General features: G+C 67.2%; 53 protein-coding genes and 1 tRNA gene (1 of these 54 only partly in view). 32 read left to right on the top strand and 22 right to left on the bottom strand.

Going from position 1 to position 57,307, the window contains the following annotated elements; all coding sequences use genetic code 11:
- On the bottom strand, window positions 1–309 hold the 5' portion of the coding sequence (locus QMG61_RS04630; RefSeq protein ID WP_283493155.1) for a GntR family transcriptional regulator. It extends 123 nt beyond the left edge of the window; 309 of the gene's 432 nt are visible here — the first part of the coding sequence; its start codon is at window positions 307–309; its stop codon lies off the left edge, out of view.
- Window positions 306–920: a hypothetical protein gene (locus QMG61_RS04625; protein ID WP_283493154.1), complete on the bottom strand. Its 615-nt coding sequence runs from the start codon at window positions 918–920 to the stop codon at window positions 306–308. The genes QMG61_RS04630 and QMG61_RS04625 overlap by 4 nt, the downstream gene beginning before the upstream one ends.
- A gap of 600 nt (window positions 921–1,520) precedes the next feature.
- Here QMG61_RS04625 and QMG61_RS04620 point away from each other — a divergent pair.
- The gene (locus QMG61_RS04620; RefSeq protein ID WP_283493153.1) at window positions 1,521–1,988 is read left to right on the top strand and encodes a hypothetical protein; all 468 of its coding nucleotides are present in this window, start codon (window positions 1,521–1,523) and stop codon (window positions 1,986–1,988) included.
- Between the two features lie 257 nt (window positions 1,989–2,245).
- Here QMG61_RS04620 and QMG61_RS04615 read toward each other — a convergent pair whose 3' ends face one another.
- From QMG61_RS04615 to QMG61_RS04575, 10 genes are all read right to left on the bottom strand, one after another.
- Window positions 2,246–3,448 (bottom strand): LCP family protein, encoded by a 1,203-nt coding sequence (locus tag QMG61_RS04615; protein ID WP_283493152.1) that lies wholly within the window; start codon window positions 3,446–3,448, stop codon window positions 2,246–2,248.
- Between the two features lie 301 nt (window positions 3,449–3,749).
- Complete coding sequence (locus tag QMG61_RS04610; RefSeq protein WP_283493151.1) at window positions 3,750–4,295, bottom strand: hypothetical protein; 546 nt, start codon at window positions 4,293–4,295, stop codon at window positions 3,750–3,752.
- Window positions 4,292–5,038 (bottom strand): hypothetical protein, encoded by a 747-nt coding sequence (locus QMG61_RS04605; protein ID WP_283493150.1) that lies wholly within the window; start codon window positions 5,036–5,038, stop codon window positions 4,292–4,294. Before QMG61_RS04605 ends, QMG61_RS04610 begins: the two co-directional genes overlap by 4 nt.
- A complete protein-coding gene (locus QMG61_RS17510) occupies window positions 5,035–5,331 on the bottom strand; it encodes a PadR family transcriptional regulator (RefSeq protein ID WP_502847006.1) in 297 nt (98 codons plus the stop codon). The genes QMG61_RS04605 and QMG61_RS17510 overlap by 4 nt, the downstream gene beginning before the upstream one ends.
- Before the next feature lie 618 nt (window positions 5,332–5,949).
- Window positions 5,950–6,204 (bottom strand): hypothetical protein, encoded by a 255-nt coding sequence (locus QMG61_RS04600; RefSeq protein WP_283493149.1) that lies wholly within the window; start codon window positions 6,202–6,204, stop codon window positions 5,950–5,952.
- A gap of 179 nt (window positions 6,205–6,383) precedes the next feature.
- A complete protein-coding gene (locus QMG61_RS04595) occupies window positions 6,384–6,896 on the bottom strand; it encodes an RNA polymerase sigma factor (RefSeq protein WP_283493148.1) in 513 nt (170 codons plus the stop codon).
- A gap of 44 nt (window positions 6,897–6,940) precedes the next feature.
- Window positions 6,941–7,534, bottom strand: coding sequence for a hypothetical protein (locus QMG61_RS04590; RefSeq protein WP_283493147.1), 594 nt, complete (start codon window positions 7,532–7,534; stop codon window positions 6,941–6,943).
- Window positions 7,535–7,821: 287 nt separating this feature from the next.
- The gene (locus tag QMG61_RS04585) at window positions 7,822–8,364 is read right to left on the bottom strand and encodes a hypothetical protein (RefSeq protein ID WP_283493146.1); all 543 of its coding nucleotides are present in this window, start codon (window positions 8,362–8,364) and stop codon (window positions 7,822–7,824) included.
- Window positions 8,365–9,059: 695 nt separating this feature from the next.
- Window positions 9,060–9,131: transfer RNA gene (locus tag QMG61_RS04580), tRNA-Arg, on the bottom strand.
- Between the two features lie 107 nt (window positions 9,132–9,238).
- Complete coding sequence (locus QMG61_RS04575; RefSeq protein WP_283493145.1) at window positions 9,239–9,868, bottom strand: iron ABC transporter ATP-binding protein; 630 nt, start codon at window positions 9,866–9,868, stop codon at window positions 9,239–9,241.
- Window positions 9,869–9,922: 54 nt separating this feature from the next.
- Here QMG61_RS04575 and argS point away from each other — a divergent pair, with 54 nt between their 5' ends.
- The 8 genes from argS (at window position 9,923) to prfA (ending at window position 21,488) form a co-directional block, all read left to right on the top strand.
- Window positions 9,923–11,596 carry an arginine--tRNA ligase gene (argS, locus tag QMG61_RS04570; RefSeq protein ID WP_283493144.1) on the top strand — a complete coding sequence of 558 codons (1,674 nt, stop codon included), beginning with the start codon at window positions 9,923–9,925 and terminating at the stop codon, window positions 11,594–11,596.
- Complete coding sequence (locus QMG61_RS04565; protein ID WP_283493143.1) at window positions 11,596–12,378, top strand: LmeA family phospholipid-binding protein; 783 nt, start codon at window positions 11,596–11,598, stop codon at window positions 12,376–12,378. Before argS ends, QMG61_RS04565 begins: the two co-directional genes overlap by 1 nt.
- A gap of 226 nt (window positions 12,379–12,604) precedes the next feature.
- Window positions 12,605–14,107, top strand: coding sequence for a diaminopimelate decarboxylase (gene lysA, locus QMG61_RS04560; protein WP_283493142.1), 1,503 nt, complete (start codon window positions 12,605–12,607; stop codon window positions 14,105–14,107).
- Window positions 14,104–15,441: a homoserine dehydrogenase gene (locus QMG61_RS04555; RefSeq protein ID WP_283493141.1), complete on the top strand. Its 1,338-nt coding sequence runs from the start codon at window positions 14,104–14,106 to the stop codon at window positions 15,439–15,441. Before lysA ends, QMG61_RS04555 begins: the two co-directional genes overlap by 4 nt.
- Window positions 15,441–16,562 (top strand): threonine synthase, encoded by a 1,122-nt coding sequence (gene thrC / locus QMG61_RS04550; protein ID WP_283493140.1) that lies wholly within the window; start codon window positions 15,441–15,443, stop codon window positions 16,560–16,562. Before QMG61_RS04555 ends, thrC begins: the two co-directional genes overlap by 1 nt.
- 2 nt (window positions 16,563–16,564) lie before the next feature.
- The gene (thrB, locus tag QMG61_RS04545) at window positions 16,565–17,512 is read left to right on the top strand and encodes a homoserine kinase (RefSeq protein ID WP_502847005.1); all 948 of its coding nucleotides are present in this window, start codon (window positions 16,565–16,567) and stop codon (window positions 17,510–17,512) included.
- Between the two features lie 320 nt (window positions 17,513–17,832).
- Window positions 17,833–20,409 carry a transcription termination factor Rho gene (gene rho / locus QMG61_RS04540; RefSeq protein WP_283493137.1) on the top strand — a complete coding sequence of 859 codons (2,577 nt, stop codon included), beginning with the start codon at window positions 17,833–17,835 and terminating at the stop codon, window positions 20,407–20,409.
- A complete protein-coding gene (gene prfA, locus QMG61_RS04535) occupies window positions 20,409–21,488 on the top strand; it encodes a peptide chain release factor 1 (protein WP_283493136.1) in 1,080 nt (359 codons plus the stop codon). Before rho ends, prfA begins: the two co-directional genes overlap by 1 nt.
- A gap of 39 nt (window positions 21,489–21,527) precedes the next feature.
- On the opposite strand, the gene QMG61_RS04530 is transcribed toward prfA, so the two are convergent.
- Genes QMG61_RS04530 through cysK form a run of 3 tightly spaced genes read right to left on the bottom strand, consistent with a single transcriptional unit; the run spans window position 21,528 to window position 24,105 of the window.
- The gene (locus QMG61_RS04530; RefSeq protein WP_283493135.1) at window positions 21,528–22,532 is read right to left on the bottom strand and encodes an isopenicillin N synthase family dioxygenase; all 1,005 of its coding nucleotides are present in this window, start codon (window positions 22,530–22,532) and stop codon (window positions 21,528–21,530) included.
- A 28-nt stretch (window positions 22,533–22,560) separates the two neighbouring features.
- Window positions 22,561–23,139, bottom strand: a complete 579-nt coding sequence (gene epsC / locus QMG61_RS04525; protein ID WP_283493134.1) for a serine O-acetyltransferase EpsC — start codon at window positions 23,137–23,139, stop codon at window positions 22,561–22,563.
- A gap of 27 nt (window positions 23,140–23,166) precedes the next feature.
- Complete coding sequence (gene cysK, locus QMG61_RS04520; protein ID WP_283493133.1) at window positions 23,167–24,105, bottom strand: cysteine synthase A; 939 nt, start codon at window positions 24,103–24,105, stop codon at window positions 23,167–23,169.
- 84 nt (window positions 24,106–24,189) lie between these two features.
- Between cysK and prmC the strand changes: the two genes are divergently transcribed.
- From prmC to QMG61_RS04450, 14 genes are all read left to right on the top strand, one after another.
- On the top strand, window positions 24,190–25,095 hold the full coding sequence (gene prmC / locus QMG61_RS04515; protein WP_502847001.1) for a peptide chain release factor N(5)-glutamine methyltransferase: 906 nt from the start codon (window positions 24,190–24,192) through the stop codon (window positions 25,093–25,095).
- Window positions 25,096–25,283: 188 nt separating this feature from the next.
- Entirely contained in the window at window positions 25,284–26,114 is an 831-nt protein-coding gene (locus tag QMG61_RS04510) for an L-threonylcarbamoyladenylate synthase (protein ID WP_283493132.1), read from the top strand.
- Between the two features lie 2 nt (window positions 26,115–26,116).
- Window positions 26,117–27,337, top strand: coding sequence for an MraY family glycosyltransferase (locus QMG61_RS04505; protein WP_283493131.1), 1,221 nt, complete (start codon window positions 26,117–26,119; stop codon window positions 27,335–27,337).
- A complete protein-coding gene (locus QMG61_RS04500; RefSeq protein ID WP_283493130.1) occupies window positions 27,334–27,807 on the top strand; it encodes a Cg1360 family ATP-synthase-associated protein in 474 nt (157 codons plus the stop codon). The genes QMG61_RS04505 and QMG61_RS04500 overlap by 4 nt, the downstream gene beginning before the upstream one ends.
- 172 nt (window positions 27,808–27,979) lie before the next feature.
- A complete protein-coding gene (atpB, locus tag QMG61_RS04495) occupies window positions 27,980–28,768 on the top strand; it encodes a F0F1 ATP synthase subunit A (RefSeq protein WP_283493129.1) in 789 nt (262 codons plus the stop codon).
- A 48-nt stretch (window positions 28,769–28,816) separates the two neighbouring features.
- Window positions 28,817–29,050: an ATP synthase F0 subunit C gene (atpE, locus tag QMG61_RS04490; RefSeq protein WP_134510799.1), complete on the top strand. Its 234-nt coding sequence runs from the start codon at window positions 28,817–28,819 to the stop codon at window positions 29,048–29,050.
- Window positions 29,051–29,079: 29 nt separating this feature from the next.
- A complete protein-coding gene (locus tag QMG61_RS04485) occupies window positions 29,080–29,631 on the top strand; it encodes a F0F1 ATP synthase subunit B (protein WP_283493128.1) in 552 nt (183 codons plus the stop codon).
- Entirely contained in the window at window positions 29,631–30,428 is a 798-nt protein-coding gene (locus QMG61_RS04480; RefSeq protein ID WP_283493127.1) for a F0F1 ATP synthase subunit delta, read from the top strand. Before QMG61_RS04485 ends, QMG61_RS04480 begins: the two co-directional genes overlap by 1 nt.
- Window positions 30,429–30,515: 87 nt before the next feature.
- Window positions 30,516–32,153, top strand: coding sequence for a F0F1 ATP synthase subunit alpha (gene atpA / locus QMG61_RS04475; protein ID WP_283493126.1), 1,638 nt, complete (start codon window positions 30,516–30,518; stop codon window positions 32,151–32,153).
- A gap of 80 nt (window positions 32,154–32,233) precedes the next feature.
- On the top strand, window positions 32,234–33,136 hold the full coding sequence (locus QMG61_RS04470; RefSeq protein WP_283493125.1) for a F0F1 ATP synthase subunit gamma: 903 nt from the start codon (window positions 32,234–32,236) through the stop codon (window positions 33,134–33,136).
- Window positions 33,137–33,154: 18 nt separating this feature from the next.
- Window positions 33,155–34,618, top strand: coding sequence for a F0F1 ATP synthase subunit beta (gene atpD / locus QMG61_RS04465; protein ID WP_283493124.1), 1,464 nt, complete (start codon window positions 33,155–33,157; stop codon window positions 34,616–34,618).
- 2 nt (window positions 34,619–34,620) lie between these two features.
- The gene (locus QMG61_RS04460; protein ID WP_283493123.1) at window positions 34,621–34,884 is read left to right on the top strand and encodes a F0F1 ATP synthase subunit epsilon; all 264 of its coding nucleotides are present in this window, start codon (window positions 34,621–34,623) and stop codon (window positions 34,882–34,884) included.
- A gap of 4 nt (window positions 34,885–34,888) precedes the next feature.
- The gene (locus QMG61_RS04455) at window positions 34,889–35,659 is read left to right on the top strand and encodes a YaaA family protein (protein ID WP_283493122.1); all 771 of its coding nucleotides are present in this window, start codon (window positions 34,889–34,891) and stop codon (window positions 35,657–35,659) included.
- Window positions 35,660–35,691: 32 nt separating this feature from the next.
- The gene (locus QMG61_RS04450) at window positions 35,692–36,678 is read left to right on the top strand and encodes a malate dehydrogenase (RefSeq protein ID WP_283493121.1); all 987 of its coding nucleotides are present in this window, start codon (window positions 35,692–35,694) and stop codon (window positions 36,676–36,678) included.
- Between the two features lie 13 nt (window positions 36,679–36,691).
- On the opposite strand, the gene QMG61_RS04445 is transcribed toward QMG61_RS04450, so the two are convergent.
- The 3 genes from QMG61_RS04445 to QMG61_RS04435 all read right to left on the bottom strand — a co-directional run bounded on the left by QMG61_RS04445 (window position 36,692) and on the right by QMG61_RS04435 (window position 39,081).
- On the bottom strand, window positions 36,692–37,306 hold the full coding sequence (locus QMG61_RS04445; protein WP_283493120.1) for a DNA-3-methyladenine glycosylase I: 615 nt from the start codon (window positions 37,304–37,306) through the stop codon (window positions 36,692–36,694).
- Window positions 37,303–37,863: a methylated-DNA--[protein]-cysteine S-methyltransferase gene (locus tag QMG61_RS04440; protein WP_283493119.1), complete on the bottom strand. Its 561-nt coding sequence runs from the start codon at window positions 37,861–37,863 to the stop codon at window positions 37,303–37,305. Before QMG61_RS04440 ends, QMG61_RS04445 begins: the two co-directional genes overlap by 4 nt.
- 99 nt (window positions 37,864–37,962) lie before the next feature.
- Window positions 37,963–39,081: a N(5)-(carboxyethyl)ornithine synthase gene (locus QMG61_RS04435; RefSeq protein ID WP_283493173.1), complete on the bottom strand. Its 1,119-nt coding sequence runs from the start codon at window positions 39,079–39,081 to the stop codon at window positions 37,963–37,965.
- Window positions 39,082–39,162: 81 nt separating this feature from the next.
- Here QMG61_RS04435 and QMG61_RS04430 point away from each other — a divergent pair, with 81 nt between their 5' ends.
- From QMG61_RS04430 to QMG61_RS04415, 4 genes are read left to right on the top strand one after another with little or no spacing between them, the layout of a single operon-like run.
- Window positions 39,163–40,125: an aldo/keto reductase gene (locus QMG61_RS04430; RefSeq protein WP_283493118.1), complete on the top strand. Its 963-nt coding sequence runs from the start codon at window positions 39,163–39,165 to the stop codon at window positions 40,123–40,125.
- Between the two features lie 42 nt (window positions 40,126–40,167).
- Window positions 40,168–40,815, top strand: a complete 648-nt coding sequence (locus QMG61_RS04425; protein ID WP_283493117.1) for a TetR/AcrR family transcriptional regulator — start codon at window positions 40,168–40,170, stop codon at window positions 40,813–40,815.
- A gap of 9 nt (window positions 40,816–40,824) precedes the next feature.
- Window positions 40,825–42,558, top strand: a complete 1,734-nt coding sequence (locus QMG61_RS04420; RefSeq protein ID WP_283493116.1) for an ABC transporter ATP-binding protein — start codon at window positions 40,825–40,827, stop codon at window positions 42,556–42,558.
- Window positions 42,555–44,534 carry an ABC transporter ATP-binding protein gene (locus tag QMG61_RS04415; RefSeq protein WP_283493115.1) on the top strand — a complete coding sequence of 660 codons (1,980 nt, stop codon included), beginning with the start codon at window positions 42,555–42,557 and terminating at the stop codon, window positions 44,532–44,534. Before QMG61_RS04420 ends, QMG61_RS04415 begins: the two co-directional genes overlap by 4 nt.
- Window positions 44,535–44,555: 21 nt before the next feature.
- Here the strand turns inward: QMG61_RS04415 and QMG61_RS04410 are convergent, their stop codons facing one another.
- Together QMG61_RS04410 and QMG61_RS04405 are read right to left on the bottom strand one after the other, a co-directional pair.
- Window positions 44,556–44,948, bottom strand: a complete 393-nt coding sequence (locus QMG61_RS04410) for a TraR/DksA family transcriptional regulator (RefSeq protein ID WP_283493114.1) — start codon at window positions 44,946–44,948, stop codon at window positions 44,556–44,558.
- Between the two features lie 116 nt (window positions 44,949–45,064).
- On the bottom strand, window positions 45,065–46,636 hold the full coding sequence (locus tag QMG61_RS04405) for a molybdopterin-dependent oxidoreductase (protein ID WP_283493113.1): 1,572 nt from the start codon (window positions 46,634–46,636) through the stop codon (window positions 45,065–45,067).
- Between the two features lie 344 nt (window positions 46,637–46,980).
- On the opposite strand from QMG61_RS04405, the gene QMG61_RS04400 reads away from it, so the two are divergent.
- The 5 genes from QMG61_RS04400 to QMG61_RS04380 are packed head-to-tail and all read left to right on the top strand — an operon-like array spanning window position 46,981 to window position 55,140.
- Window positions 46,981–48,696, top strand: coding sequence for a glycosyltransferase family 2 protein (locus QMG61_RS04400; RefSeq protein WP_283493112.1), 1,716 nt, complete (start codon window positions 46,981–46,983; stop codon window positions 48,694–48,696).
- On the top strand, window positions 48,693–49,424 hold the full coding sequence (locus QMG61_RS04395) for an HlyD family secretion protein (RefSeq protein ID WP_283493111.1): 732 nt from the start codon (window positions 48,693–48,695) through the stop codon (window positions 49,422–49,424). The genes QMG61_RS04400 and QMG61_RS04395 overlap by 4 nt, the downstream gene beginning before the upstream one ends.
- On the top strand, window positions 49,425–51,488 hold the full coding sequence (locus QMG61_RS04390) for a glycosyl hydrolase (RefSeq protein ID WP_283493110.1): 2,064 nt from the start codon (window positions 49,425–49,427) through the stop codon (window positions 51,486–51,488). It abuts the gene before it with no gap.
- Window positions 51,489–51,537: 49 nt separating this feature from the next.
- Window positions 51,538–54,069 (top strand): DEAD/DEAH box helicase, encoded by a 2,532-nt coding sequence (locus QMG61_RS04385; RefSeq protein ID WP_283493109.1) that lies wholly within the window; start codon window positions 51,538–51,540, stop codon window positions 54,067–54,069.
- Window positions 54,070–54,090: 21 nt separating this feature from the next.
- The gene (locus QMG61_RS04380) at window positions 54,091–55,140 is read left to right on the top strand and encodes a Gfo/Idh/MocA family protein (protein WP_283493108.1); all 1,050 of its coding nucleotides are present in this window, start codon (window positions 54,091–54,093) and stop codon (window positions 55,138–55,140) included.
- A 12-nt stretch (window positions 55,141–55,152) separates the two neighbouring features.
- On the opposite strand, the gene QMG61_RS04375 is transcribed toward QMG61_RS04380, so the two are convergent.
- Both QMG61_RS04375 and QMG61_RS04370 read right to left on the bottom strand, forming a co-directional pair.
- The gene (locus QMG61_RS04375) at window positions 55,153–55,686 is read right to left on the bottom strand and encodes a LysM peptidoglycan-binding domain-containing protein (protein WP_283493107.1); all 534 of its coding nucleotides are present in this window, start codon (window positions 55,684–55,686) and stop codon (window positions 55,153–55,155) included.
- 92 nt (window positions 55,687–55,778) lie between these two features.
- Window positions 55,779–57,155 (bottom strand): L-serine ammonia-lyase, encoded by a 1,377-nt coding sequence (locus QMG61_RS04370; RefSeq protein ID WP_283493106.1) that lies wholly within the window; start codon window positions 57,153–57,155, stop codon window positions 55,779–55,781.
- Between the last annotated feature and the right edge of the window lie 152 nt (window positions 57,156–57,307).

Genomic DNA, 57,307 nt, shown 5'->3' with positions numbered 1-57,307 from the left:
GGTGTCTTCGAGGGAGACGAGTGCACCTTCGCTTACTTCCGCGAGAGCGCGGGCATGCTCAATGACTGCCTGTGGCGCTCGGTATGCGCCGGGGGCAACGCGGGTGCCCGCGGCGGTGCGGGTGACGATGAGGCCGTCGCGTTCCAGGGACTTGTAGGCCTTTGCGGCGGTGGCTTGGGCGACGCCGAAATCTCGGGCGGTTTGTCGCACGGTCGGCAGGCGTTCGCCGTCTCCGAGTTGTCCGGAGCGGATCGCCCCGCGAAAGAGTGCGTCGATTTCGTCCGCGGAGCTCGGCGTGGTCCCGGTCATCGACGTGGTGCAGCGGTCGATGCTTCACGCTCGGGCGTTGCGGCGCGGAAGCGACGTGCCGCGAGTGCGGCACGGGCGGTGTCGACCGAAACTCGGAGTAGGAACGCGACCCCGCCAGCCTGGAGCGCATAGCCCAGCAGGTTCATCGGTCGGGCGATCGCGTCGTAACCACCGGCAACGAAGATGCGGGAGGGGGACTGATCGCTGGAAACCCACTGCTCGTTCAGCCCGACCAGAGCTTGCCCGGAGGACCCGGTGTGCATCCACACGGCTCCGAGCGTGGTGATGAGGCCACCGAGCAGGATGAAGGTGAGCAGTCGAGCGGTCAGCTCTCGTTCCGAGCGCACACTGGAAGCAGTCGATCGGGCGAACAGAGGCCGGTTGGCGTCCGTGTGCAGCACAGTGAAAAAGACGGCGCAGGCTAGTGCGAGCGCCACGAGTGTGGCGAGATGGTTCGGCCACCCTGCGCCGGACAGGTACCCGTACCCGCTGTTGAAGCCCATGTAGATCGGCAGGTCGGTGTAGTCGGGAACGTTGCCAAAGAAGGGCCCGTCTTCGGGCGCGGTCGTCGCGATTGCAATCTGCCACACTGCAGTCAGTGCGAGCATCATGGCCGTGATCCCGGAGATCCCGAGCAAGGTTCGAGACGCAAACGCATGCCACGGGCGGCGCGGAACAACCGTCCGCTCTCCCGGCGCAGGAAGCGGCATCCGGCCAAGCGCGACGGCTGTGACAGCCACCACCACAGTCGCCGCGAATAGCGGAGCCGGCCGACGCCACCAGCCATCAAACCCGGACGCGTCAAACGTAGATGCGGCGATAGCGCTGACCGTCGTCGCGACAACAACGACGAGCAAAGAACCCGCCACTCCCGCCCACGCGAGAGTTGCCGTGCGCCGCCCGGACTGCGGGAGCGAAACGATTCGTCGCGGCCGAACCCGCGACAGTGCGAACAAGATCAGACCGAAGGTGATGGCCACCTCCAGAGGCAGCAGAGCTTGAATGGCATGTACGAGGGGGAAGAGCATCGAGGCCTCCAGGAGATCGACTCACTCGCGAGAGTCGCGGGTTTGTGCTGCAAAGATGGCACAATATTGTGCTATCGAAACAGTGCAAGCTCACGCGCGGCGATTCGTGCGCAACCGGTGCCGGGCGTCCCAATAAGCTGATGACGGGGCACGTTTGCCTCTTCGACCCTGGGGGAGGCCGCCGTGCGTAATTCGTTCAAGCTGTTTGTCATGATCACCGCAGTTGCGGCACTGTCCTCGTGCGCGGCCGCCCCGACAGCGGCACCGTCTGAGACGACCAGCAGCACGCCCGGTATGGAGTCCGCGGCGCCTCCAGCGGCTCCCCAGGCGAACCTGTCTCTGGAAGAACTGCACCAGAGGTACGTTGCCACCGGACTGCCCTGTGACTGGACACTCACGAAAAACGTTGTGCTCGGCGCTGTGGAGTCCGGGACGTGCCGCGACACGGAGAATGGCCTGAATACCTTCTTTACCCAGGCGGATGTTGACGCTCTACTGAAACTCAACGCGGAGAGCGATGAACCGGGTCTATTCCTGGTCGGAGCCGAGTGGGTCGTTGGCAGCGAACACCCTCAAGACCTCATCACAGCTCAAGAAACGATGGGCGGCGAGTTGTGGCCCGCAGACTCACCGTTCTTCGACGGAAAGTAACGCGACCGAGGTCCTCCTCCACAACGGCCCTCAGCCAGGCAGCACATCGCTTGGGCACCGCCCGCTGATCGAACCGAAATGGGAACCTTGAAGGGTCCTGTAGTTTCGAGGGCTGAGGGACTTGCCTCGCCAGTCGGGTAGGGCGATGCCGTTCCCTGTGACCTTCTCCGTCGCCAAATCCACAGGGTAATGCTGTGGAACGAGTCGTCCGGGCACGTTGGCGGTGTGGCTCATAAGGTCGGTGGAAGCTTCGCGATTCAATTGCCCTTCGTGCAGGTTTGGTCGGCCGCGGTCTGTCCGGTAACGCTTGACGGCAGCACAGCGTTGGTCGCTGCGGGAGAGGGCACAGCCGCTGGTGACGCGGGTGGCGCCGTGGAGGACGGTATTGAGGTTGCAGTGCTCGCGGGGACAGGGACGCCCGGGGTGCTGGTCGCGAGTACCGCCCCTCGTCCCGGGGCCCCGGTGAGCTGCACCGGTTGATCCGCGACCAGTGCAGTGTTCAGGACTTCGGCGGCACTGGACTGGGCGATGACCCGTCCTGAATCGACCGGGTCAGTGACGGTCGGGTACTGCAGGAAAACCATGTTGGCCAAACCTGTGTCCTTGAGTGCGAGGGCAATCTGTACCAGGGTCGTCGGATTCGTCAACGTGTCAGAGAGGACCATGTTGCCTGTCGCCGCCTTGGCCAAGGAGAACAAAGCGATCGGGTTGCCGAGGACGCCATCGCTTTCGACCTTGCGGGCCAGGGCTGCCATGAAGACCTGTTGGTTGCTGATCCGACCCAGGTCGCTGCCATCGCCCACGCCTTTCCTGCTGCGGAGGAACGAGAGGGCATCCGCACCGACGAGAGTCTGTTGCCCCGCCTCCAGGTGAAGCGGGGGGTTCGTGTACAGGTCGTTGACCGCTGTGGCCAGGCAGACGGTGACCCCGCCCACAGCGTTGGACATCGCAGTGACGCCATCGAAGCTGATTTGGGCAGCGTAGGGGATCTGGAGGCCGGTCAAGTTCTCGATCGTCAGCACGACGCACGGCAGGCCACCGCGCGACAACGTCGTGTTGAGCATCACCCGGCTGGATGCCGATGCGGTTCCGCCGTCCGGTTGCGGGCACGCTGGAACGGCCAGCATCAGGTCCCTGGGGAAGCTGACCACGCTCACGCTCTGGTGGTTTTGGGCGATGTGCAGCAGCATGGTGACGTCGTTATTGCCCGCGCCGGAACTGCCCTCCAACCCCGCGCTGGTCTCAAAGGCCCCGCCCTGGCCGGAGCGGGTGTCCGAACCCGTCAAGAGCAGGTTCACCCCGCCGGCGATCGCGCTCACGTCCGCCGCCGGAGCGGCTGTGGTGCCGGCATCCTGAGCGATGTGGTCCAGATAGACTCCCGGCTTCACACTGCTCGCGAGATCCCACGCGGCAATCGCTCCAACAGCAGACCCGCTGACGAGCAGGACCCCCAACGTCAATCCCAACGTCTTCGCTACCGTTTTCCACGGTCCCCGACGTGTCAATCGTCCGTGCCGGATCGGCTGACCCGAACGCCGGTCACGCCGTCGTCGCTGTTCCTGGTTCGTCACGGTCCACACATTTCCGCCCGTCGGAGCGGACCGGGACATTTAAAAAAGATCAACTAAAGCAAAGTGCATGAGAGAAGTGTCCAGCCACGCCTGTGGCGGCCCCTCCTGGGGAGAATCCCCAGAAGATACTGATGTCCGGTAGCGAGGTATCGGCCCTGAGCAGGCGGGAGGATTCCGGAACGACCACCCGTCAATGATTGTTGTCGTTGCCCATGACGTGGACGGCGTAACCCCAGCATCCAGCCTCGTCCCAGTGGTAGTCGGCGCCGCCTCCGGTGTCACCGTCCAGTGCGAGGTGGGCCCCTGCCCGCTCGGAGGTCGGAAGAGTGTTCTCCCACATCACGGGAACCACGGCGCCCTCACGCTCCCAGAACGGTTCGAAGGTGTACGCGTATCCCTTGTCTTTCATGCACGCGGCCGTAATCGTCTGCGTCTTTACCCATCCCCTGCCGTTGGCCTGCTCATCGGGGGTCATCGCTTTGAATGCGTCGGATTCCATTGAATCGGCGGTGTCGGCAGCTTCGATCGCGTTCGCTTCCGGTGCGCTCGGCATGGCGGTTGGCGAGGGGGTCACCGTGTCGGCGCGGACACGGGCGGGTTCGACCAAGCGTGCGTGCGGCGAGTCCGGGGCTGCGGTGTTGAGCGTCGCTGCCGCTCCCATCCCGAAGACCGTCAGCGAGAGGGCCACGAGCACTGCTCCGAGCACACCGATACTGACCGCGAGTTTCTTTTTCATCTCGCCATTTCTCCGATGGTTTTGAGTCGGGTGCCGGTGTCGGCAGAGGAAGTCCGGTGTTCCGGCCACCACCAGATCGCGGCCGCAATGAAGAATGCACCGAGCCCGGCGATGAGGGTGTTGCTGGCAAGGTCCCACCCGGGCATCGTGAATGTCAGAGCTCCCACCGTGGCGCTGAGGGAGTACATCTGGAAAAGGCCAAAGTGAACGAGCCCAAAACTCGCGAGTACCATGAGGAGAGCACCCAGGAAACGTGAACGGCGGCGAGACAGCAAGACCAGCGCGCCGATGGCGACGGCAACGAACGAGACGATTGTCAGTGCGGTTGCGGAGCCCGGCCGGATCTCTCCTGAGATCGAGCTGAGTGCAATCCGGGTGAGCACGAAAAGGCCCCAGCCCAGCACTGCGGAAGCAACGACGAGAACGAGCGCCGATAAGGCGCCCTCGACCCGACGTAGGTGAAAGCCGGTCGGGTCCGCGAGGGCGATTTGCCTTCGCTGTGCGTGACGCCAGCTCAGGTCGGCAGGAGCACCCCTCAGCGCCCGGCTAAGGATTGACCTAGCCACCCTGCGCGGCGAGGCCCCCGATTTCTCGGCCCAGATCGCGTGCTCGTAAAGGTCCGAAGCAAGTTCATCGCGCCGACCCTCAGCGGCGTGGACATCAACCTCACGTGTGTACCACGAGCACCAGCGAGAAACACGGTCAACGGCACGATGGTAAGGCACCGAGGTGATGACACTCATGCGAACGTCGCCCCCGCCCGGGCGACCCTCGGCACGGTCGTCTCTTGGCGGTTCGATTCTGCCTGCGCAGCGACGAGGGCGCGCGCACCTGCCGCAGTCACGGTGTACAGGCGGCGGCGAGGCCGTCTCTCGGACTCGGCACTGGCTGGGTCTTCCCAGCTCGCTTCAAGGACGCCAGATTCCGCCATCCGAGACAACGCCTTATAGAGGGTCCCGTGCGCCGTGAGCGCGGAACCATCACGAGAGGAAAGCTGCCTGGCCAAGGCGAAGCCATAGAAGCTGCCCTCACGCATTTGAAGCGCCAGCCCGGTTTCTAGAATGTCAACCTCAATCGGAAAGAGAGAACCCGGTCGTCTACGTGCCATACCGACAACTATAGGAAGATAAGTGCCTATAAGCAAAACCCCTGTTCGGGGCCCGACTGAAGCCATCCGCGCAAGAATGCGTCATCGTTACGCGGGGCACTGTCCGGAATCCAAACCTCCTCTCGAATCTGAGACGCCCAATGGTGGCGGCCTCCTCAGCGCCGCCGATATAGCGCCCACGTGCCCCCGCTTTCATCTTCAGAAGTCGCCAAGCGCCAGAAGCCGCACGCAAGGTTCCCCGCAGGCTTCTCAACAAAGGTTCCGCTACCGGGCACCCGGGCGGCCTCGCGTCGACACCGCGAACGGCGCCGCACCGCCATCTAAAGACGAAAGAACACCGCCATCTTTCGGTGAAAGCCACAGGCACACTGCTGGCGCGTGAATCTAAGAGGCAGGTGGTGACGTGTCGGTTGCTGGTCCCGTCAAAGGAACGGCTATCGGACGGCTTCGATCGCTATTGGGCTGCCCGGAGCGAAGCCAATACTGTCGCTCTTGAACCGGCCCCCTCGCTGGGAATGAACCAGCCGCGCACCTCCGCGAGATCCGTCATTTTCCGGTGATGAATGTACCGGAGAAGGAGAAGGTAGTGTCCGGTGCGACGTCGATTTTGAAGTTGTATTCCTTCGATTCGGTGGGGAGGGTCATCTGATAGCCCCCGCTACCGCCCTCACTGCCGCTCATGAAAATGGTCGGGTCTTCCACCAGTTCCACGCTTCCCTCTCCGCTGGACCATTGAAACTGCGCCATCAGGTATGCCGCATCCGGCGACGGATTCTGTACCGTGATCGTCGTGGGTCCCACCCCCGACTCCTCGACCCTGGGCCAGTCGGCCGGGTTCTGTCCAGATTCAGTGGACGGTGCTTCAGACTGTTGCGGGCTCGGTGTGGTTGCGGATCCGGTGGACATGCCTGCGCATCCCGTTAGCGAGGAACAGAACGCGACGGTGAGGACCGCTGCGAGAATGGTCAGTCGTGGTTTACTCATGGCGTCGTCGCTTTCGCTGTCGTGAATCGTAATTGAGCGGGAGGGTCGGCCAGTGCCGCCTGCAAACTTGTCTTCGCGCGTTGATATCGGCCGCGCGCGGTAGATTCCCTGACCTGGAGAAGACGTGCGGCGTCCGGAATGGTGAAACCATCCCAGTGCACGAGCACGATGAGTTCGCGTTGATTGCGCGGAAGCGACCGGACGGCCTGCCGGACGTCGAGAGCCTGATCGCTGACCACGACTCCCGTGACCGTTGCCATCTGCTCGCGCAATTCGTAGCTCAGGGCCGTTCGGCGGCGTTGGCCTCGGGTCCAGTTCGCGAGTACTCGCCGGGCAGTGGCGAACATCCACATCCGTGCGCCCTCTTCGTCTGAGGGGACCCGGTTCATCCTGCGCCAGGCAACCATCAGAGTTTCAGAAAGCAAGTCCGCCGCGTCCGCCTGCGGCTCCACCCTCCGGGCGAAGTATCCAAGCAGCACCGCTGCCATCTGTTCGTGTAGCTGTTGCATTCGCTCTGCTGCGGCTCGGGAGCTTGTAGAGTCGTCGGCGTGACTCACTGAGCTGTGCCATCGTCGCAGCGGCCGAAGCCCGAGAGGGTGACGCCGACACCAAGATGGCCGTGTCGGCGAAACTCGGCCACAACTTCGTCGTGAACCATCATCGCCAGCATGGTCCCCTCGGACAGCCCCTGCCTTTCCTGATTCTTGCGGTCGAATGCCGACAGATCGTCGAGGTCCACTGAAATGTTGGACCAATCGTTGTTCTGCAGAAACGCCCGCGCCTGAGCAAGGTTCCGGTCGGCGTTCGCATCAGCGGTCTTGGCATCCGAGTCCACGCGCATGACCTCGACACATTTCGCGCTCCCATGCCCACCAGTAACCGCAAACTCGCGCTCGATCATGACGTCCGGCTCCCAAGGAGCCCATTCAAGGATCGTCGGTATGGCAGAAGCACCGGTCCCCGCGATGAGGACAACACCCAAGCCGAAACCGACGGCAAAGTTGCGGCGTCGTCGACGACGCCGTGCCGGGCGGTCCAAGGCCGCGATCGATGCGACAAGATGCTGCGTGGACTGCACCAATGCCGGAACGGAATCGCGCTGAAACGGATTCGCCCGATTCAGCTCTCGATCTAAGTCGTCTTCCATTCGTCCCCCCACCGCTCAGAACGAAAACCTCGCCCTACCTCTACATGTCCGCCTAGCCCCAGTCCTTAACTAAACCGGAAAGAGAGCAGGGTCACATCCCGGTCTGCTCGCCCAAGCCAAGCGAAATCCTCGACCACTCCCAACCAACACACCCATCGAGAATACTTCGAAGAAGCCGCGGCCATACCTCCGATGTGCCAAAGGTGACCGGTGGGTGTTTCGAGGAATCCATGGTCGAACACTGCTCACGAATTGTCCTTGACCTGTGGCGCCACACCCCGCACCAGTTAGTGGGTCACGAGCGCGGATCCAACCTGGCCGGACACCTTGGTTCCGTTTCCATCCGGCCACCACAGCAATACTTTCTGGTTCGAGCTGTCGGCCGCCGTCCGTTGCAACTCAGCCAAAAGCGCGCGGGCCTCGGCCTTCGTCGGCACGACGCCGGCCACCAAGGACGACGTCACAGTCAGTTCAAGGCGCGGATGAGCCTGGACGAACGTCGCTATCGCTGCGACGGTCTGATCGGACACTCCCTGACCATCGCTGACGTCGATGGCCACCGACCACGCCGCGCTGTCGCCGACGTAGACCCACTTGAAGCCGAGAGCAGGCTCCCCTCGAAGCCAGGTGACCGCGCCAACAACTGACTCGGCTCTCTCGACACGAATGGTCATCGACGAGTCCAACAGTTGTGCCGTGGTGACATCCGGAAGCCGCGCCGCCTCCTTCACCAAAGCGATTCGTTCGCTGTCGGACGACAAAGAATTTGTCGGAGCAGGGGACAACCTGGTGGACGGCGGCGCGCCGAGGTAGATCCACCACTCGGCCACGCCAAGATCCGGAGCCGACTTCATCGTCGCAGTCGATGTCCCGAGCGCGGCCCGGACCCGGGCCACCTGCGCGTCCGTGATCCCGGCCGCTACCCGGACCTCGTACGTCGCCACCCACGGGGCCGTCTCGAGGTAATCACGGGAGACGCAGTGCCTATCCTCCGGCTGGTAATACCGCGGGGATACCGTACGAACACCGGGCACCGAAACAATGGAGTCAGCCGTCGACTGGAACGTCGCCGTGACCGACGGGGCCGGCTCAAGCGGTGAACACCACCCCCCGGCCCCACACCCACTCAGTGACCCGGCGACCGCCGCAGCAATGACCACGACCGCAGCGACCCGAATTGCCCTCATGCCCATCAGCTTGCCACGGGCCGCCCGCCAGCTGATCCGCCCTCGAGTTCCAGGTCCTCCCTGAGCAAGATAGGACTGAGACGTGGATATGCCCGTAAGACGGACCGCATGCGGGAACGGCCCGCTGAATGCTGGTCTGCGCCGACCGCCGGGAAGACCCCGTCGCGTTTGACCTGTCCGGAGAGAAGTCGCGCACAGGTGCGTCAACTGCGACAGGCTGAGGTCGGCATTTGCGTGGCGGCTGCTCAAGACCGCGGCATGGCTCTCAACGAGCCTGGCAGTCGGTTGGTCCGAACTAGGTGGCAAAAGTCCGAACTCGCGTGTCACGCGACAAAATGTGCCCCCAGGCAGATTCGAACTGCCGCCCCTGCCTCCGGAGGGCAGTGCTCTATCCCCTGAGCTATGGGGGCCAGGGAAAACACTAGGTTATCAGCATCCTGACGCCCGATGGTTCGCTTCGACCCGGATCGGGCGGTCGAGCGTAGCCGCGCTCGGGCGGCAACGCTCGACCGTGCGGCTACTGGAGGTGCGAGAGTGCGGCCGACATGAGCCGCTCTGCGTCGCCCGGCTCGCCGAAAACGGGGGAGCTGAGGGTGACCCAGTACTTGTCGGTGAAGACCTGTGCCTCCCCGGCGCCACCCTTGTTCTTGAAGAAACCAGAGACCGGCGCGGAACCATAGGTGGGCACGGGATTACTGTCGGCGATGGCCTGGTCGGTCAGCGAGATCATCAGCACCGGATTGGGCAGGGCCACCGAGATCTCGACCATTTCACCACTGGACTGGTTGAGCAGCCCACAGGCAATGCCCTGGTAGGAAACCGCAGTCTTGGCGTTCTCCGAGGTCGCAGTGAAGCCGGGCGCGGTGCCGTAGTTCGGGTTGAACGCGTAGACGTCGTCCAGGGTGAGCAATTCGCCACAGGATAACGCGACAGCGGCGCCAGCCGGCGTCGGCGTGGGCGTCGGGGTTGGAGTCTCGCTGGGCGTTGCACTCGCCGACGCGCTGGGCGTGCTGCTGCCGGAAGCCGCGGGGGTTGCCGCGGGGGAGCATCCGGTCAGTGCCGCAATGGCAAGGGTGCCGGTCACGAGGACCAGGCCGGCACGCAGGCGCCGGCTGCGAAGGAGAGAGGGCGAGTTGGAGTCAGTCACGGGTTGACCCTACCAAGCGAGGTGTCGATATCCGGGCCGGTAAGCTTGGTTTCTGTGACCCCCGCCGAGCTTTCCGAATCCCTGTTCGCCCTGATCCAGCAGTTGGGCGACCGCCGACGCCAGTCAGGGAGCGAAACCGTGCTCGATCTGACCCCTTCAGACGTCACGCTCGAGCGCCCCCGCAACCGCGACCACGGCGACTGGTCCTCCAGCATCGCGATGAAGATCGCCAAGCCGCTGGGCTCCACACCGCGCGACATCGCCGCGCAGCTCGCCGAGGGACTCGAGGCTCTTCCCGACGTCGCCTCCGTCGAGGTCGCCGGTCCCGGCTTCATCAACATTCGTCTGGAGGCCGCAGCCGCTGGCGCGCTGGCCAGGACGATCGTCGAGGCCGGCCCCCTCTACGGCACCGGCCACATTTACGACGGCATCAGGATCAACCTCGAGTTCGTCTCCGCAAACCCCACCGGCCCCATTCACATGGGTGGGGTGCGCTGGGCCGCCGTCGGCGACAGCCTGGCCCGCGTGCTCAAGGCCGAGGGTGCGGATGTCACGCGCGAGTATTACTTCAACGACCACGGCTCGCAGATCGACCGGTTCGCCCGCAGCGTGCTGGCCGCCTATCTCGGGGAGTCCACCCCGGAAGACGGCTACGGCGGCGCCTACATCGGCGACATCGCCGACCAGGTTGTCGCGAAGTTCGACGGCGAGATCGGTTCGCTGGCCAGGGATGAGCAGCAGGAGGTCTTCCGCAGCATCGGCGTCGACCTCATGTTCACCGAGATCAAGGAGAAGCTGCACGGCTTCGGCGTTGACTTCGACGTCTACTTCCACGAGGACTCCCTGCACGAGTCCGGCGCTGTCAACCGGGCCATTGAGCGCCTCCGCGAGCAGGGCCACATCTTCGAGTCGGACGGGGCCATCTGGCTGCGCACGACCACATTCGGCGACGACCGCGACCGCGTCATCATCCGCTCCAACGGGGAACCGGCCTACATCTCCGGCGACCTCGGCTACTACCTGGACAAGCGCGAACGCGGATTCGACCAGAACCTGATCATGCTCGGTGCCGACCACCACGGCTACGTCGGTCGGATGATGGCCATGGTCGAGGCATTCGGCGACGTGCCGGGCGTCAACCTGCAGATCCTGATCGGGCAGATGGTCAACCTGCTCAAGGGCGGCGAACCGGTTCGGATGAGCAAGCGCGCCGGCACCATCGTGACCCTCGACGACCTCGTCGACGCCGTCGGCGTGGATGCCGGCCGTTACTCACTCGTGCGCTCCAGCAGCGACTCACAGCTGGACATCGACCTCGACCTCCTCGGTAAGCGCACCAACGAGAACCCCGTCTTCTACGTGCAGTACGCCCACGCCCGCACCCAGTCGGTCGCGCGCAACGCGGTGGCCGCCGGGGTCGACCGCTCGGCGTTCGCGCCGGAGCTGCTCACCCACGACAGCGAATCGGCTCTGCTCGGCGTGCTCCAGGAATACCCGCGCGTGGTCGCCCAGGCGGCCGAGCTGCGCGAACCTCACCGGATCGCCCGCTACATCGAAGAGGTCGCCGGCTACTACCACCGCTGGTACGACAACTGCCGGGTCATCCCGCTCGGCGATGAGCCCGTGTCAGATCTGCACCGCACCCGGTTGTGGCTGAACGACGCCACCGGCCAGGTGCTCCGCAACGGCCTCGGCCTGCTCGGAGTCTCCGCTCCGGAACGCATGTGATGGCCGACCGCGCAGCAAGGACTCGCCGGCGCCGGGGGATGGGCCTGATCGTCGGAGCCAGTCTCACCGTGGTTGGGCTCGTGGCCGTGTTCTTCATTGTCGACTCCGGAGCCCGCAGTTATGCGGAGGGGCTCATCAAGCAGGAAATCTCCGACAACCTCCCCGACACCGTGACCGGTGACGTCAGCGTCTCGATCAGCGGCATCTCGGTGATCGCGCAGTACCTGTCCGGCAGTTTTGACCGGGTCGCGCTGACCGCTCCGGCGCTCGTCGTTGACGGCGTCCCGGCATCCGTGCGGGTCGTGGCCACGCAGGTTCCGGTCGACCAGGACAAGCCCGTCGGCGACGTGCGCGGCATTGTCGATCTGGACCAGGCGGCGCTGAACGCCCTGCTGAGCCGCTCACAGGCCGCGGATGCCCCCGATGCCAAGCTCGTACTCGGCGACGGCGACGTGCGCTACACCGGCAGCCTCTCCGTGCTCGGATTCCCGATCGGTTACGAGGCCACCGCCACCCCGACCGCGGTCGCCGACTCGTTGCTGTTCACTCCGTCGAGCGCCAAGCTCACCGGGGGCGGCGGCAGCCTCGATGCCGGACAGCTCCTCTCGTTGATCGTCGGTCAGCAGCCGATCCGGGTGTGCGTGGCCCAGTACCTGCCGGATGGCGTGACCCTGGCCGGGGTGAACGTCACCCCGGAACGGGCGCGGATCACCCTCGAGTCGAGCAGCCTGCTCCTCAACCGCAAGTCGCTCACCACGGTCGGCACCTGCGCCGACGGGTGAGCCCGCGGCGCGCGCAGCCCCGCACGCCGGGACCGCGTCGCGGCGGCCGACAGGCGCCGCAGTGCGACGTAACACCGATTCGGCGCATCCTGCACCCGGTCGCTAGAATTGCCGCAGGTCCCCGCGTTCGAAGCGGCGGCATCCCTTCACTGGCTTCAGGGACCAACCCGGGTTCGCTCGCCACTCAGTGAGACACCCACTCGACTTTCCCGTGAGGTTTTCACCCGTGGCCACCAACCCGCTCGCCCCCGACTGGCTCGTGCTGCCCGACGACGCCAATGCGCTCGCCGACGGTCTGTGGCCCGCTTCGGCCGCCCGCGCCGACACCGGCGAACTCTTCCTCGGCGGGTGCAGCGCCAGTGCGCTGGCCGCCCGGTTCGGCACCCCGCTCTACGTTGTCGACGAGACGGATGCCCGCACCCGCGCCGCCGAGCTCCGCGCCGCCTTCGAGACCGAGTTCGCCCGCATCGGCACCAGCGTGCGCATCTACTACGCGGGCAAGGCGTTCCTCAGCACCGAGTTCGCCCGGTGGATGGTCGCCGAGGGACTGAACATCGACATCTGCACCGGCGGTGAACTCGCCGTGGCGCTCGCGGCCGGAACCCCGGCGCACCGGCTCGGTTTCCACGGCAACAACAAGTCGCTTGCGGAGATCGACGACGCCTGCCGGCTCGGCGTCGGCACGATCGTGATCGATTCGCCGCTCGAGATCGCCCGAGTTGCCGAGGCCGCCGGTCGGCACGGCGTCGTGCAGGGTGTGCGCCTCCGCGTCAACAGCGGCGTGCACGCGCACACCCACGAGTTCCTCGCCACCTCCCACGAAGACCAGAAGTTCGGCGTTGTGCTCGAGGATGCTCCCGGACTCGTCGCCCGCATTCGCGCGGAGGCCAACCTGCGCTTCATGGGCCTGCACTGCCACATCGGCTCGCAGATCTTCGGGGCTGACGGCTTCGCCGAGTCCGCGTCCCGCCTGCTGGCCGTGCACGCCGCCCTGCTCGCCGACGGCCCGGTGCCCGAACTCAACCTCGGCGGCGGTTTCGGAATCGCCTATACCTCCGCCGACCGGCCCACTCCGGTGGCCGAGCTCGCGGCCCGCCTGGCCGAGATCGTGGCCGCCGAGTGCACCGAGCGCGGCATCCCCGTGCCCGTGATCGCCTTCGAGCCGGGGCGGTACATTGCCGGCCCCGCCGGGATCACGCTCTACGAGGTGGGCACCACCAAGGCGGTCGACGTGTCGGGCAACCCCCGTCTCTACGTGAGCGTCGACGGCGGGATGAGCGACAACGCGCGCTTCGCCCTCTACGGCGCCGACTATACGGTGCGGCTGGCCGCACGGTCCTCCGCGGCCGAGCCCGTGCTCGTGCGCCTCGCCGGAAAGCACTGCGAGAGCGGCGACATCGTCGTCGACGCCGACTATTTGCCCGGCGACGTCGCTCCCGGAGACCTCGTCGCCGTGGCCGCGACGGGCGCCTACTGCTGGTCGCTGGCCAGTAACTACAACTTCGTCGGCCGCCCCGCCGTGGTCGCCGTGCGCGATGGACGAGCACGGATGCTCGTGCGCGGCGAGAGCATCGACGACCTGCTGGCGCGGGACACGGGGGTCTCGACAAGCTCGACCACCGGGGCTGGGTCGACCAGCGTGGGGGTCGCGACAGGCTCGACCACCGGGGCTGGGTCGACCAGCGCGACAGGCTTGACCACCGATCAACCGAAGGAACCCATCCGATGATCGAATACCGCAATCTCCGCGTCGCCCTGCTGGGCGGCGGCTCCGTCGGCGCCCAGGTGGCCCGCCTCCTGCTCGAACAGAAGGAGGAACTCGCCAACCGGGTGGGTGCGAGCCTCGAACTGGTCGGCATCCTCGTGCGCGACCTCGACGCCGAGCGCACCGTCGACCTGCCGCGTGAGCTGTTCACCACCGACGCCGAGTCGCTGATCCTCGGCGCGGACGTCGTGATCGAGCTGATGGGCGGCCTTGAGCCGGCCCGCAGCTACATCCTGATGGCGATCAATTCCGGCGCGGATGTCGTCACCGCCAACAAGGCACTGCTCGCCACCCACGGCCCCGAACTGTTCGCGGCCGCCGACCAGGTCGGCGCCCAACTGAACTACGAGGCCGCCGTCGCCGGCGCCATCCCGATCGTGCGCCCGCTGCGCGACAGCCTCGGCGGCGACCGGGTCAACCGCATCCTCGGCATCGTGAACGGCACCACCAACTTCATCCTCGACCGGATGGACACCGACGGGGACACCCTGGAGGAAGCCCTCCGGCTCGCCACCGACCTCGGTTACGCCGAGGCCGACCCGACGGCCGACATCGGTGGCTACGACGCCGCGCAGAAGGCAGCCATCCTGGCGAGCCTCGCTTTCCACACGAACGTTCCGCTCGAATCCGTGCACCGCGAGGGAATCACCTCCGTGACCCCGGCGCAGATCGAATCGGCCCGGAAGGCCGGCTACGTCGTGAAACTGCTCGCGATCTGCGAGCGGCTGGTCGATGCCGAGACCGGCACGGAAGGCGTCTCCGCCCGGGTCTACCCGGCCATGGTGCATCGCAGCCACCCGCTCGCCTCGGTGCACGGTGCCAACAACGCGGTCTTCGTCGAGGCCGAGGCGGCTGGGAGCCTCATGTTCTACGGCGCCGGTGCCGGGGGAGTGGAGACGGCGTCTGCCGTGCTCGGCGACCTCGTGTCGCTGGCTCGGCGCCACATCGCCGGCGGCCCCGGTGTCGCGGCGTCCAGCCACGCCGAACTGCCGGTGTTCTCGATCAACAGCATCACCACCCGGTATGCCGTCACGCTCGAGGTCACCGACGAGCCGGGCGTGCTCGCCACGCTCGCCGGAGTGTTCAGTGACCACGGCGTCTCGCTCGCCCTGGTCGAGCAGTCGATGACGCCGGCGCAGCCGGGCACGGCAAGTCACGCGGCCGTGTCGTCCACGGCTACCCTTGTCATCGGAACGCACGAGGCAACGGAAGCGGCGCTCGCCGCCACCGTGAGAGACCTCGCCGAGAACAAATTTGTCACCAATGTCGCATCCGTTTTGAGAGTTGAAGGAGTCTGATGTCCAGCGAACGAGAGTCCCTGCCGCAGTCGGCCGTGAAGACAGCGTCCCGGCAATGGCGTGGAGTACTGCGTGAATACGCGGACCGCCTGAACATCACCGATGCCACCCCCATCATCACGCTCGGCGAAGGCGGCACCCCGCTCATTCCCGCCCCCGCCCTGTCCGCCCGCACGGGTGCGCAGGTCTGGGTCAAGTACGAGGGCATGAACCCCACCGGCTCCTTCAAGGACCGCGGTATGACCATGGCCATCTCGAAGGCCGTGGAAGACGGCGCCAAGGCCGTCATCTGCGCCTCCACCGGCAACACCTCCGCATCGGCCGCAGCGTACGCGACCCACGCCGGGATTCAGGCCGTCGTGCTCGTGCCGGAGGGCAAGATCGCCATGGGCAAGCTCAGCCAGGCCATCGCGCACAACGCCCAGCTGCTGCAGGTGCAGGGCAACTTCGACGACTGCCTCGACATCGCCCGCGACCTGTCCGCCAACTACCCGGTCCATCTGGTGAACTCGGTCAACCCCGACCGCATCGAGGGCCAGAAGACGGCCGCATTCGAGGTTGTCGAGGTTCTCGAAGACGCCCCGGACATCCACATCGTCCCCGTCGGGAACGCCGGCAACTACACCGCGTACACCCGCGGCTACTCGGAAGAACTCGAACGCGGCGCGACCTCGAAGATGCCCAGGATGTTCGGTTTCCAGGCCGCCGGCAGCGCCCCGATCGTGCTCGGCCACCGCGTCGACCACCCCGAGACCATCGCCAGCGCGATCCGCATCGGCAACCCGGCCTCCTGGGACCTCGCCCTCGCGGCGCAGAAGCTCACGAACGGCTACTTCGGCGCCATCACCGACGAGAAGATCCTCGAGGCGTACCGCATCCTCTCCGCCGAGGTCGGCATCTTCGTCGAGCCGGCCTCCGCGATCAGCGTCGCGGGCCTGCTCGAGCGCGCCGAGGCCGGGCTCATCCCCGCCGGCTCCACCGTCGTTCTCACGGTGACCGGTCACGGCCTGAAGGACCCGCAGTGGGCCCTCCGCACCGCGGACGGCTCCGACGTGAAGCCGACCATCGTGCCGGTCGACACCGCGCAGATCGCCAGCGTGCTCGGACTGGTCCACAAGTGACCATCGCCGAGGCCGTCTCCGGCCGCTCCGTGCTCTCCGGGCGTTCCGTCACGGTGCAGGTTCCCGCCACCACGGCCAACCTCGGCCCTGGCTTCGACACGCTCGGACTGGCGCTCGCCCACTACGACCACCTGGACGTGGCCGTACGGGACGAACCCGGCGTCACGGTCGAGGTGCACGGCGTCGGCGAAGGGGAGGTGCCGACCGACGAGACCAACCTCGTCGCGCGCGCCATCATCCACACCTTCGCCGCCTATGACCAGCCGCTGCCCGGCCTCAACCTCGTGGCGCACAACGTCATTCCGCACGGCCGGGGCATGGGCTCGTCCGGCGCCGCGATCGTCTCCGGAATCATGGCCGCGAAGGGCCTGCTCGAGGGCCTCGTCGACATCGACGCCGAGGCGCTCCTCGCCCTCGCCACCGAGATGGAGGGGCACCCCGACAACGTGGCACCCGCTCTGTTCGGCGGCCTGACGATCGCCTGGATGACACCCGAGGGACCCCGGCACAAGAAGTTGATGGTGCACCGCGGCGTCAAGCCGCTCGTCTTCGTGCCGGAACACGCCATGTCGACCGCACTCGCCCGCAGCCTGCAGCCGGAGTCCGTGCCGCATGAGGACGCCGTCTTCAACGTCTCCCGTTCGGCACTGCTGATCGCCGCGTTGATCCAGAGCCCCGAACTGCTGCTGGCCGCCACCGAGGACAAGCTGCACCAGAGCTACCGTGCCGCCGCGATGCCGGAGACCAACCAGTTGATCACCCTGCTCAGGGAGCACGGATTCGCCGCCGTCGTCTCCGGCGCGGGCCCGTCGATCCTCGTGCTCGCCAGCGACCCCGGCCAGCGTCTGGTCGCAGCGGAGCTCGTCGCCGCCGAATCGGACACGCCGTGGCAGGCGCTCATGCTCGCCGTCGACTTCATGGGAGCCACGGTCAGTCGCACCGACGTCTGAACCGCGCGCCAGGGGCCGCCGCACGTCGGTGGCCCCGGGCGGGCCTCGTTGCTCCGTGAGCGGACCGCCCCGGGTGGGGGCGTCCGCCATACCTGAACGTTCTGCTAGGGTTGAGGCGTACCCGATGGAACCGCCTAACGAGCGGGACCCTTCTCCGGTGCATTCCCTGTAACTCACTGCTATCGCCTCATCTGTGCGTAGCTGTGTGTGTTCACTCCAATCCACATCACTGTCGGATTGGACCACCCGCAGCGCGTGAGACGCTGCACACAGCTTCCCTGGCCAACCGTTTTTCACGCCAGGGGAAAGGACAATTTTTCGTGACTGACGTCAACCTCCGCACCACTGCTGCGGATTCATCGCACCTCGCCACCCTCCGAGTCGCCGAGCTTCAGGCTCTTGCACTCGAGCTGGGCATCGCCGGTGCGTCCAAACTACGCAAGGGGGAACTCGTGGAGGCAATCACCACGGAACAGGCCAAGACCAACTCCGCGGGTGACACCGTCGACAGCGCTCCCGCCGTTGAGACCGCGGTGACGCTCGAGGTTCCGGCCGCCGAGGCTTCCGCCGCCGACACCGCTGTCGTCCCGGCCACCGCCCCCCGCAAGCGCGCCCCCCGCCGGGCCACCACCGCGACCGCGGCTCCCGCCGTGGCGCACGTCAACGCTGACGGAGACCTCGGACTGGGCATCATCCTCCCGGATGCCGCACCGACCACCCGCAGGACCACTGCCCCGGCCACCTACGCCGGCGCATCCGCGGACGGTGCGACGAGCGAAACGGCCGCACCGGTCGACAAGCCGGTTCGCCAGGCCCGCAAGCGCGCCACCTCAGGCACCGTGAAGGCCGCAGCCGCCCTCGCGGCCGCCGCAGCCGAAGCGACCACCGAAGCAACCACTGAAGCCAACACCGGCATGCCCGCGGTCGAGGCAGCCCCGGTCTCCAACGAGACCGTTGCAGCCCCGGAGGCCGACGCGGTCGTCGAGCCCAGCACCGGCCGCTCCCGCCGTGGCAGTGCCCGCGGCAACTCCCGCAACGGCACGGCCCGAAACAGCATTGACGCGCGCAGCAGCATCGATGCGCGCAACAACGCCGACGCCCAGGTCGAGGCGGATGCCGCGACCACCTCGGAGCCCGAGGTCGAGGCCGCGCCCGTCGAGCAGATGCCCGTCGAGCAGACGGACGCCGAGCAGACCGACGCCGAGCAGACCGACACCGAGCAGACCGACACCGAGCAGACCGAGCAGCCGCGTCAGGGCCGCAACCGCAACCGCAGTCGCGGCGGCGACCGCAACCAGACCGGCGACGACAACTCGCGCCAGCAGAACCAGCGCCAGGCCGGTCGCAACCAGAACCAGAACCAGAACCAGAACCAGAACCAGAACCAGAACCAGAACCAGAACCAGGACGCCCAGAGCGACCGCGGCCAGGACCGTCAGGCCCAGGCCCAGGACCGTAACCAGGGTCAGGACCGCAATCAGGACCGTAACCAGGGTCAGGACCGTAATCAGGGTCAGGACCGCAATCAGGACCGTAACCAGGGTCAGGACCGTAATCAGGGTCAGGACCGCAACCAGGACCGTCAGGCCCAGGAACGCCAGAACCAGGACCGTAACCAGGGCCAGGACCGCAATGGCCCCGACGACGACATGGGCAGCCGCAGCAACCGCAACCGTTTCCGGGACCGCAAGCGTCGCGGCGTCACTGCCGGCGACGACTTCGAGCCCGAGCTCAACGATGACGACGTTCTGATCCCGGTTGCCGGCATCCTCGACGTTCTCGACAACTACGCCTTCGTTCGCACCTCGGGCTACCTGCCGGGCCCGAGCGACGTGTATGTCTCGCTCGGCCAGGTCAAGAAGTACAACCTGCGCAAGGGCGACGCCGTCGTCGGCTCGATTCGCCAGCCGCACGAGGGCGACCAGAACGGCCGCCAGAAGTACAACGCGATCGTCAAGGTCGACTCGATCAACGGACTGACCGTCGAGGAAGCCTCGACCCGGGTCGAGTTCCAGAAGCTCACCCCGCTCTACCCGCAGGAACGCCTGCGCCTCGAGACCGAGCCGGGCAAACTGACCCAGCGCATCATCGACCTCGTCGCCCCGATCGGTAAGGGCCAGCGCGGCCTGATCGTCGCGCCGCCCAAGGCCGGCAAGACCATCGTCATGCAGCAGATCGCCAACGCCATCGCCACGAACAACCCCGAGGTCCACCTCATGGTCGTTCTCGTCGACGAGCGTCCCGAAGAGGTCACCGACATGCAGCGCACGGTGAAGGGTGAGGTCATCGCCTCCACCTTCGACCGCCCCGCCGAGGACCACACCACGGTCGCCGAACTCGCCATCGAGCGCGCCAAGCGCCTCGTCGAGCTGGGCCACGACGTCGTCGTGCTGCTTGACTCGATCACCCGTCTCGGACGCGCTTACAACCTCACCGCGCCGCCGTCGGGCCGCATCCTCTCCGGTGGTGTCGACGCCTCGGCGCTCTACCCGCCGAAGCGCTTCTTCGGTGCCGCTCGCAACATCGAGAACGGTGGCTCGCTCACCATCCTCGCGTCGGCGCTCGTCGAGACCGGGTCCAAGATGGACGAGGTCATCTTCGAAGAATTCAAGGGCACCGGCAACATGGAACTGCGCCTGTCGCGCCAGCTGGCCGACAAGCGTATCTTCCCCGCGGTCGACGTGAACGCTTCCGGCACCCGCCGTGAAGAGATGCTGATGAGTGCCGACGAGGTCAAGATCACCTGGAAGCTGCGCCGTGCCCTCGCCGGGCTCGAGCAGCAGCAGGCGCTCGAGGTCATCCTCGGCCGTCTCAAGGAGACGTCCTCCAACGTCGAATTCCTGATGCAGGTCCAGAAGTCGATGCCGACCCTGAATGGGTCAGACAAGGACCACTGATGTTCGAGTCCGTTCTGACTCTGCTGGCTGAGCACGACGAGCTGCAGTCCCAGCTGGCGGATCCGGAGCTCCACGCGAATCCGGCCCGCTCGAAAAAGGTGAACCGGCGCTACGCCGAGCTCAGCCGCATCATCGCGGCCTGGAACGAGTGGAAAGAGATCGGCGACAACCTCGAGGCAGCACAGGAGCTCGCGGAAGAGGACGCCGATTTCGCCGCCGAGATTCCGGGACTGACGGAGCAGTTGGAAGGCGCAGCCGAAAAGCTGCGGCGCCTGCTGATTCCCCGCGACCCGCTCGACGCCCGCGATGTGATCATGGAGATCAAGATGGGCGAGGGCGGCGCGGAATCCGCGCTGTTCGCCGCCGACCTGCTCCGGATGTACCTGCACTACGCGGAATCGAAGCGCTGGAAAACCGAGATCATCGAACAGACCACCAGCGACCTCGGCGGGATCAAGGACATCCAGCTCGCCATCAAGGGTTCCTCCAGCGACCCTGCGGAGGGCGTCTGGGCGCACCTCAAGTACGAGGGTGGTGTGCACCGCGTTCAGCGGGTGCCGGCCACCGAGTCGCAGGGACGCATCCACACCTCCGCCGCCGGCGTGCTCGTCTTCCCCGAGGTTGACGAGCCCGAAGAGGTCGAGATCAACGCGAACGACCTCAAGATCGACGTCTACCGCTCCAGCGGGCCCGGCGGTCAGTCGGTCAACACGACCGACTCCGCCGTGCGGATCACCCACCTTCCGACCGGAATCGTGGTCGCGATGCAGAACGAGAAGAGCCAGCTGCAGAACAAGGAAGCGGGCATGCGCGTTCTGCGTGCCCGGGTTCTCGCCCGTCAGCAGGAAGAGATCGACGCGGCAGCAAGCCTCGTGCGCAAGGGACAGATCCGCACCATGGACCGCTCCGAGCGCATCCGCACGTACAACTTCCCCGAGAACCGCATCGCGGACCACCGCACGGGCTATAAGGCGTACAACCTGGACACCGTCATGAACGGTGCCCTCGATGCCGTGATCGACTCCTGCATCACGGCCGACGAGGCAACCCGTCTGGCCGAGATCGGCGACCACGACTAACAGCCCACCGACGAGAGCTGTCGCGGGGCGAGGCCCGGCTCAGCCGAGCAGATCCGCGTGGTGGATCGCCGCGACATCCGGATGCGCGCGCAGGCGGCTCTTCAACGCATTCTCCCCGTAGGTCGTGAAGATGGGGTTCTCCGGGTCGACGGTGATGCCCGGCGCACGGAGCGAGTCGGGCAGCGCCAGGAGCGGAATCGTCGCATCCAGGGCCGGCCCGAAGAAGAACGGGATCGAGATGCGGTCAGTCCCGATCAGGGGCGAGATCACCCGGTGCACGGTGGCCTTGAGATATCCGTCGGTGGCCACCTCGAGCAGCTCGCCGATGTTCACCACGAAGGCGCCGTCGAGCGGGGGAGCGTCGATCCAGTCTGAGTCATGCTCAACCTGCAGGCCGCCCTTGCCCGGCTCGACGAAAAGCAGGGTCAGCACGCCCGAATCCTTGTGCGCGCCCACGCCCTGCCTCGGGGTCGGGTTGGACTTGCCCGGGTAGCGCACAATCTTGATCAGCGTGAACGGCTTCTCGGCGAACGCCGCGTCGAAGACGTGCTCGTCGGCCCCGAGCGAGAGCGCCCAAGCCCGCATCAGCCGAAGCGCGACGGTGTTGAGTTCGTCGCGCCACTGCGTCATCACCTCGCGCAGCTCGGGCAGGGTCGCCGGCCACTGGTTGGGTCCTTCGAGGCGGAGGTAGTCGGCCCCGCCGTCGATCGGGGGGCGCTCCGGGCCGATGTCGATCTGTTCGCGCCAGTCAACGTTGCCCTGGGTGAGCTCGCCGCCCACCCGGGTGTAGCCGCGGAACTGCGGGCTCCGCAGGTTCTCGATCGCCATCTTGTCGCCCTCGGGGAGTTCGAAGAAGGCGCGAGCGGTGCGCATGACCCGGGTGATGAGGTCCGCCGGCACGCCGTGGCCGGTGAGGTAGAAGAAGCCGTACTCGTGGGTCGCCTCGCGGAGGTCGATCCGAAAGCGCTCGGCCTCCTCCTCGCCCTGGTCGAGGCGGGACAGATCGAGGACGGGCAGTTCACGTGCGGGTGAGGCCGAAGTCATGGTGTCGGGCCCTTCGTGGTCGGCGGGGTCAGTCTTCGGTGAGGGGAAGCCCGCGGGCGGCCTCGATCGTCTCCGACCTGACCGGCTGGATGACGGCGGGGATGCCGAGAAGCAGCGACTTGGCCGGGGCGTCCTTCGTGACGACGGCGTTTGCGCCGATCGTACTCCAGGCCCCGATCATGACCGGTCCGAGGATCTTTGCCCCCGCGCCGACAGTGACCCCGTCCCCGAGGGTGGGGTGACGCTTCTCGCCACGCACGACCCCGTGGCGGGTCTTCCCACCCAGGGTGACCGCGTGGTAGAGCATGACATCGTCGCCGATCTCGGCAGTCTCGCCGATCACGACGCCCATACCGTGGTCGATGAACAGCCGTCGGCCGATCCGGGCGCCCGGGTGAATCTCGATCCCGGTCAGGAACCGGGTGAACTGGGAGAGCAGGCGGGCGGGCAGCCGGAGTTCCGCCGTCCAGAGCCGGTGCGCGAGACGGTAGGACCAGACGGCGTGCAGCCCGCTGTAGGCGAGGAAGACCTCGGCGTTACTGCGCGCCGCCGGGTCATGGGCACGCGCCATCGCCATGTCCTCCCGGATGCTGGAAAAAACGCCCATTGTCGGCTACGGCTCGGCTAATCCGGCCTAGTCCAGCAGGTCTTCGTAGAGCACGGTGGAGAGGTACCGTTCGCCGAAGCTCGGCATGATCGCCACGATCACCTTGCCGGCGTTTTCCGGCCGTTTTGCCTGCTCGATCGCGGCCCACACCGCGGAGCCGCCCGAGATGCCGGAGAGGATTCCCTCGTCGGTGGCGAGGCTGCGGGCGGTGGCGAGGGAATCGGCGAGGGTCACATCCGTCACCTCGTCGTACACGTGCGTGTCAAGGATGGCCGGCACGAAGTTGGGGCCGATGCCCTGGATCTTGTGCGGTCCCGGCTTGCCGCCGTTGAGGATGGGGGAGTCGATCGGTTCGACGGCGACCACCCGCACGGAGCTTTTGCGCTCCTTGAGCAGTTGCCCGGTGCCCGTGATGGTGCCGCCGGTGCCGATGCCCGCGACAAGGATGTCCACGGCTCCGTCGGTGTCGTCCCAGATCTCCACGCCGGTGGTCGCGCGGTGGATCGCGGGGTTGGCCGGGTTGTCGAACTGGCGGGCGAGGACCGCACCCGGCGTGTTCGCGGCGATTTCCTCCGCCTTCGTCACAGCGCCGCGCATGCCCTCGGAGCCGGGGGTCAGCACGATCTCGGCACCGTAGGCGCGGAGCAGCAGGCGACGTTCCTTGCTCATGGTGTCCGGCATAGCAAGGATGACCTTGTAACCGCGGGCCGCGCCGACCATGGCGAGGGCGATCCCGGTGTTGCCGCTGGTGCCCTCGACGATGGTGCCGCCGGGGGCGAGCTCTCCCGAGGCCTCGGCCGCGTCGACGATCGCGATGCCGATCCGGTCCTTGACGCTGCCGGAGGGGTTGTAGAACTCCAGCTTGACCAGCACGGTCGCGTCGAGGCCCGCGGTGAGGCGATTGAGTTTCACCAGCGGAGTCCCGCCAACAGCAGCGGTGATGTCGGAGTAGATCTTTGCGGGCATCAGGGAGCCTTTCAATCGGGGTCTGGGACCTCGCCCAGCCTACGGCCACGGCACTGGGCGTGCGAGTGCATTACATTCCAAAGAGTGACAACTCCGTCGAGCGACCATTCCATTCCCACAACCGTCGATGAAATCCGAGATCGGGCGATCGAAACGCTCGGCCGGGCCGGTATCGGCGACCCAGACGTCGACGCCGACCTGCTGATCGGCCATGTGCTCGGCCGGAGCCGCGGCCAGGTGCAGGCGGCCGCCATCCTGCGCACCGAGCTGACCGGCACGGATGCCGCGGCGATCCTCGAGATCGTGCGCCGCCGCGCGCTCCGCGAACCGCTCCAGCACATCACCGGTCGGGCGCCGTTCCGCGGGATCGAGTTGCTGGTGGGCCCCGGGGTGTTCGTGCCCCGCCCGGAGACCGAGCAGGTGGCCCAATTCGCGATCGACGCATTGCGGGCGCTGCCCGACCCGGAGCCGATCGCGGTGGACCTCGGCACGGGCAGCGGCGCCATCGCGCTGGCGATGGCCGTCGAGGTGCCGAACGCCCGGGTCTTCGCGGTGGAGAACTCGCCGGAGGCCTTCCCCTGGACCACCCGCAACTTCGCTCAGGTCGGTGCGGCCAACGCCTCTCTCGTCTTCGGCGACCTCGCCGATGCCTTCACCGAACTGGACGGAACGGTGGCCGTGGTCATCTCCAACCCGCCGTACATCCCGGCCGACGCCATCCCGCGCGACCCGGAGGTGCGCCTGTTCGACCCGGCCCACGCACTGTTCGGCGGACGGGACGGCCTGGACGTCGTGCGGCACGTCTCTCAAACGGCGCTGCGCCTGCTCCGGCCCGGCGGGGTCCTCGTGATCGAGCACGGCGAGCTGCAGGGTGCGGAGATCCGGGAGCTTCTCGGCCTGGACGGGTGGCGCGCCGCCGCCACCCACCGCGATTACACCCTGCGCGACCGCGCGACGACCGCCCTCGCACCCGCACCTGCCGCCGCCTGAGCGGCCCGCCCGCACCTGCCCCCGCCTGAGCGGCCCGCCCGCACCTGCCCCCGCCTGAGCGGCCCGCCCGCACGTGGCCGCGGGAGGTGCGCCGCGACGCGGGTGGTGTGCCACCCGCGCGGCGGCGCAGCACCCGCGGAATGGCGTCCCGGCCTCTCGCAGGTCGCCTGCACTAGAATCGAACCCCAATGACACGCATCTACGACTGCTCGGTCGACACTGAATACACGACCGGCATGAGACTCGCACGCTCGGCCATCGGTCGCGGCGCGCTCGTCGTCATCCCCACCGACACGGTCTACGGCGTCGCGGCCGACGCATTCAGCCCCGAGGCCGTGCAACGGCTGCTGGATGCCAAGGGTCGAGGCCGCACCTCGCCGCCGCCCGTGCTCATTCCCGGAATCAGCACCATGGACGCCCTCGCCCAGGATGTGCCCACGCCGGTCAGGGACCTCGTTGCCGAGTTCTGGCCGGGCGGGCTCACGGTCGTGCTCAACGCCCAGCCGTCGCTGGTCTGGGACCTTGGCGAGACCAGGGGCACCGTGGCCCTGCGGATGCCGCGCAATCAGGTAGCGCTGGACCTGCTCGCCGAGACCGGCCCCCTGGCCGTGTCCTCCGCCAACTCCAGCGGCCTCCCCTCGGCGATCGACGCGATCGGGGCCGAAGACATGCTCGGCGCCAGAGTCGCCGTCTACCTCGACGGGGGAGTGGCCGGCAGCGACTACGAGGCGATCGGCGACCGCCAGGGCGACACCTCGTCGACGATCATCGATGCCACCGGATTCGCCATAAACGGCGGGAAGCTCGTCATCGTGCGCAACGGCGTGATCTCCCGCGCGGCCATCGCCGGGGTGATCGGCGACGCCCTCGCGCCGGTCGGATTCGTCCCCCCGGTTCCCGAGCCCGTGGTGATGTCGGAGACCGACGCTGAGCAGGCGCCGGAGGACGAGCCAGAGTCAGAGCCGACGGCGACGCCGGGCAGCGCGGAGCCGAGCGGCGTCGTGACGGACGCCGGCTGACCATGACCATATTCGTCCTGCTGGCGCTCGTCTCGGCCATCGTCACCTTCGGCTGCTCGTTCGTCGTGCTGAGGCTCAGCCATCGGTACCGCCTCTACCCGAAGATCCGCGAGCGTGATGTGCACACCCTCCCGACGCCCCGGCTCGGCGGAATCGCCATCTTCTTCGGAGTGTTCGTTGCCTTCGGCGTCTCGTACCTGATCTCCGGGCAATTCGCGCCCCTCCGGCTCATCTTCTCCGACCCCCAGCAGATCCTGGCCATCCTCGGAGCTGCCCTGATGATCGTGCTGCTTGGCGTGGCCGATGACATCTGGGACCTCGACTGGATGACCAAGCTGGCAGGGCAGTTCATCGCCGCGGGCGTGGTCGCCTGGCAGGGTGTGCAGGTGCTGTCGCTGCCGATCGGCGGACTCACCGTCGGCTCGTCCTGGATGTCGTTCCTGATCACGGTGATCGCGATTGTGATCGTGATGAACATGATCAACTTCATCGATGGTCTCGACGGCCTTGTCGCGGGCGTTGCCCTTATCTCCAACGGCGTGTTCTTCCTCTACAGCTATCTGCTCGTGCGGGACACCTCGCCGAGCAACTACTTCAACCTGGCTTCGCTGATCGCGGCGATCCTCGTCGGCGCCTGCATCGGTTTCCTGCCCCTGAACTGGCGTCCAGCCAAGCTGTTCATGGGCGACGCCGGAGCGCTCCTGGTCGGCCTGTTGATGGCGACCTCGGCGATTGCCATCACCGGCCAGATCGACCCGACCGCAGTGAACCGGTCCCAGCTGTTCCCCGCCTTCATCCCGATCATCCTGCCCGTCGCGATCCTGATCATCCCGCTGCTCGACTTCGGACTGGCCGTTTTCCGCCGCGTGCGGGCGGGTAAATCGCCGTTCAGTGCCGACCGTAAGCACCTGCACCACCGCCTGCTGGACATGGGGCACTCCCACCTCCACGCCGTGCTGATCTTCTACGGCTGGACCGCTGCGGCGTCGATCGGCTGCCTGCTCTACTACGTGTTGCCGGTCTTCTTCGGACTACCGACCTGGTACGCCACGATCTTCCTGGTGACGGCCCTCATCGTCTGCGCGCTGGTCACCCTCGCCCCGCTGAGCCGCCGAAAGGCGGTCGAGGCCGCCAGCCAGCTCGCCCACCCGAACGACCAACCCGACATCGCCAGGCTGGACCCTCTCGACGAGGCGTCCACGACGGCAGAGGAGAACGCATGAGCAACACCCCCGGATCCGCCCGGCAGCCCACCTCCGTCCCGGTGTTCCGGCGGATTCTTGTACTCGGTGGGTTCCTGGCCGGCGGCATCGGCATCGTCGGGGCCGTGGTCGGTGGCCTGGTCGCCGGCGGAACCGGGGTGGTCAGCGCGCTGATCGGTACCGCGCTGTCCGTGGTCTTCATGGGAATCACGGCCGGCAGCATCCTGCTCGCCAACCGCTTCGCCGGCAGCCAGGGCGCCATCGGTGCGTTCTTCGCCATCGTTCTGGGCGGCTGGCTGCTCAAGTTCGTCGTCTTCCTCGTGATCGTCGTGCTGCTCAAGGATCAGCCCTGGATCCAGCCCGTCGTGCTGTTTCTCAGCATCATCGCGGGTGTGATCGGGTCGCTCATCGTTGACGCGATCGTCGTGCTGAAGAGCCGGATGACCTACGCCAGCGACGTGACCCTGCCCGGTCCGTCCTCGGAGGACTGAATTGCCACAAGGATTCGGCACCGGGCCTATTTCTTGGTAAGGTAATGACCGGTTCGCCCCGCGTTGCTCGTGCCTTCGTGCTGGGTAGCCCAGCCCATTATTCGTCATCGCGAGAGCAGAGCTCCCCGCCCCGAACCAGGAGAAAGCGCTGCTAGAAACCGCCGTAAGCCTGATGCTCCCGTCTGCCACCGGTGACGGTGAGTTCCACGGTCCGTCGATCAACGAATTCTTCCCTGAAGCGGTTCTGTTCGCGGGTTCGCCGTTCGAAATCAACCGCATCATGCTCATCCGCTTTCTTGCGGTGGCCGTGCTGCTCCTCGTCTTCTGGCTCGGCACCCGCCGGATGAAGGTCATTCCGACCCGCTTCCAGAGCATCGTCGAACTGGGCCTCAACTTCGCCAGGGTCAACATTTCCGAGGACATCCTCGGAAAGAAGGACGGCAAGCGTTTCCTGCCCCTGATCACGACGATCTTCTTCATGGTGTTGTTCATGAACATCACCGGGCCGATTCCGTTCCTGAACATCGCCGGCACCAGCGTGATCGGCGTGCCGCTCGTGCTGGCCGTCATCGCCTATGTGGCGTTCATCTACGCCGGGATCAAGAAGAGCCCGGGCAACTTCTTCCGCAACGCCCTGTTCCCCCCAGGCGTGCCCCCCTTCCTCTACATCATCGTGACCCCGATCGAGTTCATCTCGACCTTCCTGGTCCGCCCGGTCACGCTGACCCTGCGACTGCTGATGAACATGATCGTCGGCCACCTTCTCCTGGTGCTCTTCTTCAGCGCCACCCAGTTCTTCTTCTTCACCGCAGACGGTGGCTTCAAGCTCTTCGGAGCCGGCACCCTTGTCTTCGGGTTCGCGTTCACGCTCTTCGAAGTGCTGATCGCCCTCCTCCAGGCTTACATTTTTGCCCTGCTCACCGCTGTCTACATCCAGCTCGCGCTGGCTGAGGAACACTAAACCCGAATTCGGCACTCGCTGTTTTTGGCACTACGGAAGGAAACATACGTGGACGCAACATCCGTTCTCGCGGCTATCAACGGAAACATCGCGACCGTCGGTTATGGCCTCGCGGCCATCGGCCCGGCAATCGGCGTCGGTATCGTCGTCGGCAAGACCATCGAGGGTGTTGCTCGTCAGCCCGAACTGGCCGGCCAGCTTCAGGTCCTGATGTACATCGGTATCGCTTTCACCGAGGCACTCGCCTTCATCGGTATCGCGACCTACTTCATCTTCGTTTAGTCCTCTTTTCTCTCTAGTCAGGAGGCACGATGTTTAACGCAGTGATAGCAGCTGCAGCGGAGACCGAGACGCGCAACCCGCTTCTCCCGGAGCTCTACGACATAATCTGGTCCGGTCTGATCTTCGTCGTGATTCTGTTCTTCTTCTGGAAGCTTGTGCTTCCGAGGATGCAGAAGCTCCTCGACGAGCGCGCTGAAGCCATCGAAGGAAACATCGCCAAGGCGGACGACGCCCAGCGCCAGGCCGAAGCCGCTCTCGAGCAGTACACGGCCCAGCTTGCTGACGCGCGTGCCGAAGCCGGCAAGATCCGCGAGGTCGCCCGTGCGGACGGTCAGAAGATCGTCGCCGAGCACCGCGAACTGGCCGTCAGTGAGGCCGCCCGCGTCACCGCGAGCGCCAAGGTCCAGATCGAAGCAGAACGTCAGGCGGCCGTCGTGTCCCTGCGTTCCGAAGTCGGCACCCTGGCCATCGACCTCGCATCGGGAGTCATCGGCGAAAGCCTGACCGACGACGCGAAGGCCAGCGCCATTGTCGACCGATTCCTGGCCGACCTTGAGGCCTCGGAGAAAGCAGCTAAGTAATGGGAAGCGCCACCAGAGAAGCTTTGGCCTCGTCGCGAGCGGCACTGACCGCCCTCGGCGGCACGGCCGATCTGGCGACCGGGGAAAGCCTGCTGAACGCGGGCCGCGTTATCGGCGAGTCCTCGCAGCTCCTGTCGGCTCTCGTCGACCCGGCTGTTGACGCCGCACCCAAGGCGACCCTGGTCGCCAAGGTGTTCGGCCCCGTCGTCACGTCGACCGCGCTCGACCTGCTGCAGGCCGTGACCGCGGCGCGCTGGTCGAGTCATACCGACCTGCTCGCGGGGATCGAAGACGTCGGATTGCGCTGCGTCGCATCCTCGGCCACCGCCGAAGGCGTCGTCGAAGCCGAACTCTTCTCGTTCGGTGCGACCGTATCCGGCAACGCGGAACTGGAGCTGGCTCTCGCGAGCAAGCTCGGTGCCGCACAGGCCAAGGTCGGACTCGTCGACTCCATCCTCACCGGCAAGGTCACCGCGCAGACCCTGGTCATCGTGCGGCACCTCATGCAGCAGCCCCGCGGGCGCCGGATCGGCGAACTGCTGGGCCACGCCGCGGCCGTCGTGGCGGACCAGTCGGGCACGTCCATTGCGACCGTCACCTCGGCTTCGCCGTTGACGACAACGCAGCTCGACCGGTTGCGCGCCAACCTGTCGGAGCGGTACGGGCGCAAGCTCACCATCAACCTGGTCGTGGACCCGTCGCTCGTCGGCGGAGTGCGCGTACAGATCGGCGACGATGTCATTGATGGCAGCATCGCCACCCGACTCAAGGATTTGAGACTCCAGCTTGCCGGCTGACCTACGGTCAATCGGAACGAAAACCTCGAAGCGGCAACGTTTCGTTTCAGACAGAACCTGTACACCCCGTACGGGAAAGGGAAGATGATGGCAGAACTAACGATCAGCCCCGATGAGATCCGCGATGCTCTCCAGGACTTCGTCAAGTCCTACGAGCCGAGCAAGACCGCCACGAACGAGGTTGGCTACGTCACCACGGCCGGCGACGGAATCGCCCACGTCGAGGGTCTTCCCAGCGTGATGGCCAACGAGCTCATCAAATTCGCCGACGGCACACTGGGCCTCGCCCTGAACCTCGACGAAGACGAGATCGGTGTCGTCGTCCTCGGCGAGTTCGCCGGAATCGTTGAGGGCATGGAGGTGCATCGCACCGGCGAGGTGCTCTCCGTTCCCATCGGCGACGGCTACCTCGGTCGCGTCGTCGACCCGCTCGGCGCCCCGATCGACGGCCTCGGCCCGATCGAGTCCGAAGGCCGTCGTGCCCTCGAGCTTCAGGCGCCCGGCGTCATGGACCGCAAGTCCGTGCACGAGCCGATGCAGACCGGCATCAAGGCCATCGACGCGATGATCCCGATCGGCCGTGGCCAGCGCCAGCTGATCATCGGCGACCGCCAGACCGGCAAGACCGCGATCGCGATCGACACCATCATCAACCAGAAGGCCAACTGGGCTTCCGGAGATGTGAACAAGCAGGTTCGCTGCATCTACGTTGCCATCGGTCAGAAGGGCTCCACGATCGCCGCCGTCAAGGGCGCGCTCGAGGATGCCGGCGTCATGGAGTTCACGACCATCGTCGCGTCCCCCGCCTCCGACCCGGCCGGCTTCAAGTACCTCGCCCCGTACACCGGCTCGGCCATCGGCCAGCACTGGATGTACCAGGGCAAGCACGTTCTCGTGGTCTTCGACGACCTGTCCAAGCAGGCCGAGGCCTACCGTGCCGTGTCGCTGCTGCTGCGCCGCCCGCCGGGACGCGAAGCCTACCCCGGCGACGTGTTCTACCTGCACTCCCGTCTGCTCGAGCGTTGTGCGAAACTCTCCGACGCCCTCGGCGCCGGATCGATGACCGGCCTGCCGATCATCGAGACCAAGGCCAACGACGTCTCGGCCTACATCCCGACCAACGTGATCTCGATCACCGATGGTCAGATCTTCCTCCAGTCCGACCTGTTCAACGCCAACCAGCGCCCCGCAGTCGACGTGGGCATCTCGGTGTCGCGCGTCGGTGGCGACGCGCAGGTGAAGTCGATCAAGAAGGTCTCCGGAACGCTGAAGCTCGAACTGGCCCAGTACCGTTCGCTCGAGGCCTTCGCGATGTTCGCGTCGGACCTCGACGCGACCAGCCGCCGCCAGCTCGCCCGTGGCGCCCGCCTGACCGAGCTGCTCAAGCAGCCGCAGTACTCGCCGTACCCGGTCGAGGACCAGGTCGTCTCGATCTGGGCCGGAACGAACGGCAAGTTCGACGAGGTTCCGGTCGAGGACGTGCTCCGGTTCGAACGCGGACTGCTTGACCACCTCGGCCGCACCACCGACGTCCTCACGAAGCTGCGGGAGACGAACGTGCTCGACGACGCCATCGTCGCGACCCTCGAGGCCGAGGTCGACAACTACAAGCGCGAGTTCCAGACCGGCGAGGGCAAGCCGCTCGCCTCGGTCGGCAAGGAAGAGTTCGAAGCGATTGCCGCCGAAGACGTCAACCAGGAAAAGATTGTGAAGCACCGGCGCTAAGCCGCCTGGGGCCCCTCCGGGGGCCCCATGAACGGCCGCACCGGCACATTCACCCACAGACAAGGAAGCACAGGAGACACATGGGAGCGCAACTTCGGGTCTACCGGCAGAAGATCAAGGCTGCCCAGACGACCAAGAAGATCACTCGGGCCATGGAGTTGATCTCGGCCTCGCGCATCCAGAAGGCCAAGGCGCGAGTCGCCGCGTCGACCCCGTTCGCACGATCGATCACCCAGGCGGTATCGGCCGTCGCAACCTACACCAATGTTGCGCACGTGCTCACCACCGAACCGGAAAAGATCGAACGGGCCGCAGTGGTCATCTTCGCGTCCGACCGTGGTCTTGCCGGCGCGTTCAGCTCGCAGGCGCTGCGCGAGGCCGAGTCACTGACCCAGCTTCTGCTGGCGCAGGGCAAGGATGTCGTCTACTTCCTGGTCGGGCGCAAGGCAGCGGCGTACTTCAACTTCCGTCGGCGCCCGTCCGAACGGGTCTGGACCGGTTCCACCGACCAGCCCCAGTTCGAAACCGCCAAGGAGATCAGCGACGCGCTGCTCGAAGCGTTCCTCCGGGATGCCGACGACGGCGGAGTCGACGAGATCCACGTGGTCTACAACCGGTTCGTCAGCATGGTCACCCAGGTGCCCGAGGTCGTTCGTCTGTTGCCCCTCGAGGTCGTCGAAGGCGTTGAGGAACCCGGCGAGAACCAGGTCCTGCCGTTGTACGAGTTCGAGCCTGACGTGGAAACCGTGCTCGACGCACTCCTGCCCGTCTACATCGAGAGCCGCATCTTCAACGCCATGCTGCAGTCCGCTGCCGCGGAGCACGCCTCGCGCCAGAAGGCCATGCAGTCGGCCTCCGACAACGCGGACAAGCTCATCAAGGACTTCACCCGGTTGTCGAACAACGCCAGGCAGACCGAGATCACCTCGCAGATTTCCGAGATCGTGGGTGGAGCCGAAGCGCTCTCATCCGCCAAGAACTAACCCAGAGAAGAGAGAGCAATGACTGACACCGCAACCGCGCCAGTCCACGCACCGGTTGAGACCGTCGCCATAGGCCGGATCGCCCGCGTCACGGGCCCGGTCGTCGACATCGAGTTCCCGCACGATTCGATCCCGGGCATGTACAACGCGCTGAAGACCACCATCGTCATCGGCGATGTCTCCACCGTGATCACCCTCGAGGTTGCCCTGCACCTCGGTGACGACCTCGTCCGCGCGATCGCGCTGAACCCCACCGACGGTCTGGTCCGCGGCCAGGAGGTCAGGGACACCGGCTCACCCATCACCGTGCCCGTCGGAGACGTCACCAAGGGTCGCGTCTTCAACGCCATCGGCGAGGTGCTCAACGCTGAGCCCGGCGAGAAGATCGAAATCACGGAGCGCTGGCCCATCCACCGCAAGCCGCCGCCCTTCGACCAGCTCGAGTCCAAGACCCAGCTGTTCGAAACCGGCATCAAGGTCATCGACCTTCTCACCCCGTACGTCCTCGGTGGAAAGATCGGCCTCTTCGGTGGAGCCGGCGTCGGCAAGACCGTGCTGATCCAGGAAATGATCCAGCGCGTCGCGCAGGACCACGGTGGAGTGTCCGTGTTCGCCGGTGTCGGCGAGCGCACCCGTGAGGGCAACGACCTCATCCACGAGATGGAAGAGGCCGGCGTCTTCGACAAGACCGCCCTCGTGTTCGGCCAGATGGACGAGCCGCCGGGAACGCGTCTTCGCGTCGCGCTCTCCGCGCTGACGATGGCGGAGTACTTCCGCGACGTCGCCAAGCAGGACGTGTTGCTCTTCATCGACAACATCTTCCGCTTCACCCAGGCCGGCTCCGAAGTGTCGACGCTGCTCGGCCGCATGCCGAGCGCCGTGGGTTACCAGCCGACCCTCGCCGACGAGATGGGTATCCTCCAGGAACGCATCACCTCGACCCGTGGCCACTCGATCACCTCGCTCCAGGCCATCTACGTGCCTGCGGACGACTACACCGACCCGGCTCCGGCGACCACCTTCGCCCACCTCGACGCGACGACCGAACTGTCCCGCGAGATCGCGTCGAAGGGCCTCTACCCGGCCGTCGACCCGCTCACCTCGACCAGCCGTATCCTCGACCCCCGCTACCTGGGCGCCGACCACTACACGACGGCCGTTCGCGTCAAGGCGATCCTCCAGAAGAACAAGGAACTCCAGGAGATCATCGCGATCCTCGGTGTTGACGAACTCTCCGAAGAGGACAAGGTCACGGTTTCCCGTGCGCGCCGCATCCAGCAGTTCCTCTCTCAGAACACCTACATGGCGAAGAAGTTCACCGGTGTGGAAGGCTCGACGGTATCCCTCAAGGACACCATCGAATCCTTCACAGCCATCGCCAACGGTGACTTCGACCACGTGGCCGAGCAGGCCTTCTTCAACGTCGGTGGCATCGCCGACGTCGAAGAGAAGTGGGCGAAGATCCAGAAGGAGAACGACTAACCATGGCTGCGGCTCTCAACGTCAGCGTCGTCGCGGCGGACCAGGAAGTCTGGGCCGGCGAGGCAACGATGGTCGTTGCCCGCACCGTGGAAGGCGAGATCGGTATCCTCGCCGGCCACGAGCCGATGCTCGCGATCCTCGCCAGCGGCGAGGTTCGGGTCACCCTGGCGGACGGCAAGAAGATCGTCGCCGAGGCGGCGGACGGATTCCTTTCGGTCGCCAACAACGTGGTCACCATCGTTGCCCGCAAGGCCGGGCTCGTCTAGCCGATTGATAATCCTGCTGCCGCCGTCCGAGACCAAACGTCTCGGCGGCACCGGCGAACCGCTTGACCTGCACAACCTCACGTACCCGTCGCTGCACTCCAGCCGGCGGGTACTTGTGCGTGCGCTGGTCGGTCTGGCGAAACATCCGCTTGACATGATCGCTGCGCTCAAGCTCGGCCGCACCCAGCTGGCCGAGGTCGTTCGCAACCGGGAACTGGCTGGATCACCGACCATGCCGGTTCTCGACCGCTACACGGGCGTGCTCTACGACGCCCTCGACGCCGCGACGCTGACGCCGGCGGCTCGGCTCTGGGCCGGCGAGCACGTGCGGGTTCAGTCGGCCCTCTTCGGCCCGATCGGCGCCCTCGACCTGATCCCGGCCTACCGGCTCTCCTACGACTCCCGGCTGCCGAACCTCAGCCTCAAGAAGCACTGGCGCGGGCCGGTCGAAAAGGTCCTGCGGGATTCCGACGGACTCCTGCTCGACCTCAGATCCGCGGGCTATGCCGCACTCGGGCCAGTGCCCGTGCGCCCGAACTCACTCTATCTGCGCGTCGTCACCCAGGCATCAGACGGCCGCACCCGGGCACTCAACCACTTCAACAAGACCGCGAAAGGTGTCTTCAGCCGGGTCCTGATCGAACACGGTGAGTCGTTCGACGGCGTGGACGGGCTGCTCGACTGGGCCGAGTCGGCCGGCTTCACGCTGCGCCGCGGGGCGGCGGGCGAGCTCGATCTGGTCGTCGAGCAACTGGTCGGCGTGCCCCGGACGTGACTCGGAGGCCCTCGGGCAAATAGGCTGGCCCTGTGCCCACTCCAGCCTTGAACGTCACCGTCACCGGCGCCGCCGGCCAGATCGGCTATGCCCTGCTCTTCCGCATCGCGTCCGGCCAGCTCCTGGGGCCGACAACCCCGGTGAACCTGACCATGCTGGAGATCCCGGAAGGGCTCGCCGCGGCCGAGGGTACCGCCCTCGAGCTGCAGGACTGCGCCTTCCCGCTGCTGCGCATGGTGACCGTCAGCGTTGACCCGGTGCGGGCGTTCGACGGGGTCAACATCGCGCTGCTGGTCGGTTCCCGGCCACGAGCGGTCGGCATGGAGCGGGTGGGTCTGCTCGAAAGCAACGGACGCATCTTCGGACCGCAGGGGGCCGCCCTGAACGCGGGCGCCGCCGCTGATGTGCGGGTGCTCATTGTCGGCAACCCCGCCAACACGAACGCTCTCGTCGCGAGCGCATTCGCCCCCGACATCCCCGCGGAACGGTTCACCGCAATGACCCGCCTCGACCACAACCGCGGGGTCGCGCAGCTCGCCGCGAAGCTGGGCGTGCACGTCGACCAGGTGCACGGGCTCAGTGTGTGGGGCAACCACTCGGCGTTGCAGTACCCCGATGTCAACCACGCCAAAGTCAGCGGGCGGCCGGTCACCGAACTCGTCGACGAGGCCTGGCTGGTGGACGAGTTCATTCCGCGGGTGGCGGGGCGTGGCTACGAGATCATTCAGGCCAGAGGCGCGTCCTCCGCGGCGAGCGCGGCGAGCGCGGCCATCGACCACGTCTACGACTGGGTCAACGGCACCGGGGACCGCTGGACCTCGGCCGCGATCGTCTCCGACGGCTCCTACGGCGTGCCGGAGGGGCTCTTCTCCTCGTTCCCCGTGCGGGCCATCGACGGCCGTTGGGAGATCGTGCAGGGGCTGTCGATCAATGACTTCGCCCGGGCTCGGATCGACGCCTCGGTCGCCGAGCTGATCGAGGAACGAGAACACGTGCGGGCACTCGGCCTGCTGCCGTGACACCCGCCCTGCGCTAGCTGTACCCGGAGCCGGAGCCGGACCGCGCCGCGACGGCGCCGGCACGGTGACAGCCGACGACGTGGTCGTCGACCAGGCCGGCCGACTGCATCAGCGCGTAGACGGTGGTCGGCCCGACGAATCGGTATCCGCGGGCGCGCAGTTCACGGCTGAGCGCCGTCGATTCCGGCGTGACCGCGGGAATGTCGCCGAGCCCGGTCAGCCGTGCGGCCCGGGGCTCAGGGGCGAAGCTCCAGATCAGCGTGGCGAGGCTTTCCCCGAGGTCGCGGGTGACTCTGGCGTTGCCGATGGTGGCCTCGATCTTGCCCCGGTGACGGATGATGCTCGCATCGGTGACGAGCCGGGCGACATCCTCCTCGCCCATGGCCGCGACCCGGTCCACGTCGAAGTCGAAGAAGGCAGCCCGGAAGGCCGGTCGGCGGCGCAGGATCGTGATCCAGGACAGTCCGGCCTGGAATCCCTCCAGGCACAGCTTCTCGAAGAGGAGCCGGTCGCTGCGGAGCGGACGACCCCACTCCTCGTCGTGGTAGCGGCGATACTCGGCGTCGGTGCCGACCCAGCCGCAGCGGGGGAGTCCATCGTCGGCAATCGCGAGCTGAGCGCCCGTCACGCGTCGTGTTCGATTCCCGCAGGCTCGAATCCCGCAAACGCTGTGCCCACGGGCCCGCCGGCGACGTGCGCGATGCCCTCGTGGTCGAGCAGCCAGACCTTGGTTGGGATACCGTTGCCGCCGCTGTAGCCCGTGATCCGGCCGTTGGCCGCGAGCACCCGGTGGCAGCCGACCAGGATCGGAATCGGATTGGCGCCGACCGCGCCACCGATTGCCCGGCCGGAACCCGGGCGCCCGATCGAGGCGCCCAGCTCGCCGTAGGAGATGACCTCCCCGAATCGGAGACCGGCGAGCCGCTGCCAGACGCTCTGTTGAAAGACCGTGCCGCCGGTGAGGCGCACCGGAAGGTCGAAGCCGGTACGGGTGCCGGCGAAATACTCGCCGAGCTCGACCGCCGCGCGCTCGAGCAACGAAGACGGGGATTCGGGTGACTCCTCGAGCGGGAGGCGGCCGTCACGCTCGATCGAGAGCGACAGGATGCAGTCGGAATCGGCGGTGATTTCGAGTCGGCCGATCGGGCTGGGGAGACGAATCAACGAGGGTGCGATGCTGGTCATTCTTCGACTGTAGTCGGCGCCGCCGTCCCGCTCTGGCGGGTTTCGGACACGGCGTGAACTCGCGGCTGCCCGCCGTGTGGAGGAGGGGCGGCCCTCCGTTCAGCCGAGGATCGGATGCGGGTAGTCGCCCGAGCGGTGTTGGAACTCCAGGATGCTCGGGTTCTGGATGACCCCTTCCCGGACCTCGATCGCCCGGCGGAGCGTTTCGTTGGCGTCCCAGGCCGCGCTTCCGTCGAGGAGCTCGGGCAGGTAGGGGAGCAACGCCTCGCTGATCTCCCAGGTGGCGGAGTTCCATAGGTAGGAGGGGCTGTGGTCGACCGCGTAGTAGGTCACGTTGTCGCCGACCTGGAAGGTCGGGTGGTCGAACGACGTCGGTATCGCCCATTCGAAGCCCATTCCAGCGTCGCAGGAGACATCGATGATGAGCGAGCCCGGCATGATCAGGGCCAGGTCAGCGGTGTCCAGGAAGACGAGTGGCGCGTTCGGATCCTGCAGCACGCAATTGACGATGATGTCGTAGCCGGCCAGATATTCGGGCAAGGGAACCCGGCCGCCCTCGGGGAGCGCGAAGTTCTCGTGCGCCGGGCCCCCGTGTTCGAGTTGCACGATCAGGGCCGAGTGGATCGGCGAGCTGACCGCGGTCACGTCCCGGCTGGTCAGCACCGTCACGTCATAGACGCCGAGGGCATTCAACGCGGTCACCGCACCCCTGGCCGTTGCTCCGAAGCCGATCACGGCGGCACGGAGTTTGCGACCGTAGTCGCCGGTTGAGCCGGTCAGTGCCAGGGCGTGCAGCACGGAGGAGTAGCCGGCGAGCTCGTTGTTCTTGTGCAGAACGTGCAGGTGGAATTCGCCACCGCCGGTCCAGTGGTTCATGGCCTCGAACGCGATCAGGGTCAGTCGTTTGTCGATGGCCAGCTGGGTGAGGGCGGCATCCTGCACGCAATGCGGCCAGCCCCAGAGCACCTGTCCGTCGCGCAACTCGGCGACATCCCGCAGCAACGGCTTGGCGAGAAGGATGACGTCGCAGTCACGGATGAGCTCCTCCCGCGTGCCGATCCCGCCCACCAGGGGTGCGAGCTGGGCGTCGGACAGGCCGAACTGGTCGCCGTAACCGGTCTCGAGGAAGATGCGCCGGCGCACGTCGGGATCGATCCGATCGAGGTGCTGCGGATGGATGGGCAGCCGACGCTCGTTCGGTTTGCCGGAGCGAGACATGACGCCGAGCGTGAGTGCACTCACAGTTACCCCTTTGATTGATTCCTGTTTAGCACAGCCGCGCGGCCCTAGTCTGGGGTGATGGCAGAGATCGAGTATCGCGCCCTCGGCAAGTCCGGACTCATGGTGTCCACGATCGGGCTCGGCTGCAACAATTTCGGCCGGGCCGGAACCGCCACGGCCGAACAGGCGGGCACGTCGGCAGTGATCGACGCCGCCGTCGAGGCGGGTGTCACCTTGTTCGACACGGCGGACATCTACGGGGCGGAACGTGGCCTGAGCGAGACGCTGATGGGCCACGCGTTGCGCGGCAACCGGGACAAAATCGTTCTCGCCACCAAGTTCGGCATGGACATGAACGGCCTGAACGGGCCGGACTGGAACGCCAGGGGCTCCCGCCGCTACATCCGCCGCGCCGTGGAGGGATCGCTCCGGCGCCTGCAGACGGACTGGATCGACCTCTACCAGCTGCACCAGCCCGACCCACATACGCCGATCGAGGAGACGCTCGACACACTCGACGACCTCATCGGAGAGGGCAAGATCCGCTACATCGGCCATTCCAATCTCGCCGGCTGGCAGATCGCCGAGGCCGAATTCACGGCCAGGCTCGGCGCGCACCCCCGATTCATCTCCGCCCAGAATGAGTACAGCCTGCTCGTGCGCGACGCGGAAGACGAAGTGCTCCCCGCCGTGAACGCCTACGGCCTGGGCTTCCTCCCATTCTTCCCGCTCCACAACGGCCTGCTCACCGGCAAGTTCTCCCGCGCCGGCGGCCCGGAGGACAGCCGGATCATGATGATCAGGCGGCACCTCGTCGACGACGCCCCCTGGGACGTGCTCGAGGCCTACCGGGACTGGTGCGACGAGCGGGGCGTGACCATGCTCGCGGCCACGCTCGCCTGGCTGCTCGCCCAACCGGGGTTGACCAGCGTGATCGCCGGGGCAACCAGTCCGGAGCAGATTCGGCAGAACGCGACCGAAGCAACCCACTGGCGACCCAGCGCGGCCGAGGTCGCCTGGATCTCCGACCTTTTCGCCTGAACCACCTTGTGAGTGAGCGCTCACTCACATAAGATTGGCGGCATGGCCGTCAAACCAGCACGCGCGAAAGCCCTGTCCGTCGAGGACCGTCAGGCCATGCTGATCGACGCCGTCACCCCGCTGATCCTGGAGCACGGGCAGGCCGTGACCACCAGACAGATCGCGGACTGTGCCGGGATCGCCGAGGGCACGATCTTCCGGGCGTTCGGCAGCAAGGACGAGCTGATCCAGGCGGCCGTGGAACGACACTTCGATCCCGAGCCGTTCAGGCGGCAGCTCCGGCAGATCGACCCGCGCCTCCCGCTCGAGGAACGGATCCGCGCGATCGTCAGCCTGATGCGCGCCCGGTTCACGACGGTGTTCACGCTGATGACGGCGCTCGGCCGGCACGGACCCCCACCGGGGCACGAGAAGGGCCATCACGACGGCAGCGAATTCGTCGGGATCATGGCCGACATCCTCGCCGAGGACCTCGAGCGTTTCACCGTGCCCGCCGATCGCGTCGGGCAGATCATCCGGATGGTGACACTGGCGGCATCCGTGCCCCAGATCCGCAACGGGCCGGAGTTCGACGACGAGGAGATCACCGCCCTCGTCCTGCACGGCATCATGGGCGCACCTGCCCCCTCGCACCCAGCAGACCCGCACCCAGCAGACCCGCACCACGCCGACTCGCACCACGCCGTTTAGGAGAACCCGATGTTGTGGAAACTGCTTGTGAAATACCTGCGGCCCTACCGGCGCCTGCTGGCGGCGGTCGTCGTCTTCCAGCTCGCGCAGTCGATCGCGTCGCTGTACCTGCCCACCCTCAACGCCGACATCATCGACGAGGGGGTCGCCAAGGGCGACACCGGTTACATCCTCCGCGTCGGCGGGGTGATGCTGTTGATCACCTTCGTTCAGATCGTCTGCTCGATCATCGCGGTCTACTTCGGCGCGAAGGCGGCGATGGCACTCGGACGTGATCTGCGCGGCGCGGTCTTCTCCCGGGTCGGCGAGTTCTCTGAGCAGGAGGTCACCCGCTTCGGCGCCCCATCGCTGATCACCCGCTCCACCAACGACGTGCAGCAGGTGCAGATGCTCGTGCTGATGACCTCGACCCTGATGGTCTCGGCGCCGATCCTCTCCATCGGCGGCGTGATCATGGCCATCCGCCAGGACGTTCAACTGTCCTGGCTGATCGCGGTGAGCGTGCCGGTGCTCCTGGTCGCCGTCGGCCTGATCATCGTGCGGATGGTGCCGCTGTTCCGGGTGATGCAGACGAAGATCGACACGATCAACCGGGTGCTGCGCGAGCAGCTCACCGGCATCCGGGTCATTCGCGCTTTCGTGCGTGAGGACCGCGAACAGGCCCGCTTCGCCGTGGCCAACGAGGACGTCACCAACTACGCGCTGCGAGCCGGCCGGCTGATGGCGCTGATGTTCCCGATCGTGATGCTCGTGCTCAACGTCTCCAGCGTGGCCGTGATCTGGTTCGGGGCATTCCGGATCCAGGACGGCTCGATGCAGGTCGGCACGCTGATCGCCTTCCTCTCCTACCTGATGCAGATTCTGATCGCGGTGATGATGGCCACCTTCATGGCCGTGATGATCCCGCGCGCAACGGTGTCCGCGGACCGGATCGGCGAGGTGCTCGGCACCATGTCGAGTGTGGTTCCCCCGGCCAAGCCGGTGAACGCCACCGTCGGCCACGGCGAGCTCGAACTGCTCGACGTGGGCTTCGCCTACCCGGGCGCGGAGCAGCCGGTGCTCAGCAACGTGAGCTTCCTGGCCCGCTCCGGGCAGACCACCGCGATCATCGGCAGCACCGGCTCGGGCAAGACCACCCTGGTCAACCTGCTGCCGCGGCTCTTCGACGTCACGAGCGGCGCGGTGCTCGTCGACGGGGTCGACGTGCGCGAGCTGAACCCCGACCTGCTCTGGGGGCACATCGGCCTGGTGCCGCAGAAACCGTACCTGTTCTCCGGCACCGTGCGCAGCAACCTGCAATACGGCAAACCGGACGCCACCGAGGACGAACTCTGGCGGGCGCTCACCATCGCCCAGGCGAAGGACTTCGTCGCCGAGATGCCGGGGGGACTGGACTCGCCGATCGCGCAGGGCGGCACCAACGTGTCCGGCGGCCAGCGGCAGCGACTCGCGATCGCCAGGGCCCTGGTGAAACGCCCGGAGATCTACATCTTCGACGACTCGTTCTCCTCCCTCGACCTGACCACGGACGCCCGCCTGCGCGCCGCCCTCAAGACCGGGACCGACGGGGCAACGCTGATCATCGTGGCCCAGCGGGTGTCCACCATCGTCGACGCCGACCAGATCCTGGTACTCGAAGACGGCCGCGTCGTCGGCGCGGGCACCCACGGCGAGCTGCTCGACAGCTGCGAAACGTACCAGGAAATCGTGTCTTCACAGCTCACGGCGGAGGAAGCAGCATGAGCGAGGCAACCAAGGTCCAGTCGACGGCAGACCGACCGCCGGCCCGCGGGCCCGGCGGCGGGCACGGCCCGTTCGGCGGCATGAGCGCCCCGGCCGAGAAGGCGATGAACTTCGGCCCGTCCGCGAAGCGGCTGGTCGGCAAGCTCCGGCCCGAACGGCTCTGGCTCCTGCTCGTTCTGGTGCTCGCCGTGGTCAGCGTGACCTTCTCGGTGATCGGCCCCAGGCTGCTCGGCGAGGGCACGAACCTGATCTTCTCCGGCGTCGTGTCGAAGGCCCTCCCGTCCGGTGCCAGCCAGGCGGAGGTCATCGCCGGGCTGCGGGCGTCGGGAGACACCGCCAGGGCGGACATGCTCTCGGCGATGACCCTCACCCCCGGCCTCGGCATCGACTTCGCCGCGCTCTCCACCGTGCTGCTCTGGGCGATGATCCTCTACGTGCTCTCCTCCACCTTCAGCTGGATGCAGGCCTACCTGCTCAACGGGGTCGTGCAGCGCACGGTGTTCCGGTTGCGCGCCGAGATCGAGGCGAAGATCAACCGCCTGCCGCTGCGCTACTTCGACAAGGTGCAGCGGGGCGAGCTGCTGAGCCGGGTCACCAACGACGTGGACAACGTCTCGCAGAGCCTGCAGCAGTCGCTCAGCCAGATCGTCACCTCGCTGCTCACCGTGATCGGGGTCATCGTGATGATGTTCCTGCTCTCGCCGCTGCTGGCCCTGATCGCGCTCGTCACGGTGCCGCTCACCCTGGTCACCACGATGCTGATCGCGAAGCGCTCCCAGAAGCTCTTCGTTGGCCAGTGGAAGAACACCGGCGAGCTGAACGGCCAGATCGAGGAGACGTTCACCGGCCACGCACTGGTCAAGGTCTTCGGACGGCAGAAGGAGGTCGAAGAGCGCTTCACGGCCAAGAATGAGGAGCTCTACCGGGCCAGTTTCGGCGCCCAGTTCATCAGCGGCATGATCATGCCGGCGATGACGTTCATCGGCAACCTCGTCTACGTCGGCATCGCCGTCGTCGGCGGGTTGCAGGTGGCCTCCGGCGCGATGCAGCTCGGCGATGTGCAGGCCTTCATCCAGTACTCCCGGCAGTTCACCCAGCCGCTGGCGCAGCTCGGATCGATGGCCAACCTGCTCCAGTCCGGCGTCGCATCCGCGGAGCGGGTCTTCGACCTGCTCGACGCGGAGGAGCAGAGCCCGGACCCCGTTTCGGCCGGGACGCCGCCCGTCACCCACGGGCGTCTGGCCTTCGAGGACGTGTCGTTCCGCTACACCGCGGACCAGCCGCTGATCGAACAGATCAGCCTCGTCGCCGAGCCCGGCCAAACGGTCGCGATCGTCGGACCGACCGGTGCGGGCAAGACCACCCTGGTCAACCTGATGATGCGCTTCTACGAGCTGGATTCCGGCCGGATCACCCTGGACGGCGTCGACGTGGCGACGATGACCCGCGACGACCTCCGCAGCCGGATGGGCATGGTTCTGCAGGACACCTGGCTGTTCGGCGGCACGATCAGGGAGAACATCGCCTACGGCCGCCCGGATGCCTCGGAAGCGGAAATCCAGGCGGCGGCGCAGGCCACCTACGTGGACCGGTTCGTTCATTCCCTGCCCCAGGGCTATGACACGGTGCTCGACGACGAGGGCGGCAACGTCAGCGCCGGCGAGAAGCAACTACTCACGATCGCCCGGGCGTTCCTGGCCAAGCCCAGCGTGCTCATCCTCGACGAGGCAACCAGCTCGGTCGACACCCGCACCGAGGTGCTGGTGCAGCAGGCGATGAGTGCCCTGCGCGCCGACCGCACCAGCTTCGTGATCGCGCACCGTCTGTCCACGATTCGCGACGCCGACCTCATCCTCGTGATGGAGTCCGGCCGGATCGTCGAGCTGGGCACGCACGAGGAGCTGCTGGAGGCCGCCGGTGCCTACTTCGCGCTCTACAACGCCCAGTTCGCGGCCCCGGTCGCCGACGAGGTGTAGGCGCCGGCAGGCAGCACCGGATCAGGCGCGGAGGCGAGTCTCCTCGTCGCGGGCGCAGTCGATGCACAATTCGGCGGCGGGCCGGGCCTCGAGCCTTGCCCGCCCGATCGGCTCGCCGCCGCGCACGCACAGCCCGTAACTGCCGTCGCGGATGCGGTCGAGCGCGCGGTCGATCGTGGCTGCCTTGGCCTCGAACTCGCCGTGCACGCCGGAGATCCGGGACCATTCCATCGTGAGCGTCGGCCCCTCCGGGTCGTGCTCGTCGTCGGCGGTGCCGCTGTTCCGGGCGTCGATCACATCGTGGAGGGTGTGCGTGATCCGGCCGAGCGCGACGTCGAGATCGCGGCGCTCCTCCAGCAGCAGCCCCTCGAACTTCCGCAGGTCGGCCGGGGAGAGCTTCGTCTGGGTGCGCATGGCTGTCCTTTCACAGGGGTCGCCGCCGGGCGGGAACGTCCCGCGGGGAGGATTGTGCTGTTGAGGATACGCCCGGCCGGCCCGCCTGTCGCCGGGTAACCGGATCGGTGGAGAACTCAGCCGACCGTAACCGCGATGTCGGCCAGTCCGGTGGCCCCATCTGGGATCACATCCCGCACGACCGAGGTCTGCACGAGTCCCTCGGCGTCGGTGGCCCGCACCCGCAGGATGTGCCGGCCGTTCGTGGCCGTCCACTGCCAGCTCCACTGCCGCCAGGTGTCGGCCGAGATCGCCTCGGCGAGGGTCGCCACGTTCCAGGGGCCCTCATCGACCTGCACCTGCACCGAACGGATGCCGACGTGCTGCGACCAGGCGACGCCGGCGACGGTGATCGGGCCGACGGCCGCCCGGGTGTTCGAGCGGGGCACATCGATCCGGGAGGACAGCTTCACCGGGCCGCGTTCGGACCAGCCGCGGTCGGTCCAGTAGGCCGTCTCCCGGTCGAACCGGGTCACATTCAGTTCGACCACCCACTTCGTGGCGGAGACGTACCCGTAGAGGCCCGGCACGACCATCCGCACCGGGTAGCCGTGCTCGAGCGGGAGTGGGACGCCGTTCATGCCGACGGCGAGGATCGCATTGCGGTCGTCGGTCAGGATCTCGAGCGGGGTGCTCGCGGTCCAGCCGTCCTGGCTGCGGGAGAGCACCATGTCGGCGCCGGGGAGCGGCTTCGCCCGGGCCAGCAGCAGCCGGATCGGGTATCCCAGCCAGGTGGCGTTGCCGATCAGGTCGCCGCCGACGGGATTGGAGACGCAGGTGAGCGTCGTCGTGCTCTCCTCCAACGGAAGGGCGAGCAGATCGGCGAAGGTCAGTTCGACCTCCTTCTCCACCATCCCGGTGACCCTGAGGGTCCAGGACTCGGGGTCGATTCGGGGAACCTGCAGTGCCGTGTCGATTCGATAGAAGTCGAGGTTCGGTGTGATCACGGGGGACAGGCCCTCGACGTTCAGGTCGGCCCCGGCGGGGATGGGCAGGGCGGGCGTGGCCGGGGCGGGCAGGTCGAACAGTGCGCGGGCGGCGTCCGTCGCCCGGGTTCCGGCCGACACCAGCTGGCCGCCGATCACGGCCAGGAGCCCGAGGCCGGCACTCGCGCCGGTCCAGGCCAGGAATCGTCTGCGGTCCGGCCCGCTCGCCGCCGCCGAGGCGGTCGCCGAGGTGCGAGGCAGACGGGTGACCAGGACGGTGAGCATGACCGCCCCGACCACCATCGCGATCACCGACGGTAGAGCGTCAAAGGTGGCCGAGTTCGCCCGGGTGAGCACGGCGACCACCGCGAGGCCGCCCGCCGCCACGACGAGCACCCGGCCGAACGGCGGCCGACGCAACTCCAGGATGCCGGCGGCGGCGGCCAGCACCACGGCGCCCAGGGCCACGCAGATGATCAGCACCGCCTTGTCGCCGGTTCCGAACAGGCCGATGACGAGTTCCTTGACCCAGGCGGGGACGAGATCGATCACCAGGGCGCCGACGGCCAGGATCGGGCTGCCCGCCGGGGCGAGGAGAGCGGCCGCGAGCTCTGCGGAGCCCAGGCCGGCCAGCGCCGCGGAGACCCCGGCCGCGGCGGGACGCCACAGCCGGACGGCGCGCACGACGGAGCGGGAACGGGGAGGACGCTCTGGGCTGGCCATCAAATCAGCATAGATTCGGCGGCACCCGGGCGCGCCGGGGAAGTCCTTACGATTCACTGCTGATTTCGGCCAGGGTCAGGTGGGCGGGCCGAGCGCGTTTGACAGCATTTCACAGGACCGAAACCTGCCCGACACCTGCGCCAGACCGGACGCTCCTAGGGTGAGATGACCGGCACCATCCGAACCCTGCCGGCATCCGATCGCCAACGACGTCGCCGTGTAGATCCGTGCGAAGAGCAGACCACCCGCTGCCGCGTCCCCGGATCCCTCGGCCGTTGACCGGGCTGCCCTGCCCGCCTTCGACCAGATACCCCGCATCCTCTTCACCCCGAAAGAGAACCCGGATGACGACCCTTCATGCGCGACCCCAAATTCTTGTGCCCCCGCTCGAGATCGAGCCGCCACCGCCACCGCTACCGCGGCCGGCCGAGGCCACGAAGGCGCAGTCGCCGTCGCTGGTGATGCTCGTGCTGGTCGCAACCCTCGGCATCCTCGCCTACGCGAATTTCCTCCTGAACCCGGCCAGCCGCGGCGACTGGTTGCCGTATTCGATGGTCATCCTCGCGGAATCGATCCTGATCGGTCAGGCGTTGTTGTCGATGTGGACGATCCTCTCCGGTTCCCTCGACCCGCGGGACTTCGCGTTCCACCAGGCGAGGACGGCCCTCTTCCACTCCCGGGAGATCGCCAGGGACGGCTGGGGCGACACCCCTGAGCTCTGGCCGCTGCACCTGGCCGATGCCCGGGTGTCCGTCGACGTGTTCATCACCACCTATGGCGAAGACCCGGAGGTCATCCGCCGCACCGTGGCGGCGGCGGGGAAGATCAAGGGCGAGCACACGACCTGGGTGCTCGACGATGGAGACTCGGATGCCGTGCGGAGCGTGGCCGTCGAACTCGGCGCGCGCTACGTGCGGCGGCTCGGCAACGGCGGGGCCAAGGCCGGCAACGTCAACCATGCCCTGAACCTCAGCCGCAGCGACTTCTTCGTCATCTTCGACGCGGACTTCGTGCCGGACCCCGAATTTCTGGTCGAGACGGTGCCGTTCTTCGTGGAGGACACCGTCGCGTTCGTGCAGACCCCGCAGACCTACGGCAACCTGCACACCGTGATCGCCCGGGGAGCCGGCTACATGCAGGCGGTCTTCTACCGGTTCATCCAGCCCGGACGCAACCGCTTCAACGCGGCCTTCTGCGTCGGCACCAACGTGATCTTCCGCCGCACCGCCGTCGACGCGATCGGCGGCATCTACACCGACTCGAAGTCCGAGGACGTCTGGACCTCGCTCATGCTGCACGAGCGAGGTTGGCGCACGATCTACATCCCTCTGACCCTCGCGGTCGGGCAGGCCCCGGAAACCGTCGAGGCGTACACGAAGCAACAGCTCCGCTGGGCAACCGGCGGCTTCGAGATTCTGCTCAGGCACAGCCCGGTCAGTCCCCGGCGGCGGCTGACCCTCGACCAGCGGCTGCAGTACCTCGTCACGGCCTCGTTCTACCTGACCGGGATCTGCCCGCTGCTTCTGTTGCTCGTGCCGCCGCTGGAAATCTACTTCGACCTGCGCCCGATGAACCTCTCCACCACGGTGTTCACCTGGCTGCTCTATTACGCGGGGTTCTACCTGCTGCAGATCGTGCTCGCCTTCTACACGATGGGATCGTTCCGCTGGGAGACGCTGATGCTCGCGACGATCTCCTTCCCGATCTACCTGGCGGCCCTGACCAATGTGATCCTCGGCAAGGAACAGCACTGGCACGCCACGGGCAACCGCTCCGTGGCCAGTTCGCCGTTCAACTTCATGATTCCGCAGGTGTTGTTCTTCGTCTTCCTGTCGCTCACCTCGATGGTGGCGATCTGGCGAGACCTGGACAACGGCGCCCTCACCCTCGCCACAGCCTGGAATGTCACCAACACGCTCATCCTCGGGGTCTTCGTCGCCGTCGCCCTCCGCGAGGCGCGCGGGCACCGCCGCGCCCGGAGGGCGGCCCGTGCCCAGGTGCGGCGTGGGCGGGTTCCGAGGCGTGACCGGCAGGACCGGGGAATCGCGGTGGTGTCATGAGCTGGCGCAATCGACTGAGGCTCCTCGTCGGCCTGTTGAGCGTGTTCGTGCTCGTGGCCGGGCTCACGATCGTGTTCAACCAGCGTCAGGCGCAGGTGGCGAGCACGTCCGCGTCGATCGAGGCCGAGCGCTACCCGGTGGGCATCGACTATGGCGGAACGGTCATCGACCGGTTCGTTCAGGCCGGCAGCCGGGTGCGGGCCGGCGACGATCTGTTCGCGCTGCAAAGCTCGTCCCTCCAGGCCGACCTGGCCGACGGCCTGGTCAAACCGGACACGGTCGCCTACAGCGTGGCCGACGGCGGCATCATCACCCTGAAGGCGTCCGTGGACGGCACGGTCTCCGATCTCACCACCGAGCGTGGCTCGTTCGTGCAGGCCGGCCAGGTGCTGGCCATGATCGACCGCTCCGGGTCGCTCTTCGTTTCCGCCGAGTACGCACTCACCCCCCGGGACTACGCCAGGGTCGAGGAGGGTGCCCGGGTGGACATCCTGCTGCCCAATCAACGGCAGCTGAACGGTCGGATCGAGTCGATCGAGGTGCAGACCGCCGACGGCAGGGCCGAAACCACCGTGCGGGTGGCCAGCGACCAGCTGGTCGAGGGGGAGAACAACGGCCTGGTCGCCCGCGGCACGCCGGTCACCGCGACGATTCTGCTCCGCGACGACGGTGTCCTCGCCGGCCTGGGCGACGGCGTGAGCGACTTCCTGCGAAAGATCGGCCTGTAGATGACCACCGGGAGAACGGGGGTCGTCGGACTGCTCACCGCCGGCCTGGTGCTCGTGCTGTTCGCTCTCGCCGGGTGTTCGGCGACCGGGGCGAAGCAGGGGGCCACTGACGCCGGGTCCGAGAAACCGGAGACAAGCATCTTCCCCGACGACGAAATCGGTCCGCTGGTCGCCGGAGTCCCGTCGCGCACCGTTGCGGCACTGCCGGGGGCACGGTTGGCGGACGGGCTGATTCCGCCGACCAACCGGTGGTTCTCCGGCCTGGTGTTCGGCGACGTCTCGATGCCCGTGTTCCCCCTGCCGTTATCGTTCCAGCTGACCGGGGGCGGCTTCGCCCTCGGGGTACCCATGGTGTCGACCGGCCCGAAGGTGATCACGGGCGGCTTCACCGGCGCGATCACCGCGGATGTCGGCGCCCGCAGCCAGGTCGTCACCGCCTACGACGAGGCCTCGGTCACCATCTCGCAGCGTGGCGACGACGGCGAGATCGGCCGCACCGTGATCGCCGAGGGTTCGCCGTTCGTGAGTTTCACCGCGAGCCGGGACGTTGATCTGCGCCTGGGCACCGCGATGACCGCAGCGACCGGAGCCGAGGAGGGAGGCGGGGGCGTGTGGACGGCGCAGGTCGCCGGCACCCGCTACGGCCTGGTCTTCGACGGCGTCATGAACGGGGACGGCACCCGGTTCTCGCTCCGGGCCGGACAGGCCGCCACCTGGTACGCGGTGCCCGCCGGCGGAGCGGCGGACCGGTTCGCCGAGGCGGCCGGGCATCCGCTGGTCGGAACGAGCCTGACCTACACGGTCACGGCCGATACGGCCACGACCAGCCTGAGCTACCGCACCGCGGACGGCGGCGAGACCCTGATCGCGGCCATGCCGCACCAGTCGAACCGGGTGGGTGGAACCGACTGCTCGCTCGGCCACTACCCGAGCGTCTACGGCGAGCTGACGGTGTGCGCCGGGCCGACTCTGGCCTGGTCGGTGCCGCGGCGGGATGCGGCCGGGGCGCTCGACCTGTCCGGGCTCGACGGCGCAGCCACGGAACGACTGGCCGCGCAGGTCAGCGCGGATGTCGCCGACACCGGCACGTTCCCGGAGGACACCTACTTCGGCGGCAAGGCGCTCTACCGGGCGGCGAACCTGCTCAGCATCGCCGAGCAGGTCGGCGCCGCCGGCGCGGCCGCCCAGATCAGGAAACGACTGGTCGACGCACTCGACCAGTGGCTGGAGCCGGCCGGGTGTTCGTCCCGCACGACCCGCTGCTTCGTCTACGACCCCGCGGCGAAGGGACTCGTCGGCCTCGCGGCCTCGTTCGGGTCGGACACGTTCAACGACCACCACTTCCACTACGGCTACTTCCTCTACGCGGCCGGGGTGGCAGCCGCGAACGACCCCGAACTCGCTGCCAGGTGGGCGCCCGTGCTCAACCTTCTCGCCGCCGACCTCGCGACGAGCGGGCCGAGCGACTGGTTCCCCGAGCGGCGGGTCTTCGACGCCTACGCCGGCCACTCCTGGGCCAGCGGCACCGCCCCGTTCGGCGACGGGAACAACCAGGAGTCCAGCTCGGAGGCGGTGTCGGCGTGGAACGGCCTCGCGCTCTGGGCCGCGGCGAGCGGGCAGGCCGGGCTGCGCACGGAGGCGAGCTGGCTGCTCTCGGCCGAGGCGGCGTCCGCCCGGGCGTACTGGACCGACTTCCCCCTCGACGATCCCGTGTACACCGGGTTCGAGCACCCGATCACCTCCCTGGTCTGGGGCGGCAAACGCGACTACGCCACCTGGTTCAGCGCCGAGCCGAGCGCCATGCTCGGCATCCTCGTGCTGCCGATGAGTCCGGTCTCCGGCTACCTCGGCGCCGACCCGGCCCGGGTGCGCGCCAACCTCGCCGACGCGGCACCGAACGGGTACGACGTGCTCTTCGGCGACTACCTGCTGATGTACTCCGCGCTCGCCGGGCCGGACGATGCCGAGGCCGCGCTGGCCGCGGCGAAGGCGCTGCCGGCGGATCGTATCGACGACGGCAACAGCCGCAGCTACCTGCTCGCCTGGCTCTACAGCCGCCGATGAGCTCCGGCCGGAGCGCGCGCCCAGTGGAATAGGGCAGGATCGAAGGATCATGGCTACTCTCACCGCGCTTCCGCACGTCACCGCCCCGGACATCCTGTTCGAGGCATTCGAACTCTGGGCCGGCGGGCAGGGACTCTCGCTCTACCCTGCGCAGGAAGAAGCGGTGATCGAGATCGTGTCGGGGGCGAACCTGATCCTCAGCACCCCGACCGGCACCGGCAAATCCCTGGTGGCCGTCGGAGCGCACTTCGCCGCGCTCTCCGCGGGTAAGCGCACCTTCTACACCGCCCCGATCAAGGCGCTCGTCAGCGAGAAGTTCTTCGCCCTCGTCGAGATCTTCGGTGCCGAGAACGTGGGCATGATGACCGGCGACTCGTCGGTGAACTCGGATGCCCCGATCATCTGCTGCACGGCGGAGATTCTCGCAAACCTCGCGCTGCGCAGCGGCGAGGACACCCAGGTCGACCAGGTCGTGATGGACGAGTTCCACTTCTACGGGGACCCCGACCGCGGCTGGGCCTGGCAGGTGCCGCTGCTGCTGCTGCCGCGGGTGCAGTTCATCCTGATGTCCGCGACCCTGGGTGACGTCAGCTTCATCGCCGACGACCTCTCCAGGCGCACCGGCCGACCCACCGCGGTCGTCACCGGCGTGGAACGGCCCGTGCCGTTGCACTACTTCTACGAGACCACCCCGGTGCACGAGACGGTGGAGGACCTGCTCAAGACCGGTCAGGCTCCCGTCTACATCGTGCATTTCGCGCAGGCGGCCGCCCTGGAACGCGCGCAGGCGCTGAGCAGCGTGAAGGTGGCCACCAAGGAACAGAAGGAGGCGATCGCCGATCTGATCGGCGAGTTCCGCTTCACGACAAGCTTTGGCAAGACCCTGTCCCGGCTGATCCGGATGGGCATCGGCGTGCACCACGCCGGCATGCTCCCCAAGTACCGCCGGCTGGTCGAGCAGCTCGCCCAGCGGGGTCTGCTGCGGGTGATCTGCGGCACCGACACGCTCGGCGTCGGCATCAACGTGCCGATCCGCACGGTGCTGTTCACCGCGCTCACCAAGTACGACGGGGTGAAGATGCGCCAGCTCAACGCGCGCGAATTCCACCAGATCGCCGGTCGGGCCGGCCGAGCCGGTTTCGACACCGCCGGAACGGTTGCCGTGCAGGCACCGGACCACGAGACCGATAACCTCAAGGCCATCGAGAAGGCCGGCGACGACCCGAAGAAGAAACGCAAGATCATCCGCAAGAAGGCACCGGAGGGATTCGTCTCCTGGGGTGAGCCGTCGTTCCACCGGCTGGTCGCGGCCGAGCCGGAGACCATGGCGTCGAGCATGCAGATGACCGCGGCGATGTTGATCAATGTGATCGGGCGCGGCGGCGACGCGTACGCTCACGTCTATTCGCTGGTCTTCGACAACCACGAACCGTGGAAGCGTCAGCTCGCGCACGCCCGCCGGGCCCTCGGAATCTACAAGACGCTGCGGGCGGCGGGCATCGTGGAACAGACCGTCGATGCGCGCACCGGCCGCACCGACATCCGCCTGACCGTCGACCTGCAGCCGAACTTCGCGCTCAACCAGCCCCTGTCGCCGTTCGCGCTCGCCGCGTTCGACCTGCTCGACGTGGACCCTGCGGTGGGCTCGGGCACCGGAAACTACGCGCTCGACATGATCTCGATCGTCGAGGCGACCCTCGACGATCCTCGTCCGGTGCTGATGGGGCAACAGTTCGCCGCCCGCGGCGAGGCCGTGAACGCGATGAAGCGGGAGGGGATCGAGTACGACGAACGGATGGCGCTGCTCGAGGAGATCACCTGGCCCAAGCCGCTCGAGGAACTGCTGACCTACACCTTCGACACCTACAAGGAGTCGCAGCCGTGGATCGCCGACTTCGCGTTGCGCCCGAAGACGGTCGTGCGCGACATGTACGAGCGGGCCATGTCGTTCGGCGAGTTCATCGCCTTCTACAAGCTGGCCAGGAGCGAGGGCGTCGTGCTGCGCTACCTCTCCGACGCCTACCGGGCCGCCCGGCAGACGATCCCCGACGAGGCGAAGACGGAGGACCTGCTCGACCTGATCGAGTGGCTCGGCGAACTCGTCCGCCAGGTGGACTCGAGCCTGCTCGACGAGTGGGAGGAGCTCATCCACCCCGACCTGGCCGTGCACGAGGCGGGGGCGCACTCGGTGCTGCCGCCTGCGCCGCGCCGGCTCACCACCAACACGCGCGCGTTCCGGATCCTCGTGCGCAACGAGCTGTTCCGCCGGGTGCAGCTGGCCGCGCTCGAGCACTACGACCAGCTGGGGGAGCTCGACCGGGAGCACGGGTTCACCGCGGATGCCTGGGCCGACGCCATGGACGGCTACTTCGCCGAGCACGACGAGCTGCTCGCGGGGGCGAATGCGCGCGGCGCGAGCCTGTTGATCCTGGACGAGGGAGCGACGGTCTGGACCGCGCGGCAGATCTTCGACGACCCGGCCGGTGATCACGACTGGGGAATCAGCGCCACGGTCGACCTGGCCGCCTCCGACGAGCTCGGTGCGGCCGTGCTGAAGGTCACCGCGGTCAACCGGCTGTAGGGCTGGGCGTACGGTGGAGGCATGTCAACGCCCCACGTTTCCGACGCCCCGATCCGCACCGGCCTGATCGGGTTCGGCACCTCCGGCCGCCTCTTCCACAGCCCCTTCATCGACGCGAACCCCGAGTTCTCGCTCGACCTGATCGTGACGAAGGACCCGGCGCGGCGCGCCGCGGCTGCCGAACGGTACCCGCGGACCCGGCTGGTGGACGGAACCGACGACCTCTTCGCGGAGGCCGACAACCTCGACCTGGTCGTGATCGGTTCGCCGTCGGGCACCCATGTGGAACTCGCGAACCGGGCGCTCGACGCGGGCCTTGCCGTCGTCGTCGACAAGCCGTTCGCGGTGACGAGCCGCGATGGCCGCGCCCTGATCGAGAAGGCGAACCGGCTCGGCCTGCCCCTGACCGTGTTCCAGAACCGGCGCTGGGACGGTGACTTCCTGACCTTGAAGAGCCTGCTGGCCTCCGGGAAGCTCGGCACGGTACGCCGCTTCGAGTCCCGCTTCGAGTGGTTCAAGCCCGTGCAGTCCAAGTCCTGGAAGGCGGCTGCCACGATCCATGAGGGCGGCGGCGTACTCTTCGACCTCGGCGCGCACCTGATCGACCAGGCCCTGGTGCTGTTCGGGCCGGTCGACGACATCTACGCCGAGACTCTCATCCGACGCCCGGGCGGGACAGCGGACGACGACACGTTCGTGGCGCTGCACCACGGCTCCGGGGTGCGTACGCACCTGTGGATGAACGGGCTCGCGGCGCAGGTCGGCCCGCGGTTCCGCGTGCTCGGCTCCGAATCCGGCTACACGAAGTGGGGACTGGACGGCCAGGAGGAAGCCCTCAAGGGCGGCGCTCGCCCGACCGACCCCGGCTTCGGCGTCGAGGACGAGTCGACCTGGGGCGTGCTGGGACTCGACGGCGATCTCACCCCGGTTCCGGCCGAGAACGGGAGCTACGTGTCGTTCTACACCGGTCTCGCGGATGCCCTGCTCCGGGGCGCTCCGATGCCGGTCGACCCGGAGGACTCCCTCACGGTGATCAGCATCATCGAGCGGATCAACCGGCTCACGCACTAGACGGCACGCCGGTCAGCGCTGGGCGGTCCAGTCCAGGTTGATCTTGTCGCGGATGTAGATGTTCTCGCCGAGGCCCGACACCGCGGTCGGGTTCATCCGCAGCAGTTGCTGCACCGGAACGTCGAAGCGCTGTGCGATGGCGAAGAAGTCGTCACCCTCGACGACGGTGTAGACGAGCAGGTTCCCGGCGCCGTCCGTGGTCGCCGACCCCTCGGCGCCGGCGGTTGCGCCCAGGTCGACCGCCGGACCCTCGGGGATCGGCTCGGCCGGCACGGCATCCGCGTTCGGGGTCGTCTCCGGCGCGGGCGGATTCGGGATGATCTCCGGGGCCGTCGGTGTCGGGGTGGGTGTGGGTGTGGGTGTCGGGGTCGGCGTGACCAGCACGGTCGCCGTGACGACCGGTGCCGGGGGAGTCGAGCACGCGGCGAGGGCCGGGAGCAGCGCCAGCGAGGCGAGGACGGCCACCGCGGCCCGGGCGAGCGCCTTCCCGGTGTCGTTCGTCGTGGTCGTGTCGCGCGGCTCGTGCCGCAGCATTGTCGTGCGCATGATGTTCCCCCCGGAGACGGCCGGTTTCAAGACCGACGTTGGGCCAGTTTAGGCCTCACGCCCCGGATGTCCATGCCCGGGCGTTCGCGCAGTCAGCACTCGATGACGTTGACCGCGAGGCCGCCCTCGCTGGTCTCCTTGTACTTGGTCATCATGTCCAGCCCGGTCTGGCGCATCGTCTCGATCACGGTGTCGAGGGAGACGAGGTGGGTGCCGTCACCGTGCAGGGCGAGCCGGGCCGCGGAGACGGCGGTGGACGACGCGATCGCATTCCGCTCGATGCAGGGCACCTGGACGAGCCCGCCGACCGGGTCGCAGGTCAGGCCGAGATGGTGTTCCATGGCGATCTCGGCCGCGTTCTCGACCTGGCGAGGGGTGCCGCCGAGCACGGCGCAGAGGGCGCCCGCCGCCATGGCACACGCGGAGCCGACCTCGGCCTGGCAGCCGCCCTCCGCCCCGGAGATGGAGGCATTGGCCTTGACGAGCGAGCCGATCGCCACGGCGGTGAGCAGGTAGCGGCGGATGCCGGCGGCGTTCGCTCCGGGAACGAAGCGCAGGTAGTAGTGCCCGACCGCGGGGATGATGCCCGCGGCTCCGTTGGTGGGGGCCGTGACGACCCGCCCGCCCGAGGCGTTCTCCTCGTTCACTGCCAGGGCGAAGGCGTGCAGCCACTCGGTCGAGGTGTCCCGTTCGCGCACCGGAAGGCTCTCATATTCCTCCAGCTGCATGCGCACGGCGGCGGCGCGCCGTTTCACCTTGAGTCCGCCGGGAAGGGTGCCCGTGGCGATGAGTCCCGCCTCCACACAGACGTGCATGGCGTCCCAGATCGCGTCCAGCCCGGCATTGAGCCGGTCGGCGCCGTGAATGGCCTCCTCGTTGGCACGGGCGACCTCGCAGATGGACACGTCGTGCAGATCGCAGAGTGCCAGGAGGTCGGCGCTGGACGCGTACGGCATGGGCGCGCTGGCGAGCGTGCGCACCTGGGCGTTGTCGCCGTCGCGACGGATGAAGCCGCCGCCGATGGAGTACCAGGTCTCCTCGAAGAGAGGCGTGGCATCCGTCTCCGCCCAGGCCCTCAGGGTGAGCGCGTTGGGGTGGCCGGGCAGCCGGGTGCGGGGTTCGAAGCTGATGTCAGTCTGCCGGATCGGAATGGGGTGGCTGCCGGCGAGGAGGAGGGTTGCACCCTCGGCGAGGCCTGACCAGGCGTGCCGCACCGCGTCGGGGTCGCAGGACTCCGGTTCAAGCCCGGCGAGGCCCGCCAGGATCGCGTCCGGCGTGCCGTGGCCGAGCCCGGTGGAGCCGAGCGAACCGTACAGCGAACAGCTGATCCGGGCGACGTCGCCCAGACGGCCGGTCTCGGCCAGGTGGGAGGCGAAGGTGAGGGCGGCCCGCATCGGACCGACCGTGTGGGAACTGGATGGACCGATTCCGATGGAGAAGAGGTCGAGTGCCGAGACGTACGCTGTCATCCGACCATCGTACGGCGGGAGGCCGGTCCCGGCGGGAGGTCGTGCTGCGGCTCGCGGCGCGCGGCGCGCTCGCGGCTCCGGCAGCCGTGGCGTCGCGGCCCGCGTTAGTGAAGCGGGCACCCCGAGGGACGCGTGCCCGCTTCCGGTACGCG

Source organism: Cryobacterium sp. PH31-AA6 (genome assembly GCF_030063195.1).
Classification (GTDB): Bacteria; Actinomycetota; Actinomycetes; order Actinomycetales; family Microbacteriaceae; genus Cryobacterium.
Note: the sequence above shows the minus strand (reverse complement) of the source record. Positions and strands in the feature narration are given on the sequence as shown.

Excerpts from the sequence above, each read along its gene's own strand:
- QMG61_RS04480 (WP_283493127.1), top strand. The coding sequence starts at position 29,631 with ATGGGAAGCGCCACCAGAGAAGCTTTGGCCTCGTCGCGAGCGGCACTG.
- QMG61_RS04425 (WP_283493117.1), top strand. The coding sequence starts at position 40,168 with ATGGCCGTCAAACCAGCACGCGCGAAAGCCCTGTCCGTCGAGGACCGT.
- QMG61_RS04565 (WP_283493143.1), top strand. The coding sequence starts at position 11,596 with ATGGCCGACCGCGCAGCAAGGACTCGCCGGCGCCGGGGGATGGGCCTG.
- QMG61_RS04405 (WP_283493113.1), bottom strand. The coding sequence starts at position 46,636 with ATGGCCAGCCCAGAGCGTCCTCCCCGTTCCCGCTCCGTCGTGCGCGCC.
- QMG61_RS04370 (WP_283493106.1), bottom strand. The coding sequence starts at position 57,155 with ATGACAGCGTACGTCTCGGCACTCGACCTCTTCTCCATCGGAATCGGT.
- QMG61_RS04380 (WP_283493108.1), top strand. The coding sequence starts at position 54,091 with ATGTCAACGCCCCACGTTTCCGACGCCCCGATCCGCACCGGCCTGATC.
- QMG61_RS04605 (WP_283493150.1), bottom strand. The coding sequence starts at position 5,038 with ATGAGTGTCATCACCTCGGTGCCTTACCATCGTGCCGTTGACCGTGTT.
- QMG61_RS04510 (WP_283493132.1), top strand. The coding sequence starts at position 25,284 with ATGACACGCATCTACGACTGCTCGGTCGACACTGAATACACGACCGGC.
- QMG61_RS04625 (WP_283493154.1), bottom strand. The coding sequence starts at position 920 with ATGATGCTCGCACTGACTGCAGTGTGGCAGATTGCAATCGCGACGACC.
- QMG61_RS04485 (WP_283493128.1), top strand. The coding sequence starts at position 29,080 with ATGTTTAACGCAGTGATAGCAGCTGCAGCGGAGACCGAGACGCGCAAC.
- QMG61_RS04610 (WP_283493151.1), bottom strand. The coding sequence starts at position 4,295 with ATGAAAAAGAAACTCGCGGTCAGTATCGGTGTGCTCGGAGCAGTGCTC.
- QMG61_RS04415 (WP_283493115.1), top strand. The coding sequence starts at position 42,555 with ATGAGCGAGGCAACCAAGGTCCAGTCGACGGCAGACCGACCGCCGGCC.
- QMG61_RS04400 (WP_283493112.1), top strand. The coding sequence starts at position 46,981 with ATGACGACCCTTCATGCGCGACCCCAAATTCTTGTGCCCCCGCTCGAG.
- QMG61_RS04430 (WP_283493118.1), top strand. The coding sequence starts at position 39,163 with ATGGCAGAGATCGAGTATCGCGCCCTCGGCAAGTCCGGACTCATGGTG.
- QMG61_RS04500 (WP_283493130.1), top strand. The coding sequence starts at position 27,334 with ATGAGCAACACCCCCGGATCCGCCCGGCAGCCCACCTCCGTCCCGGTG.
- thrC (WP_283493140.1), top strand. The coding sequence starts at position 15,441 with ATGTCCAGCGAACGAGAGTCCCTGCCGCAGTCGGCCGTGAAGACAGCG.
- cysK (WP_283493133.1), bottom strand. The coding sequence starts at position 24,105 with ATGCCCGCAAAGATCTACTCCGACATCACCGCTGCTGTTGGCGGGACT.
- QMG61_RS04440 (WP_283493119.1), bottom strand. The coding sequence starts at position 37,863 with ATGACCAGCATCGCACCCTCGTTGATTCGTCTCCCCAGCCCGATCGGC.
- QMG61_RS04505 (WP_283493131.1), top strand. The coding sequence starts at position 26,117 with ATGACCATATTCGTCCTGCTGGCGCTCGTCTCGGCCATCGTCACCTTC.
- QMG61_RS04530 (WP_283493135.1), bottom strand. The coding sequence starts at position 22,532 with ATGACTTCGGCCTCACCCGCACGTGAACTGCCCGTCCTCGATCTGTCC.
- QMG61_RS04460 (WP_283493123.1), top strand. The coding sequence starts at position 34,621 with ATGGCTGCGGCTCTCAACGTCAGCGTCGTCGCGGCGGACCAGGAAGTC.
- QMG61_RS04375 (WP_283493107.1), bottom strand. The coding sequence starts at position 55,686 with ATGCGCACGACAATGCTGCGGCACGAGCCGCGCGACACGACCACGACG.
- QMG61_RS04590 (WP_283493147.1), bottom strand. The coding sequence starts at position 7,534 with ATGGAAGACGACTTAGATCGAGAGCTGAATCGGGCGAATCCGTTTCAG.
- epsC (WP_283493134.1), bottom strand. The coding sequence starts at position 23,139 with ATGGGCGTTTTTTCCAGCATCCGGGAGGACATGGCGATGGCGCGTGCC.
- QMG61_RS04410 (WP_283493114.1), bottom strand. The coding sequence starts at position 44,948 with ATGCGCACCCAGACGAAGCTCTCCCCGGCCGACCTGCGGAAGTTCGAG.
- prfA (WP_283493136.1), top strand. The coding sequence starts at position 20,409 with ATGTTCGAGTCCGTTCTGACTCTGCTGGCTGAGCACGACGAGCTGCAG.
- QMG61_RS04470 (WP_283493125.1), top strand. The coding sequence starts at position 32,234 with ATGGGAGCGCAACTTCGGGTCTACCGGCAGAAGATCAAGGCTGCCCAG.
- QMG61_RS04435 (WP_283493173.1), bottom strand. The coding sequence starts at position 39,081 with ATGTCTCGCTCCGGCAAACCGAACGAGCGTCGGCTGCCCATCCATCCG.
- QMG61_RS04390 (WP_283493110.1), top strand. The coding sequence starts at position 49,425 with ATGACCACCGGGAGAACGGGGGTCGTCGGACTGCTCACCGCCGGCCTG.
- QMG61_RS04555 (WP_283493141.1), top strand. The coding sequence starts at position 14,104 with ATGATCGAATACCGCAATCTCCGCGTCGCCCTGCTGGGCGGCGGCTCC.
- QMG61_RS04420 (WP_283493116.1), top strand. The coding sequence starts at position 40,825 with ATGTTGTGGAAACTGCTTGTGAAATACCTGCGGCCCTACCGGCGCCTG.
- atpB (WP_283493129.1), top strand. The coding sequence starts at position 27,980 with ATGCTCCCGTCTGCCACCGGTGACGGTGAGTTCCACGGTCCGTCGATC.
- atpA (WP_283493126.1), top strand. The coding sequence starts at position 30,516 with ATGGCAGAACTAACGATCAGCCCCGATGAGATCCGCGATGCTCTCCAG.
- QMG61_RS04595 (WP_283493148.1), bottom strand. The coding sequence starts at position 6,896 with ATGCAACAGCTACACGAACAGATGGCAGCGGTGCTGCTTGGATACTTC.
- atpD (WP_283493124.1), top strand. The coding sequence starts at position 33,155 with ATGACTGACACCGCAACCGCGCCAGTCCACGCACCGGTTGAGACCGTC.
- QMG61_RS04385 (WP_283493109.1), top strand. The coding sequence starts at position 51,538 with ATGGCTACTCTCACCGCGCTTCCGCACGTCACCGCCCCGGACATCCTG.
- QMG61_RS17510 (WP_502847006.1), bottom strand. The coding sequence starts at position 5,331 with ATGCGTGAGGGCAGCTTCTATGGCTTCGCCTTGGCCAGGCAGCTTTCC.
- QMG61_RS04395 (WP_283493111.1), top strand. The coding sequence starts at position 48,693 with ATGAGCTGGCGCAATCGACTGAGGCTCCTCGTCGGCCTGTTGAGCGTG.